Source organism: Trichocoleus sp. DQ-A2 (genome assembly GCF_039961915.1).
Lineage (GTDB): Bacteria > Cyanobacteriota > Cyanobacteriia > Cyanobacteriales > FACHB-T130 > FACHB-T130.
Window position 1 is genome coordinate 115343 of sequence record NZ_JAMPKD010000003.1, and the last position, 57671, is coordinate 173013.

The 57671-nt window shown below is 47.4% G+C and carries 45 protein-coding genes, 1 tRNA gene and 1 pseudogene (1 of these 47 cut by a window edge); 23 read left to right on the forward strand and 24 right to left on the reverse strand.

Annotation, left to right across the window (positions count from 1 at the left end):
- A protein-coding gene (locus tag NC997_RS03395) for a dynamin family protein (RefSeq protein WP_190528864.1) crosses the window boundary here: on the reverse strand, window positions 1-1163 show its 5' portion. Its footprint begins 1441 nt before the window's first position; only the first 1163 of its 2604 coding nucleotides appear in the window; its start codon is at window positions 1161-1163; its stop codon lies beyond the left edge, outside the window.
- Window positions 1164-1300: 137 nt separating this feature from the next.
- Here NC997_RS03395 and NC997_RS03400 point away from each other — a divergent pair, with 137 nt between their 5' ends.
- Window positions 1301-2587 carry a hypothetical protein gene (locus NC997_RS03400; protein ID WP_190528865.1) on the forward strand — a complete coding sequence of 429 codons (1287 nt, stop codon included), beginning with the start codon at window positions 1301-1303 and terminating at the stop codon, window positions 2585-2587.
- Between the two features lie 227 nt (window positions 2588-2814).
- Window positions 2815-3288 carry an ATP-binding protein gene (locus tag NC997_RS03405; protein ID WP_190528867.1) on the forward strand — a complete coding sequence of 158 codons (474 nt, stop codon included), beginning with the start codon at window positions 2815-2817 and terminating at the stop codon, window positions 3286-3288.
- Window positions 3289-3410: 122 nt separating this feature from the next.
- Here NC997_RS03405 and NC997_RS03410 read toward each other — a convergent pair whose 3' ends face one another.
- The 4 genes from NC997_RS03410 to dapF all read right to left on the reverse strand — a co-directional run bounded on the left by NC997_RS03410 (window position 3411) and on the right by dapF (window position 6472).
- Window positions 3411-4529, reverse strand: a complete 1119-nt coding sequence (locus NC997_RS03410; RefSeq protein ID WP_190528869.1) for a hypothetical protein — start codon at window positions 4527-4529, stop codon at window positions 3411-3413.
- A gap of 64 nt (window positions 4530-4593) precedes the next feature.
- Window positions 4594-4737, reverse strand: a complete 144-nt coding sequence (locus NC997_RS03415; RefSeq protein ID WP_190528872.1) for a hypothetical protein — start codon at window positions 4735-4737, stop codon at window positions 4594-4596.
- Window positions 4718-5488 (reverse strand): glutathione S-transferase family protein, encoded by a 771-nt coding sequence (locus NC997_RS03420; RefSeq protein ID WP_190528873.1) that lies wholly within the window; start codon window positions 5486-5488, stop codon window positions 4718-4720. The genes NC997_RS03415 and NC997_RS03420 overlap by 20 nt, the downstream gene beginning before the upstream one ends.
- 144 nt (window positions 5489-5632) lie before the next feature.
- Window positions 5633-6472 carry a diaminopimelate epimerase gene (dapF, locus tag NC997_RS03425; RefSeq protein ID WP_190431966.1) on the reverse strand — a complete coding sequence of 280 codons (840 nt, stop codon included), beginning with the start codon at window positions 6470-6472 and terminating at the stop codon, window positions 5633-5635.
- A 116-nt stretch (window positions 6473-6588) separates the two neighbouring features.
- Between dapF and NC997_RS03430 the strand changes: the two genes are divergently transcribed.
- Window positions 6589-6801, forward strand: a complete 213-nt coding sequence (locus tag NC997_RS03430) for an RNA chaperone Hfq (protein WP_190528875.1) — start codon at window positions 6589-6591, stop codon at window positions 6799-6801.
- 47 nt (window positions 6802-6848) lie between these two features.
- Here NC997_RS03430 and NC997_RS03435 read toward each other — a convergent pair whose 3' ends face one another.
- Window positions 6849-9191: a cation:proton antiporter gene (locus NC997_RS03435; protein ID WP_190528877.1), complete on the reverse strand. Its 2343-nt coding sequence runs from the start codon at window positions 9189-9191 to the stop codon at window positions 6849-6851.
- A gap of 227 nt (window positions 9192-9418) precedes the next feature.
- Between NC997_RS03435 and NC997_RS03440 the strand changes: the two genes are divergently transcribed.
- Window positions 9419-10357 carry a M23 family metallopeptidase gene (locus NC997_RS03440; protein ID WP_190529077.1) on the forward strand — a complete coding sequence of 313 codons (939 nt, stop codon included), beginning with the start codon at window positions 9419-9421 and terminating at the stop codon, window positions 10355-10357.
- A gap of 497 nt (window positions 10358-10854) precedes the next feature.
- Complete coding sequence (locus NC997_RS03445) at window positions 10855-11412, forward strand: late competence development ComFB family protein (RefSeq protein ID WP_190414972.1); 558 nt, start codon at window positions 10855-10857, stop codon at window positions 11410-11412.
- A 74-nt stretch (window positions 11413-11486) separates the two neighbouring features.
- Here NC997_RS03445 and NC997_RS03450 read toward each other — a convergent pair whose 3' ends face one another.
- A complete protein-coding gene (locus NC997_RS03450) occupies window positions 11487-12041 on the reverse strand; it encodes a L,D-transpeptidase (RefSeq protein ID WP_347275834.1) in 555 nt (184 codons plus the stop codon).
- A gap of 219 nt (window positions 12042-12260) precedes the next feature.
- Complete coding sequence (locus NC997_RS03455; RefSeq protein ID WP_190528881.1) at window positions 12261-14234, reverse strand: DUF1565 domain-containing protein; 1974 nt, start codon at window positions 14232-14234, stop codon at window positions 12261-12263.
- A 565-nt stretch (window positions 14235-14799) separates the two neighbouring features.
- On the opposite strand from NC997_RS03455, the gene NC997_RS03460 reads away from it, so the two are divergent.
- From NC997_RS03460 to NC997_RS03470, 3 genes are all read left to right on the forward strand, one after another.
- Complete coding sequence (locus NC997_RS03460; RefSeq protein WP_190529079.1) at window positions 14800-15909, forward strand: thiamine phosphate synthase; 1110 nt, start codon at window positions 14800-14802, stop codon at window positions 15907-15909.
- Window positions 15902-16123: a sulfur carrier protein ThiS gene (gene thiS, locus NC997_RS03465; RefSeq protein WP_190414969.1), complete on the forward strand. Its 222-nt coding sequence runs from the start codon at window positions 15902-15904 to the stop codon at window positions 16121-16123. Before NC997_RS03460 ends, thiS begins: the two co-directional genes overlap by 8 nt.
- Window positions 16124-16462: 339 nt before the next feature.
- Entirely contained in the window at window positions 16463-17467 is a 1005-nt protein-coding gene (locus NC997_RS03470; protein WP_190414968.1) for a DUF1517 domain-containing protein, read from the forward strand.
- Between the two features lie 335 nt (window positions 17468-17802).
- Here the strand turns inward: NC997_RS03470 and NC997_RS03475 are convergent, their stop codons facing one another.
- The 4 genes from NC997_RS03475 to NC997_RS03490 form a co-directional block, all read right to left on the reverse strand.
- The gene (locus NC997_RS03475; RefSeq protein ID WP_190528883.1) at window positions 17803-18654 is read right to left on the reverse strand and encodes an ABC transporter permease; all 852 of its coding nucleotides are present in this window, start codon (window positions 18652-18654) and stop codon (window positions 17803-17805) included.
- A 283-nt stretch (window positions 18655-18937) separates the two neighbouring features.
- Window positions 18938-20713 carry an SUMF1/EgtB/PvdO family nonheme iron enzyme gene (locus NC997_RS03480; RefSeq protein ID WP_190528885.1) on the reverse strand — a complete coding sequence of 592 codons (1776 nt, stop codon included), beginning with the start codon at window positions 20711-20713 and terminating at the stop codon, window positions 18938-18940.
- Between the two features lie 317 nt (window positions 20714-21030).
- Window positions 21031-21891: an ABC transporter permease gene (locus NC997_RS03485; RefSeq protein ID WP_190529082.1), complete on the reverse strand. Its 861-nt coding sequence runs from the start codon at window positions 21889-21891 to the stop codon at window positions 21031-21033.
- Window positions 21892-22080: 189 nt separating this feature from the next.
- On the reverse strand, window positions 22081-23118 hold the full coding sequence (locus NC997_RS03490) for a spermidine/putrescine ABC transporter substrate-binding protein (protein WP_190415041.1): 1038 nt from the start codon (window positions 23116-23118) through the stop codon (window positions 22081-22083).
- A gap of 335 nt (window positions 23119-23453) precedes the next feature.
- Between NC997_RS03490 and NC997_RS03495 the strand changes: the two genes are divergently transcribed.
- Window positions 23454-23654, forward strand: a complete 201-nt coding sequence (locus NC997_RS03495) for a hypothetical protein (protein ID WP_190414965.1) — start codon at window positions 23454-23456, stop codon at window positions 23652-23654.
- A gap of 92 nt (window positions 23655-23746) precedes the next feature.
- Here NC997_RS03495 and NC997_RS03500 read toward each other — a convergent pair whose 3' ends face one another.
- Window positions 23747-24874 carry an ABC transporter ATP-binding protein gene (locus NC997_RS03500; protein ID WP_190528887.1) on the reverse strand — a complete coding sequence of 376 codons (1128 nt, stop codon included), beginning with the start codon at window positions 24872-24874 and terminating at the stop codon, window positions 23747-23749.
- Between the two features lie 408 nt (window positions 24875-25282).
- Here NC997_RS03500 and mrdA point away from each other — a divergent pair, with 408 nt between their 5' ends.
- Window positions 25283-27079, forward strand: a complete 1797-nt coding sequence (mrdA, locus tag NC997_RS03505) for a penicillin-binding protein 2 (RefSeq protein WP_190414963.1) — start codon at window positions 25283-25285, stop codon at window positions 27077-27079.
- Window positions 27080-27175: 96 nt separating this feature from the next.
- On the opposite strand, the gene NC997_RS03510 is transcribed toward mrdA, so the two are convergent.
- Together NC997_RS03510 and NC997_RS03515 are read right to left on the reverse strand one after the other, a co-directional pair.
- The gene (locus tag NC997_RS03510) at window positions 27176-28573 is read right to left on the reverse strand and encodes a DUF4335 domain-containing protein (RefSeq protein WP_190414962.1); all 1398 of its coding nucleotides are present in this window, start codon (window positions 28571-28573) and stop codon (window positions 27176-27178) included.
- A 204-nt stretch (window positions 28574-28777) separates the two neighbouring features.
- Complete coding sequence (locus NC997_RS03515) at window positions 28778-29404, reverse strand: DUF3038 domain-containing protein (RefSeq protein ID WP_190414961.1); 627 nt, start codon at window positions 29402-29404, stop codon at window positions 28778-28780.
- 399 nt (window positions 29405-29803) lie between these two features.
- On the opposite strand from NC997_RS03515, the gene NC997_RS03520 reads away from it, so the two are divergent.
- The 4 genes from NC997_RS03520 to NC997_RS03535 all read left to right on the forward strand — a co-directional run bounded on the left by NC997_RS03520 (window position 29804) and on the right by NC997_RS03535 (window position 32412).
- Window positions 29804-30316, forward strand: coding sequence for an adenine phosphoribosyltransferase (locus tag NC997_RS03520; protein ID WP_190426067.1), 513 nt, complete (start codon window positions 29804-29806; stop codon window positions 30314-30316).
- Between the two features lie 108 nt (window positions 30317-30424).
- Window positions 30425-31486 (forward strand): ABC transporter permease, encoded by a 1062-nt coding sequence (locus tag NC997_RS03525; protein WP_190528889.1) that lies wholly within the window; start codon window positions 30425-30427, stop codon window positions 31484-31486.
- Between the two features lie 69 nt (window positions 31487-31555).
- On the forward strand, window positions 31556-31849 hold the full coding sequence (locus tag NC997_RS03530) for a hypothetical protein (RefSeq protein WP_190528891.1): 294 nt from the start codon (window positions 31556-31558) through the stop codon (window positions 31847-31849).
- A gap of 179 nt (window positions 31850-32028) precedes the next feature.
- Entirely contained in the window at window positions 32029-32412 is a 384-nt protein-coding gene (locus tag NC997_RS03535) for a low temperature-induced protein (RefSeq protein WP_190414957.1), read from the forward strand.
- A gap of 190 nt (window positions 32413-32602) precedes the next feature.
- Here NC997_RS03535 and NC997_RS03540 read toward each other — a convergent pair whose 3' ends face one another.
- Window positions 32603-36742, reverse strand: coding sequence for a zinc-ribbon domain-containing protein (locus tag NC997_RS03540; protein ID WP_190528893.1), 4140 nt, complete (start codon window positions 36740-36742; stop codon window positions 32603-32605).
- A gap of 80 nt (window positions 36743-36822) precedes the next feature.
- Here NC997_RS03540 and NC997_RS03545 point away from each other — a divergent pair, with 80 nt between their 5' ends.
- Complete coding sequence (locus tag NC997_RS03545) at window positions 36823-37341, forward strand: hypothetical protein (RefSeq protein ID WP_190528895.1); 519 nt, start codon at window positions 36823-36825, stop codon at window positions 37339-37341.
- Between the two features lie 244 nt (window positions 37342-37585).
- On the opposite strand, the gene tnpA is transcribed toward NC997_RS03545, so the two are convergent.
- From tnpA to NC997_RS03570, 5 genes are all read right to left on the reverse strand, one after another.
- Window positions 37586-38011, reverse strand: coding sequence for an IS200/IS605 family transposase (gene tnpA / locus NC997_RS03550; protein WP_190528896.1), 426 nt, complete (start codon window positions 38009-38011; stop codon window positions 37586-37588).
- A 181-nt stretch (window positions 38012-38192) separates the two neighbouring features.
- Window positions 38193-38263, reverse strand: a tRNA-Gly gene (locus NC997_RS03555).
- An 80-nt stretch (window positions 38264-38343) separates the two neighbouring features.
- Complete coding sequence (locus NC997_RS03560; RefSeq protein WP_190528898.1) at window positions 38344-39570, reverse strand: hypothetical protein; 1227 nt, start codon at window positions 39568-39570, stop codon at window positions 38344-38346.
- 43 nt (window positions 39571-39613) lie between these two features.
- Window positions 39614-40294, reverse strand: coding sequence for a molybdate ABC transporter permease subunit (gene modB, locus NC997_RS03565; protein ID WP_190528900.1), 681 nt, complete (start codon window positions 40292-40294; stop codon window positions 39614-39616).
- Window positions 40295-40299: 5 nt separating this feature from the next.
- Window positions 40300-44064, reverse strand: coding sequence for a response regulator (locus NC997_RS03570; RefSeq protein ID WP_190528903.1), 3765 nt, complete (start codon window positions 44062-44064; stop codon window positions 40300-40302).
- Window positions 44065-44954: 890 nt separating this feature from the next.
- Here NC997_RS03570 and NC997_RS03575 point away from each other — a divergent pair.
- Window positions 44955-45599, forward strand: a complete 645-nt coding sequence (locus NC997_RS03575) for a GNAT family N-acetyltransferase (RefSeq protein ID WP_190529093.1) — start codon at window positions 44955-44957, stop codon at window positions 45597-45599.
- 451 nt (window positions 45600-46050) lie between these two features.
- Window positions 46051-46602 (forward strand): hypothetical protein, encoded by a 552-nt coding sequence (locus NC997_RS03580; RefSeq protein WP_190414951.1) that lies wholly within the window; start codon window positions 46051-46053, stop codon window positions 46600-46602.
- Window positions 46603-46648: 46 nt separating this feature from the next.
- Here NC997_RS03580 and NC997_RS03585 read toward each other — a convergent pair whose 3' ends face one another.
- Both NC997_RS03585 and NC997_RS03590 read right to left on the reverse strand, forming a co-directional pair.
- Complete coding sequence (locus NC997_RS03585; protein ID WP_190528905.1) at window positions 46649-47773, reverse strand: histidinol-phosphate transaminase; 1125 nt, start codon at window positions 47771-47773, stop codon at window positions 46649-46651.
- A gap of 25 nt (window positions 47774-47798) precedes the next feature.
- On the reverse strand, window positions 47799-48632 hold the full coding sequence (locus tag NC997_RS03590; protein WP_190528907.1) for a metallophosphoesterase: 834 nt from the start codon (window positions 48630-48632) through the stop codon (window positions 47799-47801).
- A gap of 968 nt (window positions 48633-49600) precedes the next feature.
- Between NC997_RS03590 and NC997_RS03595 the strand changes: the two are divergent.
- Window positions 49601-50548: pseudogene (locus NC997_RS03595) on the forward strand (ATP-binding protein); the annotation flags it as partial.
- Between the two features lie 36 nt (window positions 50549-50584).
- On the opposite strand, the gene NC997_RS03600 reads toward NC997_RS03595, so the two are convergent.
- Window positions 50585-50905, reverse strand: a complete 321-nt coding sequence (locus NC997_RS03600) for a TMEM14 family protein (RefSeq protein ID WP_190528911.1) — start codon at window positions 50903-50905, stop codon at window positions 50585-50587.
- Between the two features lie 88 nt (window positions 50906-50993).
- On the opposite strand from NC997_RS03600, the gene NC997_RS03605 reads away from it, so the two are divergent.
- From NC997_RS03605 to NC997_RS03625, 5 genes are all read left to right on the forward strand, one after another.
- The gene (locus tag NC997_RS03605; RefSeq protein WP_190528913.1) at window positions 50994-52319 is read left to right on the forward strand and encodes an ATP-binding protein; all 1326 of its coding nucleotides are present in this window, start codon (window positions 50994-50996) and stop codon (window positions 52317-52319) included.
- Between the two features lie 63 nt (window positions 52320-52382).
- On the forward strand, window positions 52383-53480 hold the full coding sequence (locus tag NC997_RS03610) for a tellurite resistance TerB C-terminal domain-containing protein (RefSeq protein ID WP_190528915.1): 1098 nt from the start codon (window positions 52383-52385) through the stop codon (window positions 53478-53480).
- A gap of 149 nt (window positions 53481-53629) precedes the next feature.
- Window positions 53630-54952: an ATP-binding protein gene (locus NC997_RS03615; RefSeq protein WP_190528917.1), complete on the forward strand. Its 1323-nt coding sequence runs from the start codon at window positions 53630-53632 to the stop codon at window positions 54950-54952.
- Window positions 54949-57132 (forward strand): DEAD/DEAH box helicase, encoded by a 2184-nt coding sequence (locus NC997_RS03620; RefSeq protein WP_190528919.1) that lies wholly within the window; start codon window positions 54949-54951, stop codon window positions 57130-57132. Before NC997_RS03615 ends, NC997_RS03620 begins: the two co-directional genes overlap by 4 nt.
- A gap of 60 nt (window positions 57133-57192) precedes the next feature.
- Window positions 57193-57606 (forward strand): thioesterase family protein, encoded by a 414-nt coding sequence (locus NC997_RS03625; RefSeq protein ID WP_190528921.1) that lies wholly within the window; start codon window positions 57193-57195, stop codon window positions 57604-57606.
- Window positions 57607-57671 lie beyond the last annotated feature (65 nt).

Consider the following 57671-nt stretch of genomic DNA (forward strand, 5'->3'; position numbering starts at 1 on the left):
ATCGCAGTTCGGTCAGGATGTTCATTCAATCCTGGAGAATCCACTATTTCAACACCACTTCGGCATAGCTCTAGATCGGGATGTTCAAAAATAATCTCTTCAATATCAGAACGAGCTAATTCATCACTGACACAATCCAATGCGGCTTCTTCTGAAATTGCTGCCTTTATTTTGTACTGTTCAAATGGAATTTCTTCCTCTCGTTTATCTTTATAACGGCAAATTACCCGTTTTTGCTCTCCATATCTGAGAACTGTTACCGTGCCGCTACAGGGAATCTCTCGCACTGGTTGAATTTCTTCACCTAGTAGAGCATTCAGTAATGTTGATTTTCCTTGGCTAAACTCGCCTACAACTGCCACTCGGAAGCGCTGAGAACTCAACTTTCGAGACGCTTGCTCTACTTGTTCTGCTAGATTGTTAGGCAGTACACCCTGATTCGTGCCGTCTTGGATAATCTCGGCAAGTTGCTTAGAAGCGGTTTTTAACTGTTGCCGATACCCTTGGAACCGCTGTAGCTCCTCATAGGACAAGTTTAGGCGCTGTTGTTGCTTGGCTTGCTGTTTAGGTTTAGTAGGTAGAACCGCCAACAGATCGCTAGCAGCCATGATAAATACGGCATCAAGCGCATGAAAGCGAGCAGGATCGAGTAAAGACTGCACCTCCTCCAAAGCTGTTGGTTCCACAGTGCCTTGATGACTGAATCCCGCTTCTAAAACTGCCAAGTGTTGTGGATTAATCTCTAATCGATCGCCAATTATTTCTAAATACCGCTTTTCACGAGTATCCATTACTCCATCAGCGGCTGATATTTCATAGCCAAAACTAATCAACAAAAGTTTTTGTGATTTTGATAACGGAGCTGCCAACCTAGACAGCTGACTTGGTTTTGTATTATCCAAATTCTCCTTTACTCCCTTGATCATCAAATGCGCTAATCGACGCACACCGCCCTCTGTGGGAATAAATCGATTAAGGGTTGTCAGTAGCCGTTGCTTTTCATCATCCGTAACTGTGCCATCAGCATAAATCACACCCAGTAGCAGCGTTACCAAATTTGCTAAAAATATCACGGGAGGCGTCAAATCCTCTTGGCTGAGCTTTTGCCCAGTAATCCGCGACAACAAATCAACAGCTTCAGAGCTAACCAGTGAAATATCCATAAAGTCTGTGAGCCTATAGCGTATTTGTACTCTAGTATTCCCAGATTCAGCAGAAACTAACTCCGTGGAAATACTGTTATCTTCGCCGAGTAAGACAAGCTAGGCTCGAAAACATTAGCTAATAACAAAGTAGAAATATGTATTTTCAATTTGCTCCTGCAATTCAGGCTGCTATCGAGGCTGGTAAATATGTGCAAGTTTTTACATCAGCAGGAGTCCCAATAGGCATGGCTAGAGACGCATCTACTGGGCAGTTTGTCGCCCATGCCATCGGTGCTGTAGCCCAAAATAGCCCTCTATCGCCGTTGGTAAGCCCTTTACACTTGGTTACAAGTGGAGTGCAGATGTATCAAACGCACATGGGATTTCAAGCTGTTCAAGCTGGACTGCAAACTATCCAGACAAGCTTAGGTGTGCTGCAAGCAACTACAGCCTTTATTGGGGTTGGAACTGTAGCTGTAGGGGCATTGGCAGCAGTGAACCTGCACCAAACAATGAAACTGAGAAAAGAAGTAGGGCAGCTAAGGCTGGAAGTCAAAGAAGGTTTTATTGATTTAAAACAGGCGTTAAAAGACCAAGGTGCAGAAATTAAAGAATTGATTGAGCAGGTTGCTCAGGATGTTGAATTTAGGAACCATCGGACAATTTTAATTCGAGCTTACGGGCTATTTACTCAGGCGCTTCACCGTCTTCGCTCTGCAATGCAAATACAAGATGCGAACCGTAGAAATGCTGAAATTGATGGTGCTAGAGGGATGTTATTTCAGGCTTTAGCTGACTATGACAACCGTGAGCTGTTGGAAGCAACTTGTTCAGCGGGACAGCTTCGCAGGCTGGAATGTGCTTGGGCAATTGAGCAGGCAATTATTACAACTTATCAGGTGCAGAATGAGCCTTCTGCTGTAAGCGATCGCCTATCGCACCTCCAAAACAAAATCTGTCAAGATTCTCTGAATGTTATTGATAAGTGTGAAACAGAGGATGAGCTTGATTTTCTCTTTCCTGAAATCACCCGCATTCACGATCACGATATGGCTGTACTAGAATCTTGGCAAAATCAAGTTGATTGGATGCAAAGCCTCCCACCTTCAGAACTAAAATTACTCCAAAGTGCTGATTTTAGCAATTCAGAAGTCACAGTTAGTACAGATACCACCGCTTTGGCAGCACCTCCAGAAGAATTACTCTATGAAAATTTAAAGCAAAAGTCTCATTTCGTATCCCTTTGCAATCAGCTTGAATTTATGATGCAGCCTGAACTACGTCGAGAGCCAGAATCTTATATTAGTCAGCAAGCTGCGATCGCAGGTTATAAAACTTTAGTCACTTCAAATTTACAGAAAGCCTCAAATTTAGCTGTTGCTAACCTGTACTGGTATTTCAAAGTCAGAGATGAATCTGAAAACGAGGCAGTCACGGCATAAAAGTCAAAGATAGGAAGATGCGATCGCTCAAATTCTACTAAGTGCGATCACCTTCCCTATTCAAATAACAGTTGATGGTATTCGCCAGCTTTTCTATTTGTAAAAAAATCTCCTTTTTTAAGAGTAAATCACCAAGTTTTAATTGTAAAATGCAATTTTCAATACTTTAAAATTACCTTTATTCTAAATCTTATGCTTAAATAATGACTATTGATAGGCTATTGTCTATGCAGTTAGTCATCTTTATCGGCTTGCAAGCTTCTGGGAAAAGTACCTTCTATCACACTCATTTTGCTGAAACGCATAAGCTGGTTAGCAAGGATTTGTTGCGGAACAACAAAAACCGCTCTAGAAGGCAGACACAGCTTATTAAAGAAACACTTGAAATGGGACAATCGGTTGTTGTGGATAATACTAACCCAACCGTAGAAGAACGTGCGTTTCTCATTGAATTGGGTTGTATGTATGGTGCCGAAATTATCGGTTATTACTTTAAATCGTCAGTGAGTCAATGCCGGGAACGTAACCAGCAGCGCTTAGGTAAAAAACGGGTGCCAGATGTAGCAATTTACGCGACAATCAAGAAGCTACAACGCCCTTCTTATAATGAAGGCTTCCACCAACTGTTCTACGTGCGGATGGCTGGTGACTGCGCTTTTGAGGTCCGTGCGTGGACTAAAGATGAGGTTGCTGATGGATAGCGATAAGTTTGAGAAGCAAATGCGATCGCTGGCGATATCAATAGGCTGATCTAGCAGATGATTACTACCAGCAATCGGTTAAAAGCTACTAACTCATATTACGTGACAGCCTGTATTCATCATTATGATGCTTTAATTTCCTGAATCGCCCAGTCAATCACTTCTAAAAATTGCTTCGCCATCAACTCATCCTTCAGTGCAAACAAGGGAATATACCAGTTATAGGCATTAACAGAAATCGAGTTACCTAGGACTAATTTTAAGCGGTTGAGAAGTTCAGTCTTTTTGTCTTCCAAGTTAAATGGAGGTTCGTAGGCATAAATCTCAATTTTGCCACCACTCCAAATTGTGAAAAACTTTCTGGTTTCTCCTTTGTAACTGATTATTCTGGGGATCAGAGACCCTTCAATTTTTCCTTTCCCCCAACTCACCTGCATTTTTTCACAATTTATCCAGTTGAAAACGCTTCTGGCAGCTTGAGCTACATCACTCCCTTTTTTAGCCTCTAATTCTTGAAAGAACAAGGACTCATTCCATTGCTTACTCTCATAATTTAGTAGAGATTGCGTTGATTTTCCTGCTACTGTTTGACCAATAATTCTAGGAACAAGAGTTTTTAAACCTTGACCAACGTATTGGTTAATTTCAATTGCCAATACTTCCGCTGGACTCATTTGTTTATTTAAAAACTCCACGATACGTTGAAGTTCAGGAGGAATCTTGTCAGCAACAAAGACTAGACGGACTTTGCCAGCTTGCAGATTTGTCTTGACCTTTTCCCAAAACTCAGAGGGGTTAGCATCAGCGCCTAGAAAATTGCTGAGTATCTGTTCAGAATCTTGACTTTTTACCTGACAATTAGCGTTAAATTGGGCAATAATTTTCTCGACAGGCCAATAAACCACTGCATTAGCAGCATAGTCGAGCATCTGTCCAGCTACTTCTCGGCGAATTTGAGTGTTGCAGCTGCGCTTGACTTCCACCAGAGTTGGAATTCCATCTTGGTCGAGAAATAAATGGTCGAGTGCCCATCGGTCGAAACCATTGTCTTCAGATGGCACAGGCATCTCCTGTGAAACTAACAACCAACGTCTCGGTGCCGCACTGTTGATTTGGTCACCAGCTAACAAACTGGGATAGTCGGCTAGCAGTTTTTGCAGCAAAGCTTCCGAGTCATAGGGCTGTTCGATCATTTCAACCAGCTGACCCTTGTCTTGAATTAGGTAAATAGCGCCTGTCATCACAATTCCTTTGGGTTGACCTAATTTAAGGTTCCCGTTTTCAAGGTTCGATGTTACATCGCGATTAGATTTTGCCTGCGAACAGGCTAGTCTGTTTATGAGCAAACGATTTCCAAACATCTGCCAGGTCGTTCAACCGTGAGGATGCGATCGCTTCCCACTTTCCCGCTCTCTGTTGCAATGAACCATTACCGCTGGCGTTCTTCACGGAACAGGCGCAAGATATAAGCTCCGGCTGGGGTTTCTCGTAACTCTTTAATTGCCGCTGCAAATTCATCGGGGAACTCATCTAAGTTGGGCAGGCTCGCCCCATACTCCGCAGGCAGTACAGCCGGAGCCGCAAGACAGGCAAACGTGAGGTCTGCTGCCGAAAAGCGATCGCCAACTAAGTAGGAACGTCCATCTGCCAACCGCGCGTTGACGTTCTCGAAGATGCGCTTAATCTTGTCGTGGGCACTGGCTGACGATTCTGCCGTGATATTGTAGCCTCGCCGTGCCGCCTCGCGAATCAACGGAAAAACGATTGGAAATGACGCCCGCTCAACAGAGGGTACGCCATCGCACCACAGTCGCCGCATCAACTGGCGATTATCTAGCAAATAAAAGTACGCCCAAAGACGGATGCTGGGGCCGAGCTGCTTGTTAAACAAATCTTCGAGTTTTTCAACCTCGCGGCGCAGCTTGGGATCGGCTGGGTAAAGTTTTGCACTTTCAGCCGTCATGCTATCTAGATACTGCAAGATATCAGAGGAATCGCTCAAAGTACCCGTTTCCGTTACTAGAACCGGAGTCGTTTGTCCGCCGCCATTTTTGCGGGTGGCTAGCCGATGAAAAAGCGGCATATGCCGTTCTTCAATGTAGGGAACTTCAAGCCGTTCTAATGCCCATCGTGCTTTTTCGCAGTAATGGCTGACGGAGATGGTGATGAGTCGGGGAGCCTTTTCTGGCGGCTTTTGCATTTTTGCTAGATCGCGCGATGTGCAACTTTACAGTGTAATTCCCGGCAATTGAGCGAGGGACTAGGGGAATCGAACCAACAGAACTGTTCGGGTTTTGGTCCCCCAATCCCCATTTATCGGAAGGCTAAGAAAAAGCACATCGGATTATATCTGACCTGCGAATACACGCTCCGCTGGTCCTGTCATGTAAACTCGCTGGTCGATTTCCGACCATTCGATTTCCAAACAGCCGCCGGGTAATTCAACGGTGGCGATGCGATCGCTCTTTCCAGTCAACACTCCAGCGACCACAGTCGCACAAGCACCCGTGCCGCACGCTAAAGTTATTCCTGCACCGCGTTCCCAGACCCGCATTTTCAGGTAATCTGGGCGCACCACTTGAATAAACTCGGTGTTCGTCCGCTTGGGAAAAACGGGATGATGCTCGAACTGGGGGCCAATATTTTCTAAAGGAATCGCGGCAACATCCTCCACAAACGTGATGCAGTGAGGATTCCCCATGCTGACACAAGTTACCAACCAAGTAGCATCAGCGACTTCTAAAGGTTGAGCGATTACTTTCTCGTTAGGGGCACCCAGCGTCGTGGGAATTTCTGCCGCCAGTAGTCCTGGCATTCCCATATCGACGGTGACTTTCCCATCCGGCTTGATGTGCGGTGTCATGACACCTGCCAGGGTATGAATCCGATATTGAGTTTCTTGAGTAGATTTTCCTTCTAAATCAGCGAGAAATTTGCCTAAACAGCGAATGCCATTGCCGCACATTTCCGGTTCGGAACCATCGGAGTTGAAAATCCGCATGGTGTAGTCGGTGCCGTCTTGTCCCGGCAGGGCAAAAATCACGCCGTCGGCACCAATGCCGAAGTGGCGATCGCAAAACTTGACCGCTTGTTCTGGCGTTACCTTGGGTTCTGATGAGGAACGATTGTCAATCAGAATGAAATCGTTTCCCAGTCCGTGATACTTAGTAAACTCGATTCCCATTTAGCAATCCTTCGATTCGCAATTTTCGATTAGCATAAACTATGGAATGGGTAATGGTTAATGGCAGTCCTTCAATCCTGAAATCTGGCAATTCGCATTAGGAAAAATCTTGCATTATGACAACTGAACTGGAAACAGGCTTACCAAGCACTCGCCTCGTCCAAACATTTGTGAAAGAGGGACAAAGGGTTGAACTGAAACTCCTCACGAACGATGTACTCGTTGGTAAACTGCGTTGGCAAGATCAGAACTGTATTTGTCTACAAGATGAATCGAATCAGCAAACGATGGTTTGGCGACACGCGATCGCTTATGTGCAGCCAAAGTAATTAGGAATCGGGAATCGGGAATCGGGAATTGCTTCCCCAATGACCGATTACCTTGATTCGCCTGTTCGCTGATTATCAGAGGGAAGATGCTCTTGTATCGCTTCGCTTACTGGCAAGTTGAGCGTAGGGACTGGGAAAACCGGAGGCTCAGATTCGGGTGCCAACAACTGTTGCACCTGATTGAGGGGAAAACTGCCGCCGCATAAGAGCAGCTGATCGCCCGATTGCAGCTCGGTGTCGCCCCCCGGAAAGCGGATGAACTTGCCATCTCGCCGAATTGCTTGCACTTGCACCCCATACTGGCGGCGCATATGCAACTCTGAGAGCGGTTTACCAGCAGCTGGGCTGGCCTCTGGAACCTGCAACCACTGACAGGGCGCAGTCTGGCTTGGGATTGCCACTTCACCGTTTGCTAGTTGATTAAAGGCAGCTTGTTCGTTGGATTCTCCCACCACCAAGAGGCGATCGCCTGCTTGCAGGGAAGTTTGCTTGTCTGGATAGTCTACTTCTTCCCCACCATTTCGCCGAATTGCCATCAACGTGACACCCGTTAATCGGCGCATATCCGTCTCCTGTAGCGTCATCCCAATCAGAGGAGAGTTAGGCGGTAGAGAATACCACTTACTATTCATTTCAGCAGTGGCAATTTGTAAGTCATGAGCAATCTCCGAAGGCGATCGCTCTGGACGCAATGCCAGGTAATGGCTATTGCGAATTTGCTGCATTTCCTTCTGGATCTGCCATGTCGGCAAGCCACTACCGGCTAATAGATGCGCCGCCAGTTCCAAACTGGCTTCAAACTCCGGTTGCACCACCTCTCGCGCCCCCAACTGATAAAGCAGTTCGATATCGTTGTTGTGGTTAGCGCGAACGACAATATCCAGATCCGGAGCCAATTCTAAAGCGCGTTTGAGGCAAAGGCGGGTACTCATTGGATCGGGAAGCGCGATCGCCATCCCCTTCGCCTTATCTACCCCCGCAGCTTCCAGTACGTGCAAACTTACCGCATTGCCATAAACATAAGAAACTTCTGCTTCTCTTAACTGCTGAATCCGGCTTTCCGACTGGTCAATCACTACCACTGGATAGTTATGCTCCTGCACCAGTTTGATCAGATTTCGTCCCACCCGTCCATAACCGCAGACCACCACATGATTTTGCAAAGGCGCATCTACCGCCACTTCCATCGGGTCATCCACCGGATCTAGATATGGCTTCAGCCAAGGCAACTCCAACAATTTTGGCACCAGCCGCATCACAAAAGGCGTCAGTACCAGCGTCACCGCAGTCGTGCCCAAAATCAGCAAGTAAACCCGCCGAGAAACCAGCCCCAAAGCTTGTCCTTCACTGGCTAGAACAAACGAAAATTCTCCAATTTGAGCTAACCCCAAACCAGCAATTACCGCAGTTTTCAGCGGATAGCCAAACGCTCTAACAATCGGCGTCACAATCAAAAACTTGCCGACAAAAACCAGTAAAACCAGCCCCAGAATTAACTCTAGGTTGTTCCACAGGAAAATCGGGTCGATGAGCATCCCAATCGCCGCAAAAAACAGTGCCGCAAACACATCCCGCAACGGCTCCACATAAGTCAGGGTTTGGTCGGCGTATTCCACCTCCGAAATCATTAACCCGGCGACAAATGCCCCCATTTCAATCGAAAGACCCAAAGCCTCCGTGAGCAACGCAATCCCCAAACACAGCGCCACCACGCCCAACAGAAACAACTCCCGGCTTTCCGTTCGAGCCAAGAGGCGCAGCAAGGGAGGAATCAGCCAGATGCCTGCTGCCACAGCCACAGCCGCAAATAACCCAATCTGTAACAGCGCTAAAGCCACAGCCTTGCCAATCGCTTCTGGCGGTTGATCCAGCGCTGGCAAGACAGCCAGCATCAACCCCAATGCCAAATCCTGTACCACCAAAATCCCCAGCATCACCTGAGCGTGAGGCGTCCCCGTCTCATTTCGCTCCATCAGACACTTAAAGACAATTGCGGTTGAAGACAAAGACAGAATTGCCCCCAGGAAGACACCCTTTGCCGGTAAGGTACCCCACGCTCCAGTGAGTCCACAGACTGCAACCGTGACTGCAATTGTCAGGGCAATCTGTAGTCCGCCTCCACCCAAGGCGATGCCTTTAACTTTTTTTAATTCCGCAAACGAAAACTCAACGCCCAAGGCGAACAACAAAAAGGCGACACCAAATTGAGCCAGGGTTTCTATCTGAACCAATTCTTTAATCAGTCCCAACCCCGCAGGCCCAACGACGATTCCGCCGACGATATAACCCAGTAAGGCAGGTTGCCGCAGCAGCGCTGATACCACTCCACCAACGGCTGCTGCTGCCAAAACAGATACTAAGTCAACAATCAGTCTAAAGTCTTCTTGCACAAGTTTGTTTTATGAGAACAAGTATAAAGGTATATAAACTTAGAATACAGAGTTTTATGGACTGTGCTAACGCCATTGCCTCAGGTTTCTATTGGGCAACTGGGATCAATTGAGGAAAGGCGGTGGAAACAGTCCAGGCAAGGTGATAGTCTATCCGCTAGTAATAAAGGTCATAGACAAGGTCATAGACGCTTTGTCAATTACTGGCTCGGAGAAAATTGCCTGTGATGTCGCTTAAGAGTCTGCTTCAATCTCGCCATGACCGGCGGCTGGTTTCTACACTCTTGTCCAGTCAAAAGTCCAAAGCGAACCGTAAAAACAAAGAATTCTTTCTGTTGCCTTTTGCTTTTTTAGTTTCTACTGCTTTGCCTGTCAAAGCTTTGCAGGTACAGGTGGCACCCAACAATCCCCAGCTTGGGGATACGCTCTCGGTCGTGATTCAGACGGACTCTCCTGGTTCGCAGAGTCCCACGGTTTCTTTCAAACAGAAGACTTACCGGGCGTTTTCCCTCGGTCAAAATCGCTTTCGAGTCTTGCTACCGACAACGCCTTTAGACAAGCCGGGAACGCTACAAATTCGGGTTGCTGGTGATGGGGAAGTCAAAAACCTGTCGTTGCCATTGCGATCGCGCAATTTCCCGGTGCAACGGATTACCCTACCCCCCGGAAAAGCCGGACAATCAGCAACCCAATTTGAACTCAACCGCGTGGCAGCTTTTAAAAATTTGGTGACGCCGCAAAAGTTCTGGAATGGTCCTTTTCTCAAGCCGAACCGAGGTAGCATCACCAGTATTTACGGGGTTCGCCGTTACTACAATGGCAAGTTTGCGAATGACTACTACCATCGCGGGGTTGACTACGCGGGTGGGTATGGTTCGCCGGTAACAGCACCAGCATCGGGAAGAGTGGCGCTGGTGGGACGGGTTGCTCAGGGTTTCCGAGTTCACGGAAATGTAATTGGGGTAGATCACGGTCAAGGCGTCACCAGTATTTTTATGCACTTGAGCCGGATTGATGTCAAGGAAGGGGATTTTGTAAAAGCGGGACAGGTGATTGGGGCAATTGGTTCAACGGGAGCTTCAACGGGTCCTCACTTACATTGGGGATTGTATGTCAATAGTCTTGCCGTAGACCCAGTACCTTGGAGAACTCAAGGAGTTGAATGAGGTTTTTTGAAGTTTTGATGAATTTTTTTAGGTTTTAATGTATTTGGTGTTGTATTGAGGAAAGATTGTGGCAGGGTTGCCTCTCCGAAACGAGATTGCGAAGCATTTTTCAATGTCTTCGACTATCCCACCGGGAGCTAGTGTAGGCTTTTCCGAAGCGAAAGCTTTGCGGACGGGGATTGTAGATAGTCATCTGAGAAGCGTAAATGTTGAATAGCCTTTGGGAAAAATCCCGAAAATTCCCAATGTCAAAGCAATATTGTTAGTTCGCTAACCGACTGATGTTAAGCCTGCGTAGTTTTGCGTATTTTGAGGCGCTGGTTATGCCAGGATAGATGAGTGGGCATGGGCGAAAAGACATCAACGCAGGTTTCGGCTTCGTTGAGGGCGTATCAACACTCGAAAACGGGCACGCACTTTTAGGGAAGCGGTAATCCCTGCCTCGCTTTCCTAGCCAACCAAAACAGTTTGGATGGGGTATCCAGCAGGATTTTTAGATGAGTATTGAAAAAATTGTTGAACAAGCCCTGCAGGATGGTTATCTGACGCCAGCGATGGAAGCAGAGGTGGGGCGCATCTGTGACACGGCTTCTGAGCTTTCGATTGAAGAATACATGGCTCTAGACCGTCTGATGGGCGCACTGTTAACTGGGGAAGTGGTTGCAGTTCCTCGAAAACAGTTCATCAATGTCATGGAAGAGTTGGTGCTGACGGAAGCGATCGCTAGAGTCGCAGAAATTGAGGCAACCAGCGATCGCGTTCTAGATGTCGGCGATATTGCCGCCTACGCGCTCAATCGCTTGCCTCCGCTGTATGCCACGACGGAGGAAGGTGCTAGCTATCAGCGAATGCGGGCAAAAGATGAACTTCAAGAGCTGATTACCCAGCAAGTGAGCGAAGCGATCGCCCGGAATCTGGATCGTCCCGAATTTTTCCCAGAACGGCAAGCGCTCAGCAAAGCGAACGACAGCGACGTGTTCAAGCAGGTGAGTTCTTTACTCCAAACCTACGCACCCAGCTTTGAACCTCAATCCAGTAACCATAGCAACGAATAATGGAAGAGTTATAAATGATGAATTTTGAGTTTTGAGTGATTAATTCAGAACTCAAAACTCAAAACTTTTCCCTCCTACCTGCGAACCAGCACGAGTGTCCCTTTCGCGACCTGCTGATAAAGCATCCGAATATCTTGATTTCGCATTCGCAAGCAGCCGTGGGAGACTGCTTGCCCGATCAGGTGTTCTTCGTTGGTGCCGTGAAACCCAATTTGATGACGCCCATCCGACCAAAAACCAATCCAGCGATCGCCTAAGGGATTATCATTCGCCCCAGATGGGATAACTTCACCCGTAATCGGTTGACGCCACGCCGGATTTTGGTTCATTTGCAAAACTTGAAACGAACCCGTGGGCGTTTCCCAACCCAACTGCCCCACCGCTACGGGGTAACTGGCTTGCAGCCGATCGTCACGGTAAACATAAACCAGGCGATCGCTCAAATCGACAACGAGATGCGATTGCCAAGCGGATGCTGCCTGAGCGGTTTCTAGCACTGAATATTCCCGATCGGTTGAGCGGCTATTTGAAGAGCGATTTTTACTCCACAAGTCTCCAAGCTGCCAACTTGCCAACTTGCCGACCTGGCGCTGACTCCGAATCGGGGAATCCAAGCTGACGGTCGTCACCCTTGAAGAACTTGTCCGCCTAGAAACTGAGAACAACACCACCGCTGTTCCAAAACAAATTAGCATCAAGCTTCGAGAGAGCGACTCATCTCTTGGCATAGCGGTATGAGCTAAGAATGATTACGGGTCAAAATAACCAACTGTAGAACATTGGGTCGTGGGTAATCATCCGGGGTCAATGACAACGGACAATTAACCATCAACCCCTGACAAACAATATTAATTCCTTGACTCAATCGTGGCTGCTAAACCTTTCGTGTTGAGCATTTGCTGCATTTCCAAAGCGCGATCGCGGGTGCTAAAAGCTCCCGCCTGCATCACCGTCCGACCGTTGGAGCGCGTGCGGAAGGCATCGGGTGCAAGCGATCGCACTAAAGCCTCTTGGCGCGAATTTTGAGCCTCCACCACAACCCGATAACGCAAACCTAGAGCCTGTTGACTACCGCCCGCTCGGCGGGGCACTCTCCCGCTAGCAGCCCGACTGTTGCCGATATTCCCCAAAGGAACATCAGGACTCGGCACTGGCAGCAAATCGGAGGAAGCTGAAGCTTGGAGAGGCTCCTGTGGTGCTACCCCGAAGTCCAGAGTCCGGGGGGCAGGCGACGGTTGAGACGGGGCGGATGACGGTAGCGCCGGTAATGTAGAAGCTGACGACGGTAGCGCTGGTAATGTCGTCGCTCTGGGCGACCGGGAAGTCGGCAACGGCGACCGAGCAACCGGAGGCGGCGCGGGAATTTCTAGGGGTGCAGTCTGGGGCACAGGCGATATCGGCAAGGGAGACGCTGTCGCTCTGGGCTGCTGGGGCGGCACTACTGGCGACACCACCGGAGGCACCACCGGAGGCTGCAATGTTGGTAATCCGTAAGCTGACGTTCTTGCTCGCTGAGAGGTTGGGGCAGGCGGTTGAACGGAAATTTTAGTCCCGGTGCTGTCAGTGGGTACCGATTGTACTGGAGTTAAAATCTCTGAGTTCGGGCGGTTAGAGAGGAGTGGCAAAGATTGAGAACTTCCACCATTCCTCGCTACTGGCTGAATCGGTGCCAGGGCTTCCTGTGGCGGCAGGGAAGCGGTGGGAAGCGGCTTCAGAAGCCCGCTGGCAATGGGAGCTTCTACAAGCGGGGTGGGGGGGATTGCCATGCCCGTCAGGTCAATGCGTCCTGCCGTTTTGGCAGTAATCTCATTCCCATAGGCAGGAATCTCCTGGCTTGAAGCCTTGGTGTTAATGTCCAATAGACCATTGGCACGAAAAATATTGCCGCCCGGTTCGCCAGCAGTTCCTAAATCAGGACGGGCTTGGGAAACTGCCACTAACCCGTAACGAGCGTTATTTTCAATAATATTATTCCGGAGAACAGGTGTTGCCTTGGTTTCTACGACGACCCCATCTTTGTTGCCACTGATGCGATTGGCAATTAGCTGCGGGGCAGCATTATGACCGATACTAATGCCAAATCCCGTATTTTCAAACACGTTCTCCCGCACTTCCGGTCGGGAAGTCCCGTAAATCGTAATCCCATTGCCCCCGTTTTCATAGAAGTAGTTGTTGCGAATGGTGGGGGCACTATTGCCAGTGACGGCAACTCCATCGTGCTTACTTCCCGTAAAAGTGTTATCCGCCACCATCAGACTGGTGGATTCAATCCAAAGACCGTAACCTCGTGGATTCGGATTCGTCACAGTGACGCCCATCAGCCCTGCTTGATTTGCCCCAGCGATCGCTATATTTTGACCGCCAAAGAAACGACTGAGGAACTGACCGCCGCCGAGGATGACAATATTCTCCCCTTTGGTGCTGCGATCGCCCTGAATCGTTACACCGGCTTTGAGTCTTAAGGGAAAGGTTTCACCCGTTTCGGTGCTGTAGGTGCCGGGTGCCAGTACGATGGCGGTGTTCGGCTGAGCGACCTGCAAGGCATGAGTAATCGTTTGGAACGGTTCCTGCTCGTCTCCAGTGCCATTACTGTCATTTCCCGCAGCGGGGTTGACATACAACCGATTCATTTGTGACATCTGCGTCTGCCCATCCGGGGGAACCTGAGCCACCGTAGGCTGTGCCTTGATTACCGTAACGTCCAGCCACGGGATTGCGATCGCAGTCACTAATCCTAAGAATATGCGACAGGTACGAACAGACGGACGGCATTTTCTGACTAGGGCATTCAATTGACGATTGTCGGGGCATTTCAAACTCACGGCTCTACTCCTCTCAAGTTGGCACTGCAATATCGGTAAAGGCTGATGGAAGAAAGCACCTAGTTTTAGTCTATGCACCCCTATTTTGGGATAGAGGCTACCCGTTTGTTTACATTTCTTACATTTCTAAAAAGACCCCAACCGCTAACAGCTCATCAACCTGAGCATCCTCTTCAAAGCGAGGAATTCGATGGGCATTCCAAAAGAAAATTCTGTGGGGGCATTCTTTGAATGATAATACTGCTGTTAAACGTTCTTAAATAGGTAGGTACAAAAAACTAGAAACCCGTAGGCTAAAGAATTGGGATAAGGACGCTACTTGCTCCTAACCCATAGACGAAATGTTACTGACTTAGTTCACATGACTTAGTTCACAATCCGCACGATATCAGCATTGTTCATTTTGCTCAACCTTGTTAATCCCCGCATTCTATTTTTTATTCAGTTGGATAAAATATATGGGGCAATTGAGAAAATTTGGTTGGTACGTGCTACCCTGTCACTTCACAGATTTCAGAAATTAGGAAACTAGACTGCTACGATGAAAAATAATGGAGTGGTTGCGATGGGCGAGAAACACAGCGTTCGAGAGCCAGTTGGGGACTTGCTCATACAAGCACAGCCAGCGGTTTGCCGCATTCTAGACGCCAATTTAGACCGAGCCAGAGAAGGCTTGCGGATTATCGAAGAATGGTGTCGCTTTGGCGTGAATAGCTCCCAATTAGTCAATGAATGCAAGCAAATGCGGCAGGAGCTAGCCAAATGGCATGGCATGGAGCTTCGGGCTGCACGGGATACCCCAGGTGATGCGGGCACGGAGTTGACCCATCCTCAAGAACAACAGCGCTCTAGCATTCAGCAGCTGTTGCAAGTCAATTTTGCTCGTGTGGAAGAAGCCCTGCGGGTGCTGGAAGAATATAGCAAGCTTTATGACCCCGACCTCGGCTCGGCGGCAAAGCAATTACGCTATCGGGTGTATACGCTGGAGAGCAATTTGCTGGCTTACCGACGACATCAGGTGCTGTTGCGATCGCATCTATACCTCGTTACTTCTGCCTCAGAACAGCTATTTTCCATCGTTGAAGCCGCCCTGCAAGGGGGACTGACTCTGGTACAGTATCGAGAAAAAAATGCCGACGATTCTGTGCGAGTCGCTCATGCTGCTAAACTCCGCCAGCTATGCCATCAATACGGTGCCCTGTTTATTATGAACGACCGGGTGGATCTGGCTTTGGCAGTGAATGCCGATGGCGTGCATCTGGGACAACAAGATATCTCCATCGCCCTCGCCCGACAGTTGCTAGGGCCACAACGCCTGGTTGGTCGCTCCACCACGAACCCGGAAGAAATGCAGCGAGCTATCCAGGAGGGTGCTGACTATATCGGAGTTGGCCCCGTTTATGAAACTCCAACCAAAGTAGATAAAGCTGCTGCTGGTCTGGATTATGTCCGCTATGCGGCTGAAAATGCCTCGATTCCCTGGTTTGCCATTGGGGGCATTGATGCGAATAACTTAAATGATGTGCTGGAGGCGGGAGCCGAACGAGTGGCAGCGGTTCGCGCCATCATGCAGGCAGATCAGCCGATGTTAATGACTCAGTATTTCCTCTCCCAGCTGAGTCGTCTGCAAACTCTCCGCTCTGTTGATGTTCGCGTTCCCCAATCTTATGTTTAGTCCGTCTGGTCAAATCACGCTGCAAGTGAATGGGGAACCCCGCACCTGCCCGCCTGACACTAAATTGCCCCAGTTGTTAGAGCATCTGGGGTTAAATCCTCGCCTAGTGGCGGTTGAGTACAACGGTGAGATTCTCCATCGACAGTTTTGGTCGCAAACGGAGATCAAAGAGGGGGACGCGATTGAAATCGTCACCATCGTCGGCGGCGGCTAATTGGAACCTCAGAGATGAAGATTGAACAAGGAATGGCTGAAGATAAATTCTCGGTTGTTTCTCGGAAAACAGCCACAAGATTTACTCCCCATACTGTACTTTTCATCTGTGGTTTCTAGTCCAGTTCCTGGGTAACGCACAGCGATTCGCGTTATCCCTCATCCGTCATCCTTTCGAGTACGGATTCCCCGTGAGGAAATCCGCCCCGCATTGATCCCGCGCCAGTCGGGTGGAGGCGATACATTAAAGATGTAGCTCGGATCGCTCGATAGTTAGGAAGATGCTAGGAGTTGCTGCCAGCCGCTACAGTTTTAATCAGATTGAATAGGCACAGTATGTATGCGTAATAAACTGCTTTCAGCAATTAAACCCCTTTTGAAATCTTTGTTCGTCTTTGGTCTGATCCTTACCCTGACGCTAGGTCATGCTGACGGAGCTTTAGCAGCTCGCTCAGGCGGTCGGATTGGAGGGGGTTCCTTTAGAGCGCCCAGCCGCAGCTATTCGCCTCCTAGCCGCACCTACGCGCCACCATCCGGCGGATATTATCCGGCTCCTTATCCTGGGGGTGGATTTGGGGGTGGATTTGGGTTCCCGTTGCTATTTCCCTTCTTTGGCATCGGGGGCGGATTTGGCGGTCTGTTTACAATTTTGATTTTCCTGGGAATCGCTAACTTCTTGGTTTCCAGCTTCCGCCGCGTTGGTGTTGGCGACGCAGGTGAAGCCGATTCGCTGGGCTACGGCAATCCCAAAGTTTCTGTGGCAGAGGTGCAAGTGGGTCTTTTGGCAGAAGCTCGCAGCTTGCAAGGAGAATTAGACGAGTTGGCGCGTACATCTGATATGAGTTCCGCCATCGGTCGTGCCCAAGTGCTTCAAGAAAGTACCCTAGCTTTGCTACGTCACCCGGAATACTGGGTGTATGGGGCAGCAGAATCTCAGCAAACAGCGTTACAAGCCGCAGAAGCCAAGTTTAATCAGCTAGCTCTGGGTGAACGCAGCAAAGTCACCGAAGAGACTCTCTCGAACGTCAATAATCAGCTCAAGGCAGCAACGCCCAAAGCATCTTTACCGGCGGGATCTGAGGAAGCTGGCAAGCTTGCAAATCAGATGATGGCAGAAGGCCCTAGTGAATACATTATTGTGACGATTTTGGTGGGTGCCGAAGGCAATCTGCAACTGCCGAAAATCAACAGCACTGACGATTTGCGTCAAGCCTTGCGTCAGATTGGTGGCATCGGGAGCGATCGCCTACTTGCAGTAGAAATTCTCTGGGCACCTCAGGCAGAAGGCGACACGCTTACCTCTGATGATTTGCTGGCTGAGTATCCCAATCTCAAACTTGTTTAACCCTCAACGGATACGGGCACTCTTGCTATGCGCCCCTATCTATTTCTCCTGAAAAGGAGGCTGGTAATCAGCCTCCTTTTTCAATTTTGACAGCGGCTCAATAGGAGCCATTTATAATTTACTGTTTTCCCTTGAGCTGGTATTATTAGTATTAATTAAATAATGAAAATCTGTGCATTTTTTTAAAGCAAATTAACTTCCCATATAGGAAGAATTAATTTTAAGTTCATTGAATAATTTTACCAACAAATAGATTAAATTATGACAATTTTTTGTTCATTGTTAAATTTTAAAATCCCGAAATAAGATGCAGCGACATCTCTACAAATTCAAAGCTATTTAAAGCGTTTTTGTTCGCTGCGGTAGCGGAGCAATTCAGCAACAAAAGCGACAAAACCTGACACAATCATCAGCATCACGCTGAGAGCGTTGATATCCGGTTTAACGCCAGTGCGGATGCGGCTAAAGATTTCTAGGGGTAATGTTGTGGCACCCGTACCGGCAGTGAAGCTAGCAATGAGAAAGTCGTCCATGCTGAGGACAAAAGCTAACAGGCAACCGGAAATAATTGCTGGCATTAATTCTGGAAGCAACACCTGGATAAAAGCTTGTACTGGCGTCGCTCCTAAATCGAGGGCAGCTTCTTCTAAATGGGGGTTTAAACCGCTAATTCGAGAAGAAACCACCAAGGCGACGTAGGCAAGACAAAAGACGACATGAGCTGCCACAATTGTCCACAAGCTCAACGGCATACCAATAACGGCTAAAAATACCAGCGTGGCAACAGCGATCGCAATATCGGGAATAATCAGCGGCAGGTAAGAAACGCCGCGATACAAGGTTTTCCCCGGAAAGGTATAACGGGCTAAACCAACTGCCATTATGGTGCCTAAGACGGCAGCGATCGCTACTGCACACAACGCCACGGTTAAGCTATTTTGCAGCGCCGTCAGGACGCGGGTGTCCTGAAACAGCTTCAGATACCATTTGAGGGTGAATCCTTCCCAACCAGCGCTATAGGTAGACTCGTTAAAACTATAAAACGTCAGTACCAGAATGGGCAGGTACATATAAAAGAACATCAGCAGTGTGAAAATAACCTGCCAAGAAATACGAGGTTTATCCTGGGACTTCAACATAATCTCTAAAGGGATTTCCTCCTGCTGATGGCTGACGGTGCCTGTCATTCAATTTCACCATTTGTCGGATTTGCGATGCTGAACAGAGCAGCCACTTCGCTACACGCTCTATGCCAACTTTCTTCACTTTACTGGATGCGATTGAATCTTTGGAAGAGTGCGATCGCGTCTCAAGTGTTATCGTCTCCGTAAATTTTAAACTTTTGTATTATTTTATACTACCTTTCCCTGGATTAGGGTTATACTTATACAATGGGAATCCGTGCGTCCAGGTAAATTGATTTTTAGGAACCGCAAAGACGCAAAGAGCGCGAAGGAAGAGAGTGAAAGGCTAGGAAAGAGTCCACGCCGAGGCAGTAACTACAACCCGAAAACCGTGATCGCTGCACCTACTAACCAGTTCATCCCTGCTACGAACCGCACTCCGACAGTACTTAGAATTGAGAAGCCACGAACCCCCACGCAACAGCCGATATCGGTTATCTGCGCTAGACTTCCACACACTCTCATCAACAGGCGCACCATTGTAGTTATCATGCCAAATATCAGCACACCATTCCCTAACAGTTCCGTGCATATCGTATAATCCAAAGGCATTCGGAGGAAAACTCCCCACTTCCGTCGTTTCCTGACGATATTTTCCCTTCGGTGCAGAGGCGTAAGTATATCTACTGTCGTAGTTCGCTACTTTAGAAGTAATTGTATCGCCAAAGTGAAAAGGTGTAGTTGTGCCTGCACGACAAGCGTATTCCCATTGGGTTTCGCTGGGTAAACGATAACTCTTGCCAGTTTTTTTCGACAGACGCGCACAAAATTCTACAGCATCCTCCCAGGATACATTTTCTACTGGTCGATTTGTACCTTTGAAGTAGGAAGGATCTGGTTGCATCTCTCTGTTGATTTTTGGCAGAGTTGCTACGACTTTCCACTGCGCTTGTGTAATGGTGAATTTTCCTATGAAAAACGGTGCTACAGTTACTTGATGTTGCAGGCTTTCCCTGGTACTTCGCCCCTTCTCCGTGTCTGGAGAACCCATGAGGAAAGTACCGCCGGGAATTTCTACCATTTCTAGTGTCATCCCACTACCTAAGTCTTCAGAGAAATATTTTGCTTGCATTCGGTGGCGGTTAGTTTCTATTCCCTGTCCGTTTACTGTTACCACATCAAAATCGAACGTTTTAAGCGGTAAAGGTTGAGGGATATTCAGAATTGTTGGCGCTACAGATGACTTTTGCGGAGTTAATGCATTTATTACATCTTCGGCTGATTGATATCGCCGTTTCGCACCTCTTTGGATCATCTTATCTATGATGCTACGCAATTCGTCGCTTAGAGCATTTTGTAAGTAATTTTGCCAAACCCAAGCATCCTCATCAGTATCAAATAACTCTAAAGGCTCAACATTAGTCAGCAAATGAATGCAGGTGACGCCCAAACTATATAAATCGCTGGCAAAAACTCCTTTCCCGACTGCTTGTTCTGGTGCAATATATCGAAAGTCACCAATCACTGTTCCAGTTCTGGCTAATGCGGTTCCTGTCGCAAATTTAGCTGCACCAAAATCTACTAACACCAGTTGATTATCAACCTGACGACGAATGATATTCTCTGGCTTAATATCTCGGTGAATTACCTGCTTACTATGCACAAATTCTAAGACGCGCAGCAAGTCTGCCAACAAGCTGCGAATTTCGGTTTCGCTAGAAGCGCCTTGTTGTTCTAATATATGGGCTAAATTTTGTCCGTTAATAAACTGTTGCACCAAATATTGACGGTTCTCTTCCTCAAAATGGGCTAACAATTCCGGAATCTGCGGATGATTGCCTAATTCTTCTAGCCGTACAGCTTCTTGATGGAATAACTCTGCTGCTTTATTAGCTGTATCCGTACCCTGTTGTATCGGGAAAAATTGCTTAATTACACAAGCTGGTTTGGACGGTTTCGCTTCATCAATTGCCCGAAAAGTCCTACCAAACCCGCCTTGTCCAAGTGGTGCCAAAGCCCGGTAACGCCCTAAAAGTACCAGCTTCGTCCCGCAGTTTTTACAAAATTTATCATTGTGGGAGTTTTGGCACTTCTGACAGGCGGGATTTAAGCAATAACTCATAAATAATTGGAAACTTGATTTAGCGTAGATTGGGTTAAGGTAAGGAAATCCAACCCCTCTAAACAATTTGGTGAGGTTCGTTCCTCAACCCAACTTACAGTTATTCCATACAGTGAATTAGTCAGCGCTTACTGACCAATCAATCATTATTAAATTCAAAAAATACTTTATATGGGCGTACATATTCCCAGTATATAAATCTAGCACTTGCGCCAATACTTGTCTAGTGCCTATGGCAAATATTTAACAGAAATTCTAGAGATTTTCTGAAAATAATAGTGTGTTACGCTATCGCCAACGCACCTTCTATATAAGCCTTATTTTTGCGGTGTGCTATCGCCGTATTTAATCAAAAGCGCGATCGCTACACTCACGGCAAAAATTAATACCATACTCAAAGATGAGCCAAATCCCCAATTCTGAGTCGCACCTAAAAACTGGTTATAAATCAAGCGGGATATGGTCATGCTGGAGGCACCACCCAGCAATTCCGGATCGACAAAATCCCCTAAAGTACTAATAAATACAAGCAAAGAACCCGCAGCGATTCCTGGTAGCGTTTGCGGGACAGTCACTTTCCAAAAAGTGTCAATCGGATTTGCCCCCAAATCGGCAGATGCCTCCAGCAACCGCCGATCCAGTTTTTCTACAGAAGCGTAAAGAATTAACACCATGTAGGGCAAATAACTGTAACCCATCCCAATAAACACGGCTGAACTCTGGTTCAGCAACTCCAAAGCCGGAAGTCCTAAAGTCGTTAACATCGTGTTCAGGACACCCGTAGGACGCAAAATTGTAATCCAGGCGTAAGAACGCAGCAGCGATGATGTCCACAAAGGCAAGACAAAGCCTAGCAGCAGCAAATTTCGCCACTGTTTCGGTGCCATTTGACCAATCCAGTAGGCAACTGGAAATCCGAGTAAAAGACAAACGATTGTAGTGCCAATTGCAAAAAATAGCGATCGCCCGATTACCTGCAAGTAAACTGGTTGAAACACCAGCGTATAGTTATCCAAACCGCTGGGATTCACCACATCCCCAGGTCGGATTCCTGGCACTAAACTCAGCTGAAAAATCACCAGCGTTGGCAGCACTAGCAACAAACCCAACCAGATACCAGCAGGACCCAGCAGTGCCATTGGTTCCAACCACTTCAAGCCGGGGCGTCTGCTGCCCATTAGCACTGGCGATTCTATTCCATCAGAGGGAGTGGGATTGGGGATAGAGGGAGGGGAAGTTGGGGTAGACACGACAGAAAAGAGTTTTGAGTTTTGAGTTTTGAGTTTTGAGTTAGTAATGAAAGATGATTGATAGGAAGTATCAATTATTGCTTCAATTCATCATTCAAAACTCAAGATTATTTAATGTTAGCTGCTCGTCAATCGAGTCCAATAGGATTCATAAACTTCGGCAACTTTTCCAAGCGGCGCAACGCCTTCGCATTGAGCAAGTACCGCCTCTGCGGGAAATAAAATCTGATTGTTACGAATTTCATCCGGTAACTGGTTGTAGCCAGCTTGATTGGGTGTTGCGAAACTTAAACGTTCGCAAATCTGAGCGGCGACATCAGGTTGCAACATAAAGTTAATCCAGGCATAAGCTCCTTCTGGATTGGGAGCTGTTATCGGAACAACCAGTGTGTCAGTCCACACCGAAGAACCACTCCGAGGAATTAGATATTGTAAGTTTTTATTTTCTGGAATAATTTCATTGGCATCGGATGAAAATCCCATTGCCAGCAGCAAATCCCCAGTTAAAATTTGAGTTCTCCAGGCATCAGAGGTGAAAGAAGCGAGGGCCGGTTTGAGCGCCATTAACTTTTCATACGCCTGTTTAATCTGCTGCGGGTCTTTTGAGTTGTAAGAGTACCCCAGCATTTTCAACACCGCACCCATTACTTCCCGAACATCATTCAGCAAGGTCATCCTTCGAGAAAGTGCCTGCTGATTGTCCCAGAGATAATTCCAATCTGCTGGTGGTTGCTTCAGCTTCTGGGTGTTGTAAATGAGACCCGTTGTTCCCCAACTCAGAGGTATGCTGTAGCGGTTTTCTGGGTCATAGACGGGATTCTGGAAGCGGGGAAACAACCGATCCAAACCTACCACACGGGAGCGATCGATTTCACTGAGCAAGCCCAGTTCCACCATCTTCCTCACCGTATAGTCAGATGGGTAAATAATGCTGTAGTCCCCGCCTCCCAATGCTTGAATCCTGGCTAGCATCGCTTCGTTGGAATCATAGACATCAGCAATGACCTTGATTCCAGTCTCTTTGGTAAAGCGTTTTAACAAATCCTCATCGGTATAGCCAGCCCAAGTGTAGAGATACAATAACTTGTTGTTGGATGCATCAGAGTTGGCGGGTGCCGAGCGCACTTGGGCAAGCGTCCAGCCGCAACCAGACATTGCCAGTCCGAGGGTAGCAGCAGCTGACGTTTGTAAAAACCTACGTCGTGTTGAGTGTTGTGGGTTCGTCCGTTGAGCAGTTGGAGGCACGGGATTCAGCAAAGTTGCACGTCAATCGTCAAAATTTAGAAGAGGAAATTAAAAACTATCAAGGTGATTTTTTAGTTTTAATTTTTAATTTTTAATTTCTCTTTAACAGTATCTTACAGATTGCTCTATAGGGAGCGGTTCACCTAGTTCGGGCGTCAGTATTTTGATAGGCAAACATTAGATTTGTAGGGGTTTCTCAAATTTCCAGTCGTCATCCTGACTTTGAGGAGATAGCCCCGGAGTGATTGAATCGGTCGCTGAGTCAATTTGTCAAGTTCTGGGGGAAAGGAGCGCAAAATCAGTGCAGCAAAGGGCTGGCAGTCATCGATGGGAATGAATACTTTTTAATGTTTGGTGGTAGCCGGAAGCGATCGCTTCCGGCGTCTCTAGCCAACGACCAATGGGTTGACCGGGTTCCCCGAAAGCAAGCGATTGCACTGGTCTGACCATGAGATTCTAACGCTTGTTGAAACTGCATTCAGCCCGGTCGCTGCTGGGAATGTCGGGAGACGTACGGGTAGCGATCGCTGCATTGTCTCTAGGCATTCATTGCCAGACAATCGGTAGCTGCCCAGTGAGCATAGATAGGAGTATGCAAGGCAGGCTCAATTCCCACAGTATTCATCTGCCGAACCGTTAAGCGATCGCCTGAAAGTAACTCCACCACATAATGAACATGAGTTCCCATGTACATCACGTGCTTCAGACGACCTTCAAAGCAGTTGATTGGCATCGCTGGCGGATAGAGACTTAGCTGAATCTTCTCTGGACGCACGCATACCACAACCTCCTGGACACCAATCTCATCCCAAGGCTCTAACGGCTGCACCACAACTGGCAAACCGCTTTTGGTGACAACTTTGAGCGTTGAGTAGTCAGAAGCTTCAATCCGCCCCTCAAATAGATTGGTATCCCCAATGAAATCCGCCACAAATGGTGTTTTGGGATGCTCGTAGATTTCAGTAGGCGAACCAATTTGCTCAATCTTGCCCCCACGCATGACTGCAATCCGGTCGGAGAGACTTAGCGCTTCCTCCTGGTCGTGCGTCACCATCACAAACGTCAACCCGAGGTCTTGATGTAAATTGGATAATTCCACCTGCATCTGTTTACGCAGCTTCAAATCCAATGCCCCCAAAGGTTCATCCAGCAAAACCACCGCTGGACGATTCACTAGCGCCCGTGCTAAAGCCACTCGTTGCTGTTGTCCCCCAGAAAGCTGGGAAGGAAAGCGGTTAGCATAGGTTTCCATTTTGACCAGCTTCAGCGCTTCTTGCACTCGTTCGGAAATTTCGGTCCTGGGTCGCTTTTTAATTCGCAATCCGAAAGCAATATTTTCCCAAACGCTCAGATGGCTAAACAAAGCATAGCTCTGAAAAACGGTATTCACCGGACGCCGGTGGGGCGGCACATGGTTCATCGTCTGCCCCTGAATCAGCACCTCTCCTGCCGAGGGAGTTTCAAACCCAGCCATTAAGCGCAAAGTTGTGGTCTTGCCACAGCCAGAGGGGCCTAAAATACTGAAAAATTCTCCTCGGTGGATCTCCAGATCAACCCCCCGGACTGCTGTTTCTCCATTGAATACCTTAAAAACCTTGCGGAGTTCCACATCCAGTTCATTTGTAGTCTCCGGAGAGCGTTGTTCTGCTAAAGAAGTTTGAGACATAGTTGATGATTCCCAGTGGCGATGCCCCACAGAGGTTTGAATTGCTCAACACACGCCGTCGCGTCTGTTTTGTGAAGGCTGAGCCGGTGATGCTTGGTTGAGCGTTGTTGGTTGAGCGTTGATTGCTAACTTTGGTTTATTTTAGCTGTCGGACTCAGTCCGATTGCGATTCGCTTAAAAATTTGCCATTCTTTGATTCGTTGAACCTGAAAAAGTACAGGACAAAGTACAAGTGATTCCCGCTCTGTGCTGGATGCTATTTCCACGGCACCCATTTTCAGGACACCTCCAGTTCATCTTATTGAAGTGTGACGGTACACTATGTAGGAGCAATCCCTCTGTGAATTGCCGCCCACTCAAAATACCTTTTGTTTCCCTGTTTAGAGCCAATTTATTCAGCCTCCTGCTATGACCTTAATCGCTCGGTCTTCCTCAATTGGGCGTCAATCCACCCCCCGAACTGTGGGCCGACGTCTCCAATCTGTAATTATCATGTTGCTCGTTACCTTACTCTTGGCGGGTGGGATTGGCGCTCGTTTAGTTTTTTTACAAGTGGTTCAGGGGGAACGTAACCGACAGCTGGCAGAAAACAATCGGATTCGTTTGATTCCCAAACAGCCGGCCCGAGGCACCATTTTCGACCGCAAGGGAAGAGTTTTGGCGAGCAGTCGGCTGTCTCACTCGGTTTTTTTGTGGCCCATCGCCCGCAAGCAGAAGGATTGGCCTGCTACCCTCAGCCGCCTTTCGGAACTGTTAAATGTTCCTGAGAAAGAAATTCAAAAGCAACTAGAAAAAGCCGGTTATACCTCGACCTCGCTGTTACGAATTGCTCGTGACATCAATCCTGCCCAAATTACGGCACTTGAAGAGTACAGGAGCCAACTAGAGGGCGTAGAGGTGGATATTGAAGGGGTACGAAACTACCCCAACGCTGAGGTGGGCGCTCACGTCTTAGGGTATACGGGGGAAATGAACGATGAAGAGCTAGCCAAGATGAAAGATCAAGGCTACCGCTTGGGTGATGTGATTGGCCAGATGGGTGTGGAGGCAGCTTTTGAAAAACCGCTACGGGGAGAATGGGGCGGTCAACAAGTTGAGGTAGATGGTGCGGGTCAAGTGCTGCGGATTCTTGGTCAGAAAAAGGCGAAGGCTGGGAAGGATGTGCAGTTAACGCTGGATCTGGATTTGCAGAAGGCTGCGGAGCGGGCATTGGGCGATCGCAAGGGCGCAATCGTGGCAATGGACCCCAACAATGGGGCAATTTTGGCAATGGTCAGCCGCCCAGGCTTCGATCCCAACGTTTTCTCTAAGCGGATCACCCCAGAAACTTGGAAGAAAGTACAAAGTAAGGGCAACCCCTTCGTCAACCGCGCTTTAAGAGTCTTTCCACCAGCGAGTACCTTCAAGATTGTCACGGCTAGCGCTGCGATTGAATCGGGTAAATATTCTCCGAATACGGTATTAGCAACCTATCCTTACTTAACCGTCGGTGGGATTCGGTTTGGGGAATGGAACCATGCTGGATTTGGCCCCTTGGGATTTGTTGGGGCGCTAGCGATGAGTAGCGATACTTTCTTTTATCAGATTGGTAAAGGAATAGGTGGTCCCACCTTGATTGACTGGACTCGGAAGTATGGCTTTGGTCAAAAAACGGGGATTGAGTTAGCTTCAGAAGAATTGCCGGGGTTGGTTGCGGATGCAGCCTGGAAGGAGAAGCGATTGAAGCAGGAATGGACTATCGGAGACACGGTGAATATGTCCATTGGTCAGGGCTTCTTGCAAACGACGCCGCTACAAGTTGCCGTGATGTTTGCGGTTCCGGCAAATGGTGGCTATCGAGTTAAACCCCACCTGCTCAAAGATAATGAGGCGTCCAAAAACTGGCGAGAGTCCTTGAATATGAAACCAGAAACGCTAAGGGTGGTGCGCCAAGGACTCCGGAGCGTTGTGACTAGCGGCACTGGAAAAGCGGTGAATGCGCCAACGCTACCCCCGGTTGCCGGGAAGAGTGGTACGGCAGAGGCTCCACCAGGACTGTCTCACGCCTGGTTTGGTGCCTATGCGCCTGCGGACAAGCCAAAGATTGTGGTTGTGGCGTTTGCGGAACATTCTGGAGGCGGCGGCGGTAAGGTAGCAGCCCCAATGGTGTTAAAAGTTTTGGAGGCTTATTTTCAGGTCAAGAAACCTGTTAAACCCGTTAAGTAAATTGTGAGGGGTTAGTTGTTAGTGTTTAGAGGAAAGGCTAACAACTGACTCCTCACAACTGACTCCTCACAACTGGTTCCTGACTATTGACTGCTCTCAATTTCTCTGCAACGACCTAACTTCGATGGTGCCGTTGGGTGCGAACACCACTCTGAATTGGGCGAGGGGTTCCTGGGGGACAGCGTCTGGCGAGTTGCTCGGCTGGAAGAGTTTAGGCAGGGGCGTTTCATCCTCGTAATCAAAGGCTGGTTGATTCTGTGGCTCGTAATCGGCGACGACACCGTCTTTGTTTACGGCGACACGGTATTGTAAGCTCCGTGGAAAACTGGGAGTGGCTTGCCAATTTTGCTTGAGTTGTTCGGAAAGCCGAGCTTCTAAACTCTCTATCTGAGCTGAGTCGGTAATTTCTGGACCGAGGCTGGGCTTTTCTTTATACCCATACCAGGGACTCACTTGGGGGACGCCTCGTCTAGTAAATACCACCCGGAACTGAGCCAGGGGTTCTTTGCTGATGTCGCTACCAGTGGCAGGGATATAGAGCAATTCTGGGAGCGGAGTTTCTTCTAAGCGATCGCGTGCGGCTGAGTTAACTGGCTTGTAACCCACCACAGCTCCGTCTTTCCCTACGCCCACCCGATAAACTAAGTCTTGCCGAAACTGGCGGCGGGTCGTCCACTTCTGATAAATGTTGTTTTGCAGTTTCCGTTGTAAGAAGTACAACTGGGTGGGATCGGTCAGCTCTGGTGCTGCTGTCACCAGGGTTTCCAAGTCGGTAGCTTCAGCGCTAGATGACGTGGGGCTTGCTGTCGGCTGCTCGGACGAGACAGGGCTAGCAGGCGTCGTTAAGCTGTTGGGCTGGGGCAAGGGATCTTTGAGGTTCTTGACTTCGGGAGGGGGAACCCTAGAAAACGCGATCGCTGCCAACGCCAAACTCGTGACCCCAACTGCTGCTGGTGCGGCGCGTTGTGCCACCGGCACTTCAGCCTTCGCATAGCGTTTCGGAACCGGCGCGATGGACAGCATGATGTCTGGCAGCGTGCGACCATCAGCCAGGAACTGATCCACCGCCTCCACTAAATCAAACAGCTGTACCGTTGTGATATCAACTTGTCTTGCTTGGAGGGTTGTGGCTGTCCCACTGGATGCGCCACTATGAGTCGAGTCTCCACCACTTCCCGGCGACTCAACAATTAACCGATGCAGATGGGCATCTATTTTCTGAAACTGCACTAAACTCGGCTTGTCTTTCAGACTATGGGAGTGAGGCACCCCACTCAAGAATTCTTGAGCATAGTTGCTGGCTGCTGTCACCAGGCTTTCAAAAAAGTCACGTCCTCCCGTTAATGGCTTCTCCTTACCCGCAAAATGGCACTCAGCATTAACCAGGATAGACATTAAGGGTCGGGTGTCCACCTGACCAGCAGCTGTAGCATCGCTTAACCCTTCTAGGATCAGCGTGCAGTTAGGCAGACTGTACGGACGGCGAATAGTCATTTTCAGTTGGTGATTGGTAATTGGTAACTGGTAATTCGGGAAAAAACTAATAGGTAATTGGTAATTGGTAACTGGTAAGTCGGGAAAAGTTTTAAGTTTTGAGGGTTGAGTTTTTAATTCAAGAACTTTCTTCTCGTCTTAAAACGCAACACCAATGCTCATCACTCTTATTCTTAATTACCGATTACTCCTTTTCTATGAAAGTTACACTTCTCCATCAAAAAGGCTGCTCCAAAATCTTTGCATTCCAGACGTTCCCGTACAAAATAGCAGCTCGCTTAACAGCTCAATAGCCAGATTGTTTAACTTCTCATCAGAGTTATAGGCGGCGACACCAGCGCGTCGTGGATTCATTCGGCTCCGGAAGTGAGCGCGGAACCTTTCTAAATACTCAGACAAGCGAAAATGATGTTCTAATGGCACCTGCTTGTCACGCAGTTGTTGATAAGCCAGTAGCAGCTGCCGGATCAACACGGTTAACCGCCGTGCTAGATGGCAGACTAGGATCACCATCGCTTTGGCTTCATCCAGGGTTAGCAAACGGCGTGTATAAGATCGTCGTAGCGGGTTGCTGCTTCGGATTCGCCAAAGGTGTACCCGATTTTTGATAATTCCCTGGAGTTCCAAATCCTTCGCCACTGTCAGCATTGCTTCAGACCCTCCCAATTCCAGGGCTTCTATTGCTAGTAGCATCAGGTCAATTTGTAGCCGAGTTCGACGCGGACACCCACTTGACGACGAAATCGGTGGGTCAGGGAGATTGTCTAAAATCAGCGGCATTGACTCTCGTGGAGGACTGTTTAATGGCATTACGCTCACAGAAAGATTCATTCCAAATAGCAGGACAGTTGAACTGGTTGATGGCTCGCACGGGCTACAACGAATTGCATATGGAAATCAATGACTTTTGACGGTTACATTTGTGTCCATCTGCTATCCGATTATTTATATGCCCAGCTGGATTTTACTAAAATCAGGGTGTCGCGATCGGGATTGAAGCTTCGGGCAAGTGGATGATTTTGGAGGTGGTTGTACTTGAATCATATAGATACGACTACTCACACGCTTCAATAGCTGCCCGCTGGCTCTTGAGTGTTAGGAATGCTCCAAAACCGTGCAGCCTTCTAGTGTACGATTTTCCAGGTATATCCTTGCACATCCGGGGGAGATCCTGCCTCTGTGATGCAACGGATACCGAGTTTACCTACAACCCTCTTTTTACGAGCTGCTATGGATCTCAAGTCTCTGATACGCGACATTGCAGACTTTCCTAAACCAGGAATTCTGTTTCGGGATATAACGACGCTACTGCGAGATCCGGAAGGACTGCGCTACACCATTGAAACCTTAACCGAAAAGTGCGCCCAGTTGTCTCCAGAGTACGTCGTTGGGATGGAGTCGCGGGGTTTTATTATTGGGGCACCTCTGGCATACAAACTGGGAGTTGGGTTTATCCCCGTCCGGAAGCCTGGAAAGTTACCAGGTGCTGTTCACACGGTTGAGTATGAATTAGAGTACGGGATGGATCGCCTAGAGATGCATCAAGATGCTCTACATCCCGGAAGCCGTGTTTTGATTGTGGACGATCTGATCGCGACGGGTGGAACGGCAACGGCAACGGCTGAGCTGGTACAGAAAATTGGCTGCACCTTAGTAGGATTTGGATTTATCATCGAGCTAAGAGATTTAGGTGGGCGTCAACGACTTCCTGATGTGCCAATTGTGACGCTGGTTGAGTATTAGGGAGCAACTGCTCATGGCTAATTGCTAATTGCTAATGGAAAACAAGCTATTAAACAATTAGCGATTAGCAAGTTACAAAAATTTTGGCGATATGGGATTCTATATTTCATGACTTCTACTAGAAATTCTTCAGGTCAGAATGGGTTAACAGCTAGTTTAAATTGGCTCAAAAGGCTGGTCACAAGTGAAACTTTCCTCTACGTGGCAAAACGGCTATTACAGGCAATTTTGACTTTGTTTCTAGCCTCGACGCTGAGTTTTGCAATTAGTCAGATGGCTCCGGGAGATTATTTAGATACTTTGAGGCAGAATCCCAAAATTTCCCCGGAACGAATTGAGGAACTCAGGCAACAGTTTGGTTTGGATAAACCAGCGATTGAACAGTACCGACGGTGGCTGTGGCAGATTTTGCGCTATGGCAATTTTGGTACGAGTTTTGTCTATCAGCGTTCGGTGTCATCGCTGTTGTGGGAGCGTATCCAAGCGACATTGGAACTCGCGATCGCATCGGTGATTCTGACGTGGGCGATCGCGATTCCACTGGGGATCGTCGGTGCAGTTAACCAAAATCGCACTAGCGATCGCCTCCTGCAAGTGCTGAGCTACGCGGGACAAGGGTTTCCCAGCTTCATCACGGCGCTGGTGTTGCTAATTTTCGCCCAGTACACTTCACCCCTATTTCCAGTTGGTGGCAGAACCAGCATCAATCACGCTGATTTATCCTGGTTCGGTAAAATTTTGGATATCGGTTGGCACATGATTTTACCCACCCTAGCGCTGAGTGTCACCAGTTTTGCAGGTTTGCAGCGAATTACCAGGGGAGAATTACTCGATGTTCTCCGCCAAGACTATATCCAGACAGCTCGTGCCAAGGGACTCCCCGAAGACCGGGTGATTTATGTTCATGCCCTCCGCAATGCGATTAATCCCCTAATAACGCTCTTAGGATTTGAGTTTGCCAGTTTGTTAAGTGGGGCATTTATTGCCGAATTTTTCTTCAATTGGCCCGGATTAGGACGGTTGATTTTACAGGCAGTTACTATCCAAGATATCTACTTAGTAATGGCAAGTTTGATTATGGGGGCAGTGATGCTGATTGTCGGCAATCTTATCGCTGATTTGTTGCTAAAAGTAGCCGATCCGAGAATTAAGTTGGAAAATCTTAAATGAGGAAATGGCTAATGGTTTCTTCCCGTCCAATTATCAATTACGGATTAGCCTATTATCTTTGCATTTTCTATGTTTTCCCAAGTCTATTACCTAATTCGTTCGAGAGCTGATGGTCAATATCTTTTAGCTCAACCCGATACAAGTTCTTCAACCAGTAGCTCTGGCTATTTGTTGATGTTTGGCGAACATTTTGATGCGCTAAGCTATCTCAACGCCCATGCCCCAGATGTTAGCGATCGCTTCGCTGTTGAGTCAATCTCTGGAAGCCAGGTAAAAGGGTTGCTGCAACGGTGGGGATTTAAGGGAATTGGGATGGTTGAAGACCCACTATTACCCAAAATTCAGTTTTTATCGCCAAGTTAAGCCAAATTATTGACTTCTATTGCCTTTTCTAAAGATTTATTGCAAGTATACCTAGGTACAGATGTCAGAAGCTCCAAAATTTGAGCAAATAAGAGAGGTCGTTCAGGCAGTTGTTTCGTCTGATCCGATCAACAAATCTTAATAGTGCTAATTTCGACAAATTAGGAGAGAGGGACTCTATGAAATCGATCCGTTTCAACCTGTCTGCTTGGGTACGTCCAGTGCGTATGGCGATCGCTGCTTGTTTTTGCGCTTTACTATTGTTCAGCTATGCAACTCCAGCCTACAGCAGCACAAAAACCCCCGCAGGATATAGCGGCACCAACAGTCGCCCCGGAGACGGAGAAGCCAATCTGACGAAGATTGAAGAGAAATCACAAAAGGCGGTTCTGAAAGACCCCTATTCGCTTAAAGAGACTCAGAAGGAAGCCAGCCAGGGTCTGAATGAAATTCAAGGAGCCGCTGATGCTGACAAGATGAGTACCAACGAAAACTCGCAAGGCGTCCAATCAGTTGAACAAAAAGTTCAGAAGGCGCTGGAAGGCATTACAGGCAAAGACTAAGGAGCCAGTATTTGCTCAAGAGTGAGCGCCCTAGTATCTGCTGAGTGCGGATGCAGGGTCTCATCATCAGGGCAACTCCGCAGGGGTTGTTCTTGATGTTATATAGGGCAGGCAGGAGTCTGCCTTGTTTTTTTTAGGCTGGCGATGCTGAAACGCTGGCTCGTTGGAGCGTGTAACGGCAATAAATGCCCTAGAACTGGAGTTCTCCTGTGGTTTGGGGTCTACGTTCAGTCTTCAAGGCGTGGATATGGGTAAATTTCCATGCATCCTGAACGCTGACAACAATGAATCCTAAAGCCTCTAGGTCAGTTTGGAATTGAGGGCGATCGCTAAATCTTGAAGTTGCTTCGATAATATGAAGCTGACCATCCAGTTTCAGAGTGCGGTTCGCCTCCCGCAGGTAATCGGTGAAGTTCGCTCCCATCAGTGACAGGCAGAAAATCGCTACATCAAGCCTTTGATCGTCAAGGGGAACATGAGCCATGTCGCAGGCAATAACTTCCTGATTCACAGCAACATGGTCAAAGCTGTAAACTGTATGGCGATCTGAAACCGCTTCAGCCAGCTTCGCCTGACCACAACCGAAATCACCGATAGTGTAGCCGCTACGTTGTTGGCACCAGCGAATCATCTCTTCATAAGGGATGACCGCCCAATTTTTCCTTGACTCAGTGTATAAAGTATGATAATTCGACCACTCCTCTGGATTCTCCTGTAGGCGATGGTGAGTAGTTTCGCTTCGGGTTTGGTTCCAGTGGCGGTTCATGGCGGAAAAGTCGCCGTAACGCTGCAACCGCCGCTGCACGTCTGCTGGGTCGTTATCGGGAATCGGAATTACAATCTTCGGACGGGCGATGACTTGGACGCCTGTTTCTAGCTTCTCTAGCCAAGCGATTATATCTTGATAGGCTTGGGCAGGCGATCGCAAGTATCCCTCTGGAACTACACCATCAACGGCAGCATCGGCGATCGACTTTTTGAATCGCAATCGCTGCATTTTCGAGTCGCACCACGACCAACGTTCGCCATTGACATGGGCGTAAGTTAGGGGAATGACTATTGTTACTGGGTTTTGTTGCCCTTGGCGGTAGATGCGACCGATTAGTTGCTCGAATTCGGCGTGAGTCCACGGCAGGACGTTAATGATTAGGCGATTGCACGCTTGCTGTAAACCATCAACGCCAGTTGCGATCGCGCTTGAACCGATGAGAACATCGATGTTGCCTTCCTTGAATTCTTGAAGAATCTCACGCCGCGAATCGAATTCGACTTCGCCTGTGTAGAAGCCAACCTTCCAGCCGTCGTCTTCGAGTGCGTCTCTAAGTAGCTTGTCAATTCCTTGGACGTAATGGGTATAAATCAGGGTTTTCGGTTTGATTTGCTCTCGAATAACGGGTAAACGGGCGCGGGTGAGGATTTGCTCAAGTGCGAGGTGGGTGCCTTTGCGACCCAGTGCGCGAATTTCGTCGATGAATTCACTACAGTCTACTGGGATAGACAAATCCTTGGGTTCTCCGAGTTGTTGTTTATAATCGGGCATCCAACGTATCCCCAGTGTCACGAGTCGCTGGTGGAGTTTCATGCAGTTGGCAATGGTTTGGTGGATGTCGAGTTCGTCGTGGGCGACTCCTGTCACAAGTTCGACTAGACTTTTACCTTCTTGCAAATTATTAATTACTGGTGTTGCGGACATCCCAATGATGTGTAGATTTGGGTTGCGATCGCTTGCGGCGGTGATGAGTGCGCTTACCAGTTGCTTGCGCCGCGATATGTTCTCGACTTGGCGTTGTTTTGTGTAGTGGATTTCATCAATAACGATGAAATCGATTAACTCACTTTCCACAAATGAGCGCACCCAATCAGCGGAGTCTGGCTGCTGGAACTTCTCATAGTTCACAATGATGTAACGATGAGCATTTAGATTCAGCGCCGCACCTAACCCAGTTTCGTCACCGACGGCATTTGCCCAGTCAGGTGTAAAGGTTTTGGTAGCGATCGCGCTATCTGGGAAAATGTTGAGGATCGCTTTTTTCCAACCATCAACAACGCTGTTAGGACAGCAAATAAGGGTTAGATGGGCGTTAATGACGCGACTGGCGAGGACGGCTGAGAGGGTTTTGCCTGCACCTGTGCCTGACCAGTTGCCGACTCGTTTCTTGTCGCGTACCTGAACGGCGGCGAGTCGCTGCATGAGGTTGGGTTCTGCTATTTTGCCGTTGATACGGAAGTTGTAGCCAGTTGGGATGGGGAGATTCTTGGCTCGATGATATTCGTCTAGGAATTCGGTTTTGACTCTTTCGGCGTAGCTGTCGCCTGTGTAGCTTTGAGCCTGCGCTAGGGCTGCTGCTTCATCACGAAAGACGTGCTTCCAAATCTTTGCTTTTGCCGATGCGATGAGGAATTCGACAGCTTCTTCATCGGCTGAGGATACGACGGAGTGATCTAAGGATGCCAGGACTTCCCGCGTCTGGACGACTGGAAGCTCAAGGTCGTTCGCTTCTTCGGATGGTTCAATCGTCTCGTCAATTTGGTCGTCAAAATTGTCCTTAGAGGTTACATCTTTATTAGAGATGTCATCATTGACGCTAGTTTCATGTGCTTCGAGAGTTAGCTGCTTATCTTGCAGGAATTTATCAACGATTGACCGTTCACTATTGACGAACTTCTCAATCTCTTCTTTTGGGAAGCGTCCAGTAGCAAGAGCTTTCACGAAGCCCTTACCTTTGCCTTGAGTCTGAAGCAGTCCACTTTGCTGGAAAATCGTGTAGAGATCCGCTGCACTGAAAGTCTCAAGGTGGTTTACTAAGGAACCAATAAAACCACGGAGGGCTTCTATTGTCCATCCTTTATTACAAGCAGGGCATCCTCTTCCAGTTGTCCGGTTAGCAAGTGTTGCCTCCCATTCGTGGGAAGGGTCGATCGCACAACGCCACCAAGCCTTCTTACTCGATTTGGCTGTCACCTCCTCTGGAGTGAGCGTACCATTTTTTAAAGGATGCCACTCTTTAGCAATTTCAGGGTAAAGTCTTGCGAGAGAATTGACGACAGTTGGTCTTCTGCCAGAACAAAACGGGCATCCACTACCGTTGACTCTACTCTTAATTACAGCTTCCCATTCGTGATTAGGATCATTGGAACATCCCCACCAAGCTTTACTATGTGAGCCTGATACTACGTGGTCTGGAGTAAGCATCCCGTTTTTGGTTGGATGCCATTGCTTGGCAATCTCTGGGTAAAGACTTGTCAATGAATTAGTTACGGATGAGCTTTTACCAGCACAAAAAGGACATCCAATCCTCTGTCCAGCTCTAGTATTGGGCGCTGCTTGCCATTGATGATCAGTACCATTGGGACATTGCCACCAAACTTTCTTATTTGAACCTGCTACTACTTGATCTGGGGTAAGCTTCTCGTTTTTGCTTGGATGCCATTGCTTGGCAAGTTCGGGGTAAAGACTTGACAGAGAGTTGGTGACTGACACTTTTTGACCAGCGCAAAAGGGACATCCTGTACCCCTTACTCGGTTATCAATTACAGCTTTCCATTCATGATTTTTGTCGTTGAGACATTGCCACCAAACTTTGTAACCTGAACCTGCTACCACCTGATCCGGAGTAAGTTTTTCGTTCTTGGTTGGATGCCATTGCTTAGCAATTTCAGGGTAGAGACTTGCTAGAGAGTTCGTATCAGATACTGCTCTACCAGAACAAAAAGGACACCCACTTCCTTTTACTCTGTTAACGATAGAAGCTTTCCACTCATGTAGAAGCGGGTTGGAACAAACCCACCAGACTTTTGTTTCCGAACCTGCTACTACTTGGTCTGGGGTAAGCCTCCCGTTTTTGGTCGAATTCCATTGCTTGGCAAGTTCAGGGTAAAGACTTGATAGAGAGTTGGTAAGTGATGCTTTTTGACCAGCACAAAAGGGACATCCTGTTCCCTTTACTCTATGGGAAACAGACGCTTCCCATTCGTGATCAGAACCATAGAAACATTTCCACCATACTTTCTTGTGTGAGCCTGCTACTATCTGATCTGGAGTGAGTGTACTGTTCTTTGCTGGATGCCACTGCTTGGCAAGTTCAGGGTAAAGACTTGCCAGAGAGTTGGTAACTGAAGGATTACGACCAGCACAACAGGGGCATCCTGCTCCTAATCTGGCTCGATTCGCAATTACTGCTTCCCATTCGTGATCAGAACCCTGAGGACATTTCCACCATGCTCTCTTGTTTGAGCCTGCTAACATCTTGTCTGGGGTGAGGTCGCCGTTTTTCGTCGGATGCCACTGCGCGGCTATTTGGGGATGAGTAATCGATAGCGGGTCTTTCATATTATGAACTTTAATATTTAAAATCTAAAATATTATAATTAATACGGATTTTGAATTAAATAAAAACAGGATAAAAATTGATGAGCGAATTATTTTCACGACCCGACACTGATCGTTTTTTGCAAAAACGTCGAAATGAGATGCTTTCAGAAATAAACTCTGAACAAGTCAAGAGCGTGGATTACTTTGATAACAAGTACAAGGTTAAGATGCTCCGACTCAGAAACGAGAAACCCGAAGTAAAAAAACAGGATCAATTTTTTGTTTACTCCATTCCATTTGAGGGTGAACCAGAATTATTTTACTACACACCACCTACTTATGAGTACAGTACAATAAAGGGTCAGACAGAAATTAGTAACGGGGAAGTCCTGCTAAAATACCCCAAAAATATTAGTGTTGATATTGACTCGCTCTTCAAAGCAGATTTGCATGAACTTAAAGATTGTATTAAGGCGATAGCTCCCAGTGTTGAGCGATTTAACTCTTCTATTAGTAGTGAAGTTTTGAATATAATAGGAAAACTCAGTCAAAAAGACTGTGAAGATCAGAATTATCTAGAAAAATTGAAATTAGGCTTAAATCAAGAAGATATTTAATCATAGTTGCTTTTAAAAATAGCATAAAAAATTTATGGGTAAGGCAAGCAGACACGCGATCGCTCTCCTGATTTAGTATTCCCATCCACAGCTAAAAAATTCTATCTAGCCGTACCAAAATTACTGGCTGACATTTAAACACCAGACGCGATCGCAACCCAAACCGATTTGATTTCCCCAACCCGTTTTAACGGGTTTAAGCTTTGAGCCAGAAATTTATTTCTGCGCTCACTCACTGCGCTCACTACGCTCCCCTTCCTGGCTCATCATCCCGTTCCAAAGCTGAAATAACCGTTCCTTGTAAATGATGTTGCTTTTGATTATTCACATAAGCCTTCGCTTCATCCAATTGCTTACCTCCTAATGAAAACACTCCATATCCATGTTGCCAGCTAAACGCTAAACCAGAAGCTAATGGAGTATGGTTCAAATGATAAGCACTACTTCCTTTGATGGTTTTTACGAAATCAGCAATTGATAACTTTGGTGGAATGGAAGCCACAATATGAATATGATCTTCGATACCACCAATTGCATGAATAATACAACCAATTGCATCAGCTTTGCCGATAATATAACTGTAAAGTTCAGACTCTCTTTCTGGGGTAATTAGAGGTTGACGAGATTCCGTTGCCCAAATGAGATGGTAGTAGGTGCGCCAAAATGACATGAGTTTAAAAGTTCGGATTGAAAGTGGAGATCGCGTAGATTGTCGCCGGGAAATAAATTTCCGGCTCAAAGCTAAAACCCGTTAAAACGGGTTAAAGAGAATGGTGAGAAGAAAGCGAGATCGCCTGATTTTGCTTCAAAGTCAAAAAAGCGATCGCTAAACTCTTCTGTATAAAGGAAAAAGCGGGTGGCGAGAATCGAACTCGCATCATCAGCTTGGAAGGCTGAGGTTTTACCACTAAACTACACCCGCAAATTGAGGTATGGTCAAACCATAACTAGATTACTATACCACAATTTTTCATAGCTTGAGTAGGGGAGGCGTGCATTTTTTCACTGGGAGAGAGGAGAAATTCGGATAGAGACTTCCAGCAAGCTGTCAACGGCTCCACCTCCCATGTAAGCGGGTTGAAATCTCCAGCCTTGAATTAGCTCATTGACAAACTGCGAATCGTTTAAATTTCCGCTTCCTTGCAGCACTCGCTGAACTGACGGTTTGCCCGTGTTATCAATCAACAATAAAACTTCCAAGACGATAGGCTGGTCGGGAGCTTGCCCAGTTAGCAGCGGATAATCAAGGTCGGGAATTTGTTTCTGCTGTTGCTGCGGTACGGCTAATTGGTTCGGCTCATCAGTGCCAGCGTTACCAGAGCGGACATTGAATAAAGTTGCCACAACGCCTCTACCTTGGGCTGCGGGCGATGGTGCGGGCGATGGTGCGGGCGATGGTGCGCTTTGTGCCTCCTCAGCAGGCGGTGCGGGTGCAATGGGAGCTGGAGCTGGTGGGGCTGGGCTTGCCTGTACGGGAGGAGCTGGCGGAGGGGTGACAGGAGCTGGGGATGGTTCGACGGGTTGGGACGATGATGGCTGCGGTTGAGATGGCGGTGCAGGTGCGGCGGTTCCTGCATCTTGGGAGGATGACCCCAAGGGACGACCCGTTTCAGGGGGTTGCTGCGGCACCAATGGCGGGCGCGGAGCAGGTGTAGGGATGATGGGTCTGGTCGCAACAACATCAGAGTTCGGCTGCTGTCTTTGCGGGGTAGAAGGCGAGTTAGCGGTAGGGTTTTGCGCTTGAGGGAAAGGATTGAGACGGATTCTGAAAGAGCGTTGAATTCTCGGTTGAGAATTTACAGGAGGATTTTCCTGAGACTGCGCGGGTATCGGCTGCTGTACAGAGCTTCTACCTGGAACGTTAAAATTGCGATCGCTCTCTTGTCTTTGTTGGGGAGTCGCCGCTTGTGGCTCTAACCTCTCTTCGGAATAGGGAACGGTGGTAATCAAGTCAACAGGAATGGGTTCCGTAGCCACATCGACGCTGGCAGATCCCATGATTACCCGCTGCAACATCCACATCCCCAATACATGGACAATTACAGAAATTAGAGTGTAAATACTCCACAGCGTGGATGATGTAGACCGATTCCGGGCATCGACTCGCTGCTGGGAGGCGATCGCATCTGGCTTCTCTAAGGGAGGTGGAGCCGATGCACTAACGAGATGTAAGTGCCGAGTCGGAGGACTCTGAGCCGGATCGTTGGGGCGCTGGTTTGGTAGTGCCATTCTCAAAACTTGAAGGACTCTTATTGTTAGAAACAGTAGACGTTCACCTAAATCCGCTACGTTCCAGAAAATTTGTCAGAAAAAGAATGAACAGAGACAGCGAACTGAGAATAACCACCAAAATCAAGGCGATGTTGTCGCGTCCCGACTGAACGGCTTCGTAGATTGCCATTGGCATCGTTTGCGTGACACCGGGAATATTCCCCGCAATCATTAAAGTTGCGCCAAATTCTCCTAACGCGCGGGCAAAACTGAGGACAATTCCTGCAAGGATACCTTTCCAGGCTAAAGGCAACCAAACGCGCCAGAGGGTTTGCAGATTCGATTGACCCAATGTCGCAGCGGCTTGTAAGTAAACGGGATCAACACTTTCTAAAGCTGCCTTTGTGGTTTTTACCATTAGCGGTAACGCCATAATGCTTGCCGCTAAGACTGCGCCTTGCCAGGTAAAAATGGGCGTCCAACCAGTCGCTTCGTAGAGAGGGCGTCCGATTAACCCCTGGCGTCCAAAGAGAACCAGCAGATAAAATCCCACCACCGTCGGCGGCAAAATTAGGGGCAGCGTGACGATAGCATCCACCCAGTTTCGACCGGGAAAGCGGTAACGTGCTAACAGGTAGCCCAGCAGTCCCCCCGCGATCGCAACAAAGACGGTGGAAATCAGCGCCACCCACAACGATAAGCGCAAAGCGGAGAACAGTGCTGAGGACTGAGGACTCAGCACTTTATTCAGTCCCCAGCACTTTCTTTAAGTTCAACCGCAAAGGTGAGAACGGTTTCATCGATGCCTTTGAGCTTGAGTGGGCTGCACTTGGTCATTTCCTGCTCGTCCAGGTAATCGGCAACGGCAGCAGAAACCAGGATGCAATTCGGCTCGGCTGCTTCTTGAAGGCGAGAGGCAATATTCACGCTAGGGCCGATAGCCGTGTAATCCGACCGTTGATTGCCTCCGAACATTCCCACCACGGCAGTTCCTTGGTGAATGCCGCAGCGGAACTGGACGGGTGCGCGATCGCTCGTGCCAACAATGCCTGCCTCCAACCATTTCTGATTGAGTTGCTCCAAAGAAGCGTGCATTTGCCGCGCCGCACCGATCGCCCGTCGTACCTGCTCGTTGGGTGTCAGTTCCTCTGGGGCACCAAACAACGCTAAAATTGCATCCCCCATAAACTTATCTACCGTACCACCGTTATCAAACACGGCTTTGGTCATTGCTTCCAGATATTCATTCAGCAACTCAGCCACTCGTCGCGCTCGCAAGGTATTTGCCAAACTGGTAAAACCCACGATGTCGCTAAATAAAACCGTAACCAACCTAGGTTCCGGACTCAAATCCAGCTTCAGTTCGCCTTTTGCCGCCTTCTGCACCATCGTTGGAGGTAAAAAGCGCTTCAGCACCGACTCAGTCAGGTAAGAATTCAGCTCCACCACCCGGCGCTCATTTTCCTTGAGCGCTAGCAAATTGTGGACTAACGCTAACAATTCCCGGTCGTTAAATGGCTTAGCCAGATAAGCATCGGCTCCCCTCTCAGTGCCTTCAATGCGAGTATCTTCGTCTACTTTGGCAGTGAGCAAAATAATCGGCGTTCCCTTGAGTTCTGGGTTCTCTCGGAGCATCCGAATCATATCCAAACCGGACACAAAGGGCATCATCAAATCCGTCACGATCAGATCGGGTCGCCTTTCCTTAGCGACGGCGAATCCTTCGTTGCCGTTGCGAGCCATGCAAACTTGATAGCCATCATTTAGCAAAATCCGAGACACATAAGCTCGTAAATCTGGATTGTCGTCCACCACTAAGACGGTGTGGATGACGGAGGAATTGACGCTGGAGGCGGATAGTGGTTGCGACTCCGTTGGTAGTGAATTCAGAGAAGATGCTGCTTCATCCTGTCTCAAAAGTTCCCAGTCTCCAGTTTCTTCTTCCACCTCCAAATCTGCCAGTTCCACAGCAGCGCGATTGGATTGGACTTCAGTTGGCACTTCCAACACCTGATCCAGCGGTAGGTGTGCGGTTCCAGTTTGCAGCCAAACGGTAAAGGTGCTGCCTTCTCGGTAAACCGACTCGACAGAAATTTGACCGCCGTGGAGTTCCACCAATTCTTTCACCAGCGCTAAACCCAAGCCACTGCCTTCATAGGAGCGGTTGACTGACCCTTCCGCTTGACGGAAGCGCTCGAACAGATGGGGGATTTGTTCCGGGCGAATGCCAATGCCAGTGTCTGAAACCTGGATTCGGACGTGATCTCCAGCGGGTTGCACTAGCACGGCTATCGTACCTCCCGCTTCGGTAAATTTCATGGCATTGGAGAGAAGGTTGTAGAGTACCTTGTCAAATCTTTCTAAATCTAAATAAACCGGCTGACAGGGTTTCATTTCGAGTGTCAGCTGCAAGCCTTTTTTCTCGCAGTAGGGGCGAAAAGCTTCGACAATGGTTTCGATAAATTCTATTAAGTTACAAGGACGGAAACTGGCTTGCATTCGACCGGCGTCGAGTCGTTGGATATCCAGCAGTTGATTGACCAGTCGCAGTAAGCGGCGGGAGTTGCGTAGGGCGATCGCAGCTTGGTCGTAGGGCATATCCTGATGCTGATTGACCGCTGACTCTAGCGGCCCTAGCATCAGAGTCAGCGGCGTGCGAAATTCGTGAGAAACGTTCTGGAAAAACTCGGTTTTCTGCCGGTCTAATTCCAGTAACCGCTCCGCCTGCTGCCGAGTTTTTTGATACAGTCGGGACTGCGTGACTGCGATCGCTGCCTGTGCTGCCACCGCCTGCGCTAATTCAACCTCTGAAGCGTGCCAGCGGCGAGGTCGGTTCGTTTGGCGCAAGGTAATGCTACCAATAATCTGACCATCGGAGAGTAACGGTACCACCAACAGCGCCCGCGCCGGACTCCGCAGAGGGAGATCGAACCCGTTCATTTCGGGGTTCCGATCCAGATCGTGGACTGCCACGGGGTTTTGTGTATTTAGCAGCTGTTGCAACACCGGATTTCCGGCAATTGGGACAACCGAGTGGGGTAATTGAGGATTCTTCGCTTGCAGCGAAGTATGATTGCCGAGATGCGGAGCTAATTGCATTTTGGTGACAAATGCTTCGCTCGTACTGGAGAAAATCGGGTCCTCGCTCACCGATGTATCCAGCACCAGGCTTTCTGCCCCGTCATACAAGCCCACGCACTGAACAAACTCATCCTCTCTCCGCCACAGCGACAGGGCACAGCCATCCACTTGCAAGGCTTGTCCCAACTGTTGCGTAATTGCTGCAAAGATGTCCTGCGGGTCAAGGCTAGAGCGGATTGCCGTTGTAATCGTATTGACAAGGGCCTCTCTTTGTGCAAGTCGAGAAACCTGTTCGTAAGCCCGCGCCTGGGAAAGAGCCAGAGCCGCTTGATCCGCCACCATCACCACCAACTGAATCTCATCATCCTGCCAGACGCGCGGCTGTCCGCACTGGTGCAGCGCCAGAACTGCCATCAATTCCAGTTGGCAATACAGCGGCACCACCAAGCTAGAGTGAATATCTGCCTGTCGCATTGCCTCTAGGCGTTGCCTAATTACAGGGGTATCGCCTGGAAGTCGCTCATCTGTTTCGACATCATTAATGACTTCTACATCGTGCGTTTCCCACACTAACTGACTGAGAACTGAGGACTGAAGACTCAAGACTGAGTGGGGATCTTCATTGTGCTGCCCAGTCTCGCTCTCTCCCAAAGAAGACTCAGGGAGCAAAACTGAAGACGGAGCCGTATATTCTAGTGACTCCTGACTCCCGCCTTCTTCCTCCGTCCTCTGTCCTGCCGTTCTCTGTCCTGACGATGGACTCAGTTCGGAAATGATGAGTCCTGAGGATTGCCGCTTGCCTTTTGCCTCTTGTCGCTGATAAATGAATCCTTCATCTGCCATCCCGTCTTCCTGGAAGGGACGCAAAATGCACACGCTGACCTCCAGCATATGACCCACGGTTTCCACAATCGTCTGGAGGACTTGCTGAAGGGGCGAACCGCCCCGCCGGTACTGGGCGTTGCGAATGGTATTCGTGACTGTATTGAGCAGCGATTCGCGGCGCAGCGTCCGGCATAGTTCCTCAGTCCGAACCTTCAAAACGTTGTGGGTATCCATTGCCTGCTGCACCAGCGCTTTTAGCTCAGCTGCATCCCAGGGTTTGGTGACGTACTTGAAGACCTTTCCGGCGTTGATAGCTTCCACCAAATCTTCCACATCGGTGTAACCCGTCAAAATAATCCGGATAATATCTGGGTACTGGGTGGCGGTGAGGCTGAGAAATTCTGTGCCGCTCATCAGGGGCATCCGCTGATCCGAGATGATCACGGCAACATCCCCCTCATGCGCCAGAATCTCCAGCGCCGCAGGGCCGTTATCTGCCCTGAGTACCTTATATTCTCGATGAAAAGTGCGATAGAGCAGGTCGAGGTTATCGGGTTCGTCATCGACGACCAGAATTTTGGGCTTTTTACTGGCTTGGGATTTCATGCCCCGCTCTCCTGCTGTAGTATGGTGCAGCTCATGCCTACGCCCATGCAAATGCAAAACAGTCTCCATTTCATGCACAGATTATTCCAGCGATTGAGATGGAAAAGCAGATGGGAGATAAAGATAGACGCTCCCTATCCAAGCTACTATCCGCATCCCACTGTTTCCGAATCCGGAAGCTGTGGAAATTGCCTGGTTGCACCCTAATTAATCTTAATTTTTCAGTTTCAGTACTGCTGTACCTTCTGGTGTCGATTTTCGAGAAACACCCCGGTTCTGGCTCATGCTCCCCGCTCCCCTTGCGGGGAAGCCTTGGTCCTACCCAACAGCGGTTCCTGAGAAATCGGGGTAGGGTGTAGGCAATGCTTATGGTCGTCAGACGACTGACAACGAACCTACCCAGTTCAATAACTTTTTGGGGAGAAAATGCACTTGTCACTTACTTTTTATTTAAAATACCCGCTCTTCATTTCTGACTTTAACGTTTGGGCGTGGATCTCAGTTATAACTACTGCGATCGCGCTTCCATATCCCCTGCTCCGAAATTGATCGATAACAGGCTGTTAGAGAAATACCTGGACGAGCGCTGCTGCTCCGGACAGGATAGCGATGCTGGCTCTACCGTCCGATGCCAATTTTCCCTAGGCCGATGCACTCCTTGTACAATAGTATCCTTGCTGGAACAAAAGAAGCTTTGCCTAAGGTAGGCATTCTTCCCGGCTAGGGCAACCTAGAAACTCTCCAGCCCAGCAACTTGTCAATCTTCCCAGTTAATTCATTTTGCTCCAGTACCCCGATCTTAAACCTGCAAAAATCACTGCAAAATGATCTAGGATGAAACCTGCTAGATATCCAATTTACGCTCGGCTGTGAATCCCTGCTTTCCACTCTTGCACCGCCAACCTGAAAGAGCCGCACAACCGAATGGTGCCTCTCACTTTATCATCCGGGCAGCCCACCAAAATGATGTGACCAGCCTCACCGAGATCCTGGCAGATAGCTTTCACCCTCGGTCAGGAATTTGGGCTTTGGCCTATCCGTTATTTCGACTAGGAATTTACGAAGATTTACGCAATCGACTGCGCTTGATTCCTCCGAATTACATCTGTTTAGCCGCTGTCGCTCCGGGTAGTACCAATCAGGGGAGAGGAGAGGATTCATCCCCGTCCCCAAAAGCACAAGAACGCCAAGGAACAAATGCTGATTCCGTGGTGGGGACGGTTGAAATGGGGCTTCGTCCCTGTTCCTGGCAACCGTGGAGTTCTCAATATCCTTACATCTCGAATTTGGCTGTCCACCGCTCGTGTCGGCGACGGGGAGTCGCGCAGCAGTTACTGCTGCGCTGCGAACGAACCGCAGTGGAATGGGGATTCTGCGACCTCTACCTGCACGTGTTAGAAAACAATCATCAAGCACGGCAGCTTTATCTGAAGGCGGGATATCACCTACACCATAGCGATCCCAGCTGGAGTGACTGGCTGCTGAGGCGTCCTCGACGGCTGTTCTTGCACAAACACTTGCCTTGTGGAAGCTAAAATAACCCTCCCCTCGCCTCCCTGAGATTCTCTAGATTTGAGGATGATTGGGTTGAAAATTGCTAGCTAGAAAAGACGTTTAATCAATTCAATCAGTCTTTAAATCAGTCAGTGACTCTTGCTTGTCGCAACTTCACATTAACTTTAAACAATTGTCACTTTTGGGGGTAGATTATTGAAGAATACCCAATACAGTGAGGTTGTGGGCGACTACTGGCTGTTGAATTTTCTACGCTCGGACAAGATGCCATAAAATAAAATTAAGAATTACCGCTTGGTGACTTATACTAATGTCAAATGTTTTGATAATGTAATTATTGTTTACATACATAATAGATGGCAAACTGAATCTCAAGCTTGCAATCCATCCAGAACTAACAGACTTGGGTTTGTCTCTGTGCTTCCGGTTCGGGTGCATGCCCAAAGAAAAAATATAGCAGTAAGAGTTGACATGGATAGCGACAACCAACAGCGCTACCAGACTGTCCTATACAAAGCGGATGCCAATCAAAGCCCTACCTGTGTCGCCCGCTCTCAAGGCTCTAATGGCATGAATAATGAAAGCCCGAACCCTGACGAGGAATCGTCTGATATCCTTAATCAGCTGCATGATAAACATCTGTTAATCGTGAATAGTCGCCGTCGGAATGGCTTGATCCTCTACAAACACTACCATGCAGAGTTTGCTGGGCCAGGAGCGGCTGTGGGCGGATTGTTTGATGTGGATGCGAAATGGGTGTTGCCAGTGGGCAATTTGTCATTGGTAACTCCTGAATCCGCTCAGGAGCGGCAGAATGCTTATTTGATTCGGAGACAGTGGATTAGACTCACGAAACAAATTACGGATAACCCCGTGCCGCTGCAACGAGCACAGAAGATCCTCGAACAGTTTAAGCAGTTCTTTGGCACGGAGACGCTGACGCAAGTACCTGACGATGCCTTTGCGCTGTTGGTGGGGGTGTTGCCAGATACTATCCGCAGGGCACGGGATTTGGAGGATTAATTAAAAATTAAAAACTAGGAAGTTTTTAATTTTTAATTAATCCTGCTTAGTTGATTGCTTTTAAGGCTGCCAGGAGATGCTGGCGCGATCGCTCATTTTCTTCTTCACTGCCTACCGTCAGACGAATGCCGCCGCCGGTGTGACGAACTAAGGTTCCTAACTCTTTGAGTTGCTGCGCCAATCGAGTCAGGGCTTCCTCTGTCGGGAGACGCAGGTAGATGAAGTTTGAGGCACTGGGCCAAACTTGTAAATCCTGTTGCTCTTTGAGAAAATCGAGTAACTTTTCTCGTTCGCTAAGAATTTGGGGAATGCAGCTAAGTAGCAGTTGCCGCTGGGAAAGGGCAAGTAAAGCGGCAGCTTGGGTGAAGCTGGGGAGATTGTAGGGGAGACGGACTTTTTCGAGGGCGACGATGAGTTCTGGGTGAGCGATCGCATATCCTAGTCGCAGTGCTGCCAGCCGAAACGCCTTGGAAAATGTTCTGAGTACCACCCAGTTTGGATGCTGCGACAATTCACCCACCACGGTTGTCTGGCTAAATTCAAAATAAGCTTCGTCAATGACCACCAAAATATGCTCTGGCAAACTCCGCAGCCATTCCAACTCGGCGGTAGTTAAGGCGTTAGCGGTGGGGGAGTTGGGATGAACGACAAATACCACTCGGATTGGCGGATTCTGGGTTTCCTCAATGGCTTTTTGGGCAGCGGCAAGATCCATTTCAAAATTCGCTTCCTTACGCCCGACATTCACCACAGGAATGCCTAGGGTATGAGCCAGAATCGCGTACATGGAGAAGGTGGGATCGGCGACCAAGATCGAGCCTTCGTTGCCGAGACAGGTGGCAATCAGGAGGGAACGAATGAGTTCATCGGAACCATTACCTACAGAGATATTGGCTGGGGTAATGGGGGCCTCTAAGGATTCGTTCGCGTATTGGGCGATCGCTTCTTTGAGTTGGGCATGACTGCCATCAGGATAGCGATTCGTCTCAATTAGCTGCTGATAAGTCCATGCCAATTTTTCTTTTAATTCTTTTGGTAAATCAAAAGGGCATTCATTGGTATCCAGCCGATCGATTGGAATTGAACCAGTGACTGGACTTCCTGATGCGCCGCCTGGGTGGGGCATATAGGCGCGTAACTGAGATAAATCTGACCGGATGAACGAGAACATAAATTCCTGATCTAACAACTAAAAACTATTTTTGATCCACCAGCGCGATCGCCGTGACTTCTGGCGGACAAAATAGGCGTCCGGGCCAATAGGTTCCCAGCCCCCGATTCACATATAGCTGGTTTTTTCCTACCTGATGCCACCCCTGCGCCCATTCCCAACGCTCTACCACTTTATTGCATTCCTTCATAAAAGGCACCCAACGCTGCATCGGTTTGGGAATCAGGTGACGGAAGTTTTGCAGCAGTTGCGGCGCTGGACCATATCCAGGAATTACTACTTGACCGCCATGAGTATGACCCGACAGTTGCAAATCCACCCGCCATTCTTGCAAAATCTCGGCAGTATCTGGGTTGTGAGATAAGACGATTCGGGGTGTATCCCGATCGAGTTGACTCATCACTGGCGCTGGATTAAAGTCCCGCGACCAAAAATCAGCCAGTCCGACTAAGGGTAATTCTTTTCCCAATGGATAAGCAATTTCATTGCAGAGTACATGAATCCCAATGCTAGTCAGGGCGTCTTGCACCACTTGTTTTGAATGACGATAATAATTATCGTGGTTGCCCAGTACGGCATAGACACCAGCGCGACCTTGCAAGTGTTTTAGCCGTTGCACTAGGGCGTGAATGGGAGATGGGTCATCAGTCACGAAGTCGCCAGTCAACAAAACCAGGTCGGGTTCGAGTTGATTGCTGACTTCAATTGCCTCTGCGAGTAGTGTTTCGGATAATCGCTTGCCATCGTAGTGCAAATCAGACAGTTGCACTAGCTTTGTGCCTTGCAAAGATGCCGGTAAACCCGCGATCGCTACTGTTAAATTTTCTACGCTTAAAGATTCGGTTAATATCCAGTGCATTTTGTCAACTTTTGCTATCTGGCGATTCCAGGATAGCTCAGAGATGCTATTTGTTGCCTTGCCACCTGATTAAGGAGCGAAAGCAAAAGAATGGATTAAATCTTTTCAAGATTGCTTGACTAAGCTGGGTTATGGGCTTCTTGATTCGCTAGCGTCCTTGCAATAAATACAAAAGCGATCGCTAAATGGTTCTTTTTACAATAGTTCAGAACAAGGTCAGAACATTTATCTGTGAATTTACTGACTTTTTCGTAAAAAACGGACAAATAGTCAATGTAAATACGGTTTTATAATTAGTGAATGTATCCTATGTTTATTAGGAATAAATTTAAGTTTAGCCTATATTTAGGCACAAACGATAAATTGTATTATTTTGGTAATTTGTATAAATTTATCTAGCAAAGCTCAAAAAATTTTCTCTATTAAAAGTTAATAATTGGTCAGTTATTGATATTTGGAAGAGTCCGATTTTTATGATTAAAAAGACGGAGCTTATCGAATTTCCACAATCCTACTCCAGAAAAGCCGGTATTATTGTCACCCTAATTGGATGTGTTGTTTTACTGGGCTGGATATTAGATATTACAGCCCTTAAAAGCATTTTGCCAGGGCTGGTAAGCATGAAAGCCAACACAAGCATAGCCTTTATTCTGAGTGGATTGTCTTTGTGTTTGTGGCACGATGCGGAACACAGAAGACAAAAGGCAAAAGATAACCGGAGAAAGTCTTCGTTTGACCTTTCTCAAGTGTTAGCGATCATCGTCATTTTAATCGGTTTATTGACACTAATTGAGTATGGGTTTGGATGGAATCTAGGAATTGACGAACTGCTGTTTAAAGACCCAGCAGGCGCTGTTGGCACCTCTGCACCAGGGCGAATGTCTCCCAATAGTGCCCTGTGGTTGACTTCTCAATTTCCCATACCTGGAGAAGATGGCAAGCCGATGGGTATTGGTGTCACCGTGATGGATATTACCGCTCGCAAACAAGCTGAGGAAGCCCGTCGGGAGAAAGAAGTTCAGTTAAAAGAAAAAAATCAGCAGCTAGAACATACTCTCCAAGAACTCCAACGCACTCAAGGTCAACTAATCCAAAGCGAAAAAATGTCCAGTTTAGGACAATTGGTCGCAGGGATTGCTCACGAAATTAATAATCCAGTTAACTTTATCTTTGGGAATCTCACCCATGTCAGAGAATACACCCAAGATTTATTAAATCTATTGCGGCTCTATCATCAGCAATACCCGAACTCAACGCCAGAAATTCAGGAAGAGATAGAAGCGATTGACCTAGATTTTATGATGGAAGATTTTCCTAACCTGTTGTCATCAATGAAGGTGGGAGCAGATCGCATCCGGGAAATTGTTCTTAGCTTGCGGAATTTTTCGCGAATTGACGAAGCTGAAATGAAGGCGGTTGATATTCACGAAGGAATTGATAGTACCCTAATGATTCTGCATAACCGTCTGAAAGCAAAACCGGATCATCCTAACATTCAGATGATTAAGGAGTACGGTCAATTACCTAAAGTCGAGTGCTACGCAGGACAGCTCAATCAAGTGTTTATGAATTTGATCGCTAATGCCATTGATGCGTTGGATGAGTATAATAAACAGCGATCGCTTTCAGAAATTAAGGCAAATCCCAGCTGGATCAAAATTCGCACTGAGGTACTAGACTGCGATCGCGTCGTTATCAAAATTGCGGATAATGGCTCTGGAATGACAGAGGCGGTGAGACAACAGCTATTTAATCCCTTTTTTACTACCAAAGCCATTGGCAAAGGCACTGGACTGGGTTTGGCAATTAGCTACCAGATTGTTGTAGAAAAGCACAATGGTCAATTGCAATGTCTCTCAGCACCAGGTAGGGGAGCGGAGTTTATTATTGAGATTCCACTTCGCCAGATAGTTTAGGCAATCTATGCTTTAAATCTATCCTTTATGCGATCGCTACACTATCGCAACCAGTTGTTGAATCATCACCGCCAGCGCCGTCAAACCTAAGAGCGTCATTAATCCCGCAGGCATAAATTTGCGAGTTTTAAACAACCGGATGGCAAAGACAATGATGAGAACAGCGGTGACAACAGTTGCTAAAATCAGCCCCCACGCTTGTCCCTGCAATAACATCACGCCGCCGAGAATGAGTAATAAGCCGCTGATACTGCCAGAAATCAACGACGCTTTGCTTTGAGCTTGAGAGTAGCCCATGATGCCGCCGACAATGGCTAAAATTCCGTAAGCGATCGCGGCGATAGTACCCAGATTCATCTAGTTAAAACCTCATTGCTTGAATAGAACTTATTTCTAGCGTCGGGAGACAATTTACCATAGCTGAGATACACCACTCAGTTGATTAATGGATACTCAAGCGATCGCTTCAATCGAATTTCTGCAACGTCAAGCTGCTTCTCTGTTACTTTATCAATCCGTCCTCCGTGGGGAAGTCGGCACGGCTTTCCTGAATCTGCTACAAGCCTTAAGCAGCAGCAACACCAATGGACTGGCTTGCCTGCAAGCTTACGGCACTTGGTTTCAAGCTTTAGCCGCCAGAAATCAAGGTTGGCAAGACTACCTAATTACCCAAATTCTCAGAACTGACAATCCTTTTAGCAAGCAAGTCCAGCAATCGTCTTTACTGCCTCCGGCGCTGGTAGCTGCTGCCCAGCACGATTTACAAGCCTTGCAGAGCCTCTACAATTGCAGTAGCGACCAGTTGAGCCGGTGGGTGCAAGCCACAGCCAAGTTACTCGCGGCACCAGTCGCCTGGAACCAGCAGCAGGATAGGGTAGGTGCAATTCACGAATTGCCCATTTGGGAGAAATTCCAAATGTCAGAAAATTGGGTAGATTTGCTGGAATCTTTAGCCGCTCATTATCAGCAATACGGAACGGGGCTGTTTGCTTCTTATCGGGCGTTACGCTGGCAATCTGGGCAGTTGGTAGGCATTTCCTATGCCGATCCCGTGCAGCTTCCAGAATTAGTCGGCTACGAGTCTCAGAAAGACTCTTTGCTGAAGAATACAAAATTTTTACTCGCCGGTCATCCAGCTTTACACGTTTTGCTCTACGGCAGTCGTGGTAGCGGCAAATCTTCTTTGGTGAAGGGGTTGTTAAATGAGCCTGATACGGGAAACCTCCGCCTCGTCGAAGTTGCCAAATCTGAACTGAAAGATTTACCAACCATTGTCGAGCAGTTGCGGGGTGTGCCTCAGAAGTTCATCATCTTTGTTGACGATCTCTCCTTTGAGGAGGATGACGACGCTTTCAAAGCTCTTAAAGTAGTGCTGGAGGGCAATTTAACCGCACGTCCTCAAAATGTGGTGGTTTATGCGACTTCCAATCGGCGGCATCTGATTCGAGAATTTTTTAGCGATCGCCCTCGTCCCAAGGACAATGAAGAAATTCATGCCTGGGATACGGTTCAGGAAAAGCTGTCGTTTAGCGATCGCTTTGGTCTGACTTTAACCTTTGAACCCGCCGATCAGAACACCTACCTAAGCATTGTTCGCCATCTCGCAACCCAAGCCGACATTTCCCTCACTCAGGAAGATTTAGAGTATCGTGCCTTACAGTGGGCAACTCGCCACAACGGGCGTTCTGGACGTACAGCACGGCAATTCATTGACTTTCTCAGGGCAGATTTAGCTGTTACTGGTTCAGAATCTCGTAGATTAAACACATAATTAGAATTCTGTTCGTATGAATTAGAACTTGGGAAATGCTGACTTTATCTCACAAAAAATGATATGCGATCGGTTAAGGTAAGCAATCGGATTTTACTGGGTTTAATTGCCTTCGGTGTGAGCTTTTTCCTGAGCTTTATTGCCAACCGAGATTTCCCAAAAGCCTTGGTTACAGGTTTAATTACTGTACCTGCTACTTATGCAGGAGCCATTGTTGTACAAATTAAACAAAGAAAGCAGAAGTTTTTTCTACAAAATGAAATTCAAGCGATTTCCGACGAAAGACAAAACTTAGAAGACGATCTCTATTATTTGGAGTCAAGCCTAAACCAATTACACGGACAAATCGCAGAAAGCTATAACCGAAGAGAGGTCATTAATCGGGAAGTGTCCACTTTAGGAGCTTATAGATACCAACTAGAAGAACAAGGGTTTATTCTCCAAACTCAACTTGAGGTTCTGGAAAGGCAAAAAGCAGAACTCAATGAATCCTTGTTGGCTGCAACATCGGAAAAGCAGAAGACAGAAACTAGCTTAAATTCCCTGAGAACGGAATTCAAGAAACTGCAAGATCAAGTGACAGATCATCAAAATCAGAAAACAATCCTTGAGCAGGAAATCACTAATCTTAAAAAACAAAAACGCCCTTTACAATCAGAAGTAGATAATCTGCAAGCTCAGCTTCAGACGCTGGAAACACAGAGAGGGGTGCTGAATCAATCTCTGGCGTCTTTGAAAGTAGAATTAGGTCAGTTGCAAGGGCAAGTATCCTCTTTAAAGTTGGAATACGAGCAGTTAAAGAGTGGGAACTTAAACTTCCAAAAACCTCAAAAAGGACAATCCCAAACAATCCCTTTTTGGGAAATACAAAGAAAACAATCAGTAGAAAATTTATCAGCGGAATGGACTGCTCTAAAAACAAAACTTACGAATGATGATATTCAGATAATCAAAGCCATAGTAGAGCAAAACAATCCAGGTGCAACTCTCAAGAAAATCGCTGAGACAAATATAACTATGCCTCAACTATTGATAGATGCAATAAACGAACGTGCTATAGATACCATTGGCGATTTTATCATTGAACCAGGTTCGGCATCGATTCCGCCTGCGATCGCAGAAGAACACTTGACAAAAGTGAAGAAGATGCTCGAAACTTAGTTTTATAAAACTAACAATTTATCAAAATTTATTATAAAAACCTAAGTAAACCGAATCAAAAACCTCACCTCATTCCTGGCAGGTGAGACAGAATGAGAAACGTCAAAGCTTTGTCCGCCTATATAGCAACAAATAAATTATTTTAAATCATGACGAAAATCAAAATTACCAAAAGAATATCGAATGCTTTAATCAGTTCTCTTGGTGCAGGTGTTGTCCCTAGAATCGGTCTGGAACATATTGCTGTCGGACGCGAAAAAGAAGTCAAAGCTATTTTACAGGATTTCGATAATATTGGCGAAGGCGGTGCCGGATTTCGCTTCGTTGTAGGACGCTATGGTTCCGGTAAAAGCTTTATGCTACAACTGATTCGCAACCACGCGATGGAAAGAGGTTTCGTAGTAGCTGATGCTGATTTATCTCCCGAACGGCGACTCGCAGGATCTGACGGAAAAGGGGTTGCAACTTATCGGGAATTAATGCAGAATCTTTCCACCAAAATACGCCCAGAAGGTGGCGCTTTCACACCCATTTTGGAAGGATGGATTAATAATATTCAAAACCAAGTTGCACAAGAAAGCGGGATGCGACCCAACGACACTGGGTTTGACGATAAAGTAGAAGAGAAAATTCGGGAAGTCGTTAAGGATATAGAAGGTTTAGTTCACGGGTTTGACTTTGCGAATGTCATCATCGCCTATTGGCGCGGCTATCGTTCGGAGGATGATGATAAAAAGGAAGCAGCGCTACGTTGGCTTCGAGGGGAATTTGGGACGAAAACTGAGGCAAAAACCGCGCTGGGAGTACGTGTCATCATTGACGATGAAACTTGGTATGACTACATTAAGCTAGTTGCAAAGTTTGTTTCAGACATTGGCTACAAAGGACTTTTGATTTTGGTGGATGAAGCTGTTCATTTGTACAAAATTACTCATACCGCTTCCCGTCAAAAAAACTACGATAAGCTATTGGCAATGTTCAACGATACGATGCAGGGAAGAGCAGAAAATCTCGGCATTTTTATCGGAGGAACGCCAGAATTTGTGGAGGACAAACGCCGGGGGTTATACAGTGATGAAGCATTGCGATCGCGCTTAAGCAGCCGTGTCAAAGGAGGTCATCAGGATACCTCAGCACCCGTCATCCAGCTAGAAATATTAACCCCGCAGAATATATCCGAGCTTTTGCACCGATTGGTTGATATTCATGCTACCCATTACAACTATAATAAAACTCTGAAACCAAGTGATTTGCAAGAGTTTATGCAAGAAGTTGTCAATCGCTTAGGTGCAGACAAATTCTTGACCCCACGTGAAGTTGTCCGCGACTTTATCAGTATTTTGAATATCCTCCAGCAAAACCCCAGCATCTCTTTTAGAGAACTCATTCATGGTTCTAGTTTTAAACCGACTTCTCCCGGCAAAAACCCAGAAATAGATGGGAATACTGAATTTGCAGAATTTACCTTATGAGCGAACAGGCTTTTGATAAATTAGCGCCTTTCATTCAAGAATACATCTACACCCAAGATTGGACTGAATTAAGAGACGTTCAAGTTGAAGCGTGCAAGGTTATTTTTGACACAGATGCTCACTTGTTGATTGCCGCCGGAACCGCATCCGGGAAAACAGAAGCGGCTTTTCTTCCGGTTCTAACTTTATTACATCAAAACCCATCTACAACGATTGGGGCACTTTATATTAGCCCGATAAAAGCGTTAATCAACGACCAATTTGAGCGACTAAATGACCTTTTAAAAGAAGCGGATATTCCAGTCTGGCACTGGCACGGCGATGTTTCTCAGGCTCGGAAGAAACAACTCCTAAAAGATCCCAAAGGGATTCTGCAAATAACGCCAGAATCTTTAGAAAGTCTCTTAATTAATAAAAATACTCAACTGTTTCGCTTGTTCGGAGACTTACGTTTTGTCATTATTGATGAAATCCATGCCTTTATGGGTTCCGAACGGGGTTGCCAAATTCTCTGCCAGTTGGCACGCCTTTCAAAATTTGTAAAAAATCCCACCCGTCGGATTGGTTTATCGGCTACCCTTGGCGATTACTCACTCGCTGAAGACTGGCTGCGACTGGGAACCGAAACGCCAGTCATTACTCCGGATATCGAGGGAGGAAAACGGAAAATCAATCTGGCTTTAGAGCATTTTTTTGTTTCTCCCGTTGAACCAGATGAGACTGATGATTTAGTTTTTAGTCCTTACTACAGGCATATCTTTAATATCACGAAATCTCGAAAAAGCCTGATTTTTGCTAACAATCGCTCAGATACAGAATCAGTGATTGCCAGTCTGCGTGAAATAGCTGAAACTGAAGGATTACCAGATATTTATCACGTCCATCATGGCAGTATTTCTACCTCGTTAAGGGAAGCGGCTGAGGATGCGATGCGCGATACAAAAGTTCCATCGGTTACTGCTGCAACTATCACGCTTGAATTAGGAATCGATCTCGGTCAATTAGAGCGAGTCATTCAATTAGATGCGCCTCTTTCCGTATCCAGTTTCTTGCAGAGATTGGGACGTTCGGGAAGGCGAGGAAGTGCGGCAGATATGCGGTTTGTTTGCGCGGAAGAGGAACTATCAACAGAGGAATCGCTTCCTAATCAAATTCCTTGGCAACTGTTGCAATCTATCGCGATTATTCAACTTTATTTAGAAGAACGTTGGATTGAACCAATCAAGCCGGTTAAATATCCTTTTAGCCTTTTATATCACCAAACAATGAGTATTTTGGCGGCGATGGAGGAACTCTCCCCCGCAGCTTTAGCTCAGCAAGTTTTAGCTTTACCACCCTTTGCAGCTATATCTAAAGATGATTTTAGGCAATTGCTACGAAACTTGATAGGAATTGACCACATTCAGCAGACTGAGGGAGACAAATTAATTATCGGATTAGCTGGTGAGAAAATTGTAAAAAATTTCCATTTTTATGCCGTTTTTTCCGACACGATTGAGTATGCTGTCAGGAACGAATCGATGGAAATTGGCAGTATCCTGATGCCTCCACGTGTTGGCAATTGCTTTGCCTTAGCAGGGAGAACGTGGGAAGTTTTGGATAGCGATGTTAAAACAAAAACTGTTTTTGTCAAGCAAGCGCAAGGTCAAGCTAAAATTTCTTGGCATGGTGGCAGTAGCAATATTCATACAAAAGTTCTTGAACGGATGCGAAAGGTTCTTTTTGAGGATATGCAGTATAGCTATTTGCAAAGTAATGCTAAAAAGCGCCTGAATGAAGCTCGTCAATTAGCTCAATTTTGGGAATTTGAAAGAAATAACATCGTTTCATTAGGAAGCAAAACTTGCTGTATATTTCCTTGGATGGGTACTGTCGCTTACCGCACCTTGGAAAGGTTTCTAAATTTCTTTGGTAGAGAGTCTCTGGATATCAAGAAGATTGGGGGTCAAGCTCCATATTTTATGACCGTTAAACTTGGAAAGGATGGGGTTGAGGAGCTTGGCTCGGAAATCCTGGCGTTTGGCAATAAAAGGATTACGGCGCTAGATCTAGTTGCTGTTGAAGAACCTTTAAAAATGCAAAAGTATGATGAGTTTATTCCTAGCAAGCTGCTTCGTAAAGCTTTTGCTTTCGATTGTCTAGATGTTGGAGAGCTGAAGAAAATTATTAGTGGTTGGTAGATGAGAGAATAGAAAGGCTAGAAGAAGCGTAAAACAAAGTTTAAGACGAAGCGATCGCAAATGCCATTTACTTATACCCGAACGATTCGTTTTCAGGATACCGACGCCGCCGGTGTTGTCTACTTTGCCAATGTCTTGGCAATGTGTCACGAAGCTTATGAAGAATCGCTAGCGGCTTCGGATATCAATCTCAAGTTATTTTTCAGCAACCCGAATGTTGCAATTCCTATTGTTCATGCCAGCGCTGATTTTTTCAGTCCGATGTTTTGCGGTGACAAGGTACTTATTCAGTTAATTCCTCAACATCTTTTATCTGAAAAATTTGAAGTTAATTACCAATTTATTGCGGAGAATCGGGTAGTCGCACAAGCAATTACTCGGCACGTTTGCATCGATGCAGCTACTAGAAGTCGAAAAGAAATTCCGGCGGAGATGATTCGATGGCTCCAGCAATGGAAGGAAGAAGAGGAATAAACCGCAAAGACGCAAAGGACGCGAAGAGACAGTAGAAGAGAGAGTTTATAGAGTGCGTTACACTT

Coding starts and splice junctions, on each gene's coding strand:
- NC997_RS03400 (WP_190528865.1), top strand. CDS start 1,301: ATGTATTTTCAATTTGCTCCTGCAATTCAGGCTGCTATCGAGGCTGGT.
- NC997_RS03405 (WP_190528867.1), top strand. CDS start 2,815: ATGCAGTTAGTCATCTTTATCGGCTTGCAAGCTTCTGGGAAAAGTACC.
- NC997_RS03410 (WP_190528869.1), bottom strand. CDS start 4,529: ATGACAGGCGCTATTTACCTAATTCAAGACAAGGGTCAGCTGGTTGAA.
- NC997_RS03420 (WP_190528873.1), bottom strand. CDS start 5,488: ATGCAAAAGCCGCCAGAAAAGGCTCCCCGACTCATCACCATCTCCGTC.
- dapF (WP_190431966.1), bottom strand. CDS start 6,472: ATGGGAATCGAGTTTACTAAGTATCACGGACTGGGAAACGATTTCATT.
- NC997_RS03430 (WP_190528875.1), top strand. CDS start 6,589: ATGACAACTGAACTGGAAACAGGCTTACCAAGCACTCGCCTCGTCCAA.
- NC997_RS03440 (WP_190529077.1), top strand. CDS start 9,419: ATGTCGCTTAAGAGTCTGCTTCAATCTCGCCATGACCGGCGGCTGGTT.
- NC997_RS03445 (WP_190414972.1), top strand. CDS start 10,855: ATGAGTATTGAAAAAATTGTTGAACAAGCCCTGCAGGATGGTTATCTG.
- NC997_RS03460 (WP_190529079.1), top strand. CDS start 14,800: ATGGGCGAGAAACACAGCGTTCGAGAGCCAGTTGGGGACTTGCTCATA.
- thiS (WP_190414969.1), top strand. CDS start 15,902: ATGTTTAGTCCGTCTGGTCAAATCACGCTGCAAGTGAATGGGGAACCC.
- NC997_RS03470 (WP_190414968.1), top strand. CDS start 16,463: ATGCGTAATAAACTGCTTTCAGCAATTAAACCCCTTTTGAAATCTTTG.
- NC997_RS03475 (WP_190528883.1), bottom strand. CDS start 18,654: ATGACAGGCACCGTCAGCCATCAGCAGGAGGAAATCCCTTTAGAGATT.
- NC997_RS03480 (WP_190528885.1), bottom strand. CDS start 20,713: ATGAGTTATTGCTTAAATCCCGCCTGTCAGAAGTGCCAAAACTCCCAC.
- NC997_RS03485 (WP_190529082.1), bottom strand. CDS start 21,891: ATGGGCAGCAGACGCCCCGGCTTGAAGTGGTTGGAACCAATGGCACTG.
- NC997_RS03490 (WP_190415041.1), bottom strand. CDS start 23,118: ATGTCTGGTTGCGGCTGGACGCTTGCCCAAGTGCGCTCGGCACCCGCC.
- NC997_RS03500 (WP_190528887.1), bottom strand. CDS start 24,874: ATGTCTCAAACTTCTTTAGCAGAACAACGCTCTCCGGAGACTACAAAT.
- mrdA (WP_190414963.1), top strand. CDS start 25,283: ATGACCTTAATCGCTCGGTCTTCCTCAATTGGGCGTCAATCCACCCCC.
- NC997_RS03510 (WP_190414962.1), bottom strand. CDS start 28,573: ATGACTATTCGCCGTCCGTACAGTCTGCCTAACTGCACGCTGATCCTA.
- NC997_RS03515 (WP_190414961.1), bottom strand. CDS start 29,404: ATGAATCTTTCTGTGAGCGTAATGCCATTAAACAGTCCTCCACGAGAG.
- NC997_RS03520 (WP_190426067.1), top strand. CDS start 29,804: ATGGATCTCAAGTCTCTGATACGCGACATTGCAGACTTTCCTAAACCA.
- NC997_RS03525 (WP_190528889.1), top strand. CDS start 30,425: ATGACTTCTACTAGAAATTCTTCAGGTCAGAATGGGTTAACAGCTAGT.
- NC997_RS03530 (WP_190528891.1), top strand. CDS start 31,556: ATGTTTTCCCAAGTCTATTACCTAATTCGTTCGAGAGCTGATGGTCAA.
- NC997_RS03535 (WP_190414957.1), top strand. CDS start 32,029: ATGAAATCGATCCGTTTCAACCTGTCTGCTTGGGTACGTCCAGTGCGT.
- NC997_RS03540 (WP_190528893.1), bottom strand. CDS start 36,742: ATGAAAGACCCGCTATCGATTACTCATCCCCAAATAGCCGCGCAGTGG.
- NC997_RS03545 (WP_190528895.1), top strand. CDS start 36,823: ATGAGCGAATTATTTTCACGACCCGACACTGATCGTTTTTTGCAAAAA.
- tnpA (WP_190528896.1), bottom strand. CDS start 38,011: ATGTCATTTTGGCGCACCTACTACCATCTCATTTGGGCAACGGAATCT.
- NC997_RS03560 (WP_190528898.1), bottom strand. CDS start 39,570: ATGGCACTACCAAACCAGCGCCCCAACGATCCGGCTCAGAGTCCTCCG.
- NC997_RS03570 (WP_190528903.1), bottom strand. CDS start 44,064: ATGAAATCCCAAGCCAGTAAAAAGCCCAAAATTCTGGTCGTCGATGAC.
- NC997_RS03580 (WP_190414951.1), top strand. CDS start 46,051: ATGGATAGCGACAACCAACAGCGCTACCAGACTGTCCTATACAAAGCG.
- NC997_RS03585 (WP_190528905.1), bottom strand. CDS start 47,773: ATGTTCTCGTTCATCCGGTCAGATTTATCTCAGTTACGCGCCTATATG.
- NC997_RS03590 (WP_190528907.1), bottom strand. CDS start 48,632: ATGCACTGGATATTAACCGAATCTTTAAGCGTAGAAAATTTAACAGTA.
- NC997_RS03600 (WP_190528911.1), bottom strand. CDS start 50,905: ATGAATCTGGGTACTATCGCCGCGATCGCTTACGGAATTTTAGCCATT.
- NC997_RS03605 (WP_190528913.1), top strand. CDS start 50,994: ATGGATACTCAAGCGATCGCTTCAATCGAATTTCTGCAACGTCAAGCT.
- NC997_RS03610 (WP_190528915.1), top strand. CDS start 52,383: ATGCGATCGGTTAAGGTAAGCAATCGGATTTTACTGGGTTTAATTGCC.
- NC997_RS03615 (WP_190528917.1), top strand. CDS start 53,630: ATGACGAAAATCAAAATTACCAAAAGAATATCGAATGCTTTAATCAGT.
- NC997_RS03620 (WP_190528919.1), top strand. CDS start 54,949: ATGAGCGAACAGGCTTTTGATAAATTAGCGCCTTTCATTCAAGAATAC.
- NC997_RS03625 (WP_190528921.1), top strand. CDS start 57,193: ATGCCATTTACTTATACCCGAACGATTCGTTTTCAGGATACCGACGCC.